General features: G+C 34.4%; 48 protein-coding genes (2 of these 48 running past the window's edge). 26 read left to right on the top strand and 22 right to left on the bottom strand.

Translation table 11 applies throughout. From position 1 onward, the window contains the following. The 4 genes from BM238_RS02730 to BM238_RS02715 all read right to left on the bottom strand — a co-directional run. Positions 1 to 2910, bottom strand: partial view of a type ISP restriction/modification enzyme gene (locus BM238_RS02730; protein ID WP_090078643.1) — the 5' portion only. 333 nt of this gene lie to the left of the window's left edge; 2910 of the gene's 3243 nt are visible here — the first part of the coding sequence; the start codon lies at positions 2908 to 2910; its stop codon lies off the left edge, out of view. 326 nt (positions 2911 to 3236) lie between these two features. Further along, complete coding sequence (locus BM238_RS02725; protein ID WP_090078642.1) at positions 3237 to 3557, bottom strand: GIY-YIG nuclease family protein; 321 nt, start codon at positions 3555 to 3557, stop codon at positions 3237 to 3239. A 299-nt stretch (positions 3558 to 3856) separates the two neighbouring features. Next, entirely contained in the window at positions 3857 to 4498 is a 642-nt protein-coding gene (locus tag BM238_RS02720) for a DUF6266 family protein (RefSeq protein WP_090078641.1), read from the bottom strand. Positions 4499 to 4768: 270 nt separating this feature from the next. Beyond that, a complete protein-coding gene (locus BM238_RS02715; protein WP_090078640.1) occupies positions 4769 to 5032 on the bottom strand; it encodes a helix-turn-helix domain-containing protein in 264 nt (87 codons plus the stop codon). Between the two features lie 518 nt (positions 5033 to 5550). Between BM238_RS02715 and BM238_RS02710 the strand changes: the two genes are divergently transcribed. Continuing rightward, complete coding sequence (locus tag BM238_RS02710) at positions 5551 to 5844, top strand: hypothetical protein (RefSeq protein ID WP_143093337.1); 294 nt, start codon at positions 5551 to 5553, stop codon at positions 5842 to 5844. 360 nt (positions 5845 to 6204) lie between these two features. On the opposite strand, the gene BM238_RS02705 is transcribed toward BM238_RS02710, so the two are convergent. Further along, a complete protein-coding gene (locus BM238_RS02705) occupies positions 6205 to 8214 on the bottom strand; it encodes a M13 family metallopeptidase (RefSeq protein WP_090078638.1) in 2010 nt (669 codons plus the stop codon). A 72-nt stretch (positions 8215 to 8286) separates the two neighbouring features. Continuing rightward, positions 8287 to 9741 (bottom strand): M28 family peptidase, encoded by a 1455-nt coding sequence (locus BM238_RS02700; RefSeq protein ID WP_090078637.1) that lies wholly within the window; start codon positions 9739 to 9741, stop codon positions 8287 to 8289. Between the two features lie 285 nt (positions 9742 to 10026). Between BM238_RS02700 and BM238_RS02695 the strand changes: the two genes are divergently transcribed. The 7 genes from BM238_RS02695 (at position 10027) to BM238_RS02665 (ending at position 17622) form a co-directional block, all read left to right on the top strand. Further along, positions 10027 to 11130: a glycosyltransferase gene (locus tag BM238_RS02695; RefSeq protein WP_090078636.1), complete on the top strand. Its 1104-nt coding sequence runs from the start codon at positions 10027 to 10029 to the stop codon at positions 11128 to 11130. 9 nt (positions 11131 to 11139) lie between these two features. Next, positions 11140 to 12162, top strand: a complete 1023-nt coding sequence (locus BM238_RS02690) for a glycosyltransferase (protein WP_090078635.1) — start codon at positions 11140 to 11142, stop codon at positions 12160 to 12162. Continuing rightward, positions 12159 to 13217, top strand: a complete 1059-nt coding sequence (locus tag BM238_RS02685; protein WP_090078634.1) for a glycosyltransferase — start codon at positions 12159 to 12161, stop codon at positions 13215 to 13217. The genes BM238_RS02690 and BM238_RS02685 overlap by 4 nt, the downstream gene beginning before the upstream one ends. Next, positions 13217 to 14245, top strand: a complete 1029-nt coding sequence (locus BM238_RS02680; protein WP_090078633.1) for a glycosyltransferase — start codon at positions 13217 to 13219, stop codon at positions 14243 to 14245. Before BM238_RS02685 ends, BM238_RS02680 begins: the two co-directional genes overlap by 1 nt. Further along, entirely contained in the window at positions 14238 to 15071 is an 834-nt protein-coding gene (locus BM238_RS02675; RefSeq protein ID WP_090078632.1) for a glycosyltransferase family 2 protein, read from the top strand. Before BM238_RS02680 ends, BM238_RS02675 begins: the two co-directional genes overlap by 8 nt. A gap of 441 nt (positions 15072 to 15512) precedes the next feature. Continuing rightward, positions 15513 to 16184: a phosphoglycolate phosphatase gene (locus BM238_RS02670; RefSeq protein WP_090078631.1), complete on the top strand. Its 672-nt coding sequence runs from the start codon at positions 15513 to 15515 to the stop codon at positions 16182 to 16184. Position 16185: 1 nt separating this feature from the next. Further along, the gene (locus tag BM238_RS02665; RefSeq protein WP_090078630.1) at positions 16186 to 17622 is read left to right on the top strand and encodes an NAD(P)-binding protein; all 1437 of its coding nucleotides are present in this window, start codon (positions 16186 to 16188) and stop codon (positions 17620 to 17622) included. Between the two features lie 96 nt (positions 17623 to 17718). Here BM238_RS02665 and BM238_RS02660 read toward each other — a convergent pair whose 3' ends face one another. Further along, a complete protein-coding gene (locus tag BM238_RS02660; protein WP_090078629.1) occupies positions 17719 to 19857 on the bottom strand; it encodes a catalase in 2139 nt (712 codons plus the stop codon). Positions 19858 to 19876: 19 nt separating this feature from the next. Beyond that, a complete protein-coding gene (locus BM238_RS02655; RefSeq protein WP_090078628.1) occupies positions 19877 to 20446 on the bottom strand; it encodes a YciE/YciF ferroxidase family protein in 570 nt (189 codons plus the stop codon). Positions 20447 to 21093: 647 nt separating this feature from the next. Here BM238_RS02655 and BM238_RS02650 point away from each other — a divergent pair. After that, positions 21094 to 21546 (top strand): PA2169 family four-helix-bundle protein, encoded by a 453-nt coding sequence (locus tag BM238_RS02650; RefSeq protein ID WP_090078627.1) that lies wholly within the window; start codon positions 21094 to 21096, stop codon positions 21544 to 21546. 289 nt (positions 21547 to 21835) lie between these two features. Here BM238_RS02650 and mnmE read toward each other — a convergent pair whose 3' ends face one another. Then, a complete protein-coding gene (gene mnmE, locus BM238_RS02645) occupies positions 21836 to 23308 on the bottom strand; it encodes a tRNA uridine-5-carboxymethylaminomethyl(34) synthesis GTPase MnmE (protein ID WP_090078626.1) in 1473 nt (490 codons plus the stop codon). Between the two features lie 260 nt (positions 23309 to 23568). Between mnmE and BM238_RS02640 the strand changes: the two genes are divergently transcribed. The 4 genes from BM238_RS02640 to BM238_RS02625 all read left to right on the top strand — a co-directional run bounded on the left by BM238_RS02640 (position 23569) and on the right by BM238_RS02625 (position 28969). Next, positions 23569 to 24252 carry an AbiTii domain-containing protein gene (locus BM238_RS02640; protein WP_090078625.1) on the top strand — a complete coding sequence of 228 codons (684 nt, stop codon included), beginning with the start codon at positions 23569 to 23571 and terminating at the stop codon, positions 24250 to 24252. A gap of 110 nt (positions 24253 to 24362) precedes the next feature. Further along, complete coding sequence (locus BM238_RS02635) at positions 24363 to 25328, top strand: AbiTii domain-containing protein (RefSeq protein ID WP_090078624.1); 966 nt, start codon at positions 24363 to 24365, stop codon at positions 25326 to 25328. Beyond that, positions 25325 to 26299: an NAD(P)H-quinone oxidoreductase gene (locus BM238_RS02630; protein ID WP_090078623.1), complete on the top strand. Its 975-nt coding sequence runs from the start codon at positions 25325 to 25327 to the stop codon at positions 26297 to 26299. Before BM238_RS02635 ends, BM238_RS02630 begins: the two co-directional genes overlap by 4 nt. A gap of 2133 nt (positions 26300 to 28432) precedes the next feature. Next, a complete protein-coding gene (locus BM238_RS02625) occupies positions 28433 to 28969 on the top strand; it encodes a type 1 glutamine amidotransferase domain-containing protein (protein ID WP_090078622.1) in 537 nt (178 codons plus the stop codon). Between the two features lie 72 nt (positions 28970 to 29041). Here BM238_RS02625 and BM238_RS02620 read toward each other — a convergent pair whose 3' ends face one another. Both BM238_RS02620 and BM238_RS02615 read right to left on the bottom strand, forming a co-directional pair. Next, positions 29042 to 29317 (bottom strand): type II toxin-antitoxin system RelE/ParE family toxin, encoded by a 276-nt coding sequence (locus BM238_RS02620; RefSeq protein WP_090078621.1) that lies wholly within the window; start codon positions 29315 to 29317, stop codon positions 29042 to 29044. Continuing rightward, positions 29310 to 29555 carry a ribbon-helix-helix domain-containing protein gene (locus tag BM238_RS02615; RefSeq protein ID WP_090078620.1) on the bottom strand — a complete coding sequence of 82 codons (246 nt, stop codon included), beginning with the start codon at positions 29553 to 29555 and terminating at the stop codon, positions 29310 to 29312. Before BM238_RS02615 ends, BM238_RS02620 begins: the two co-directional genes overlap by 8 nt. Positions 29556 to 29659: 104 nt before the next feature. Here BM238_RS02615 and ffh point away from each other — a divergent pair, with 104 nt between their 5' ends. Continuing rightward, entirely contained in the window at positions 29660 to 31027 is a 1368-nt protein-coding gene (gene ffh / locus BM238_RS02610; RefSeq protein WP_090078619.1) for a signal recognition particle protein, read from the top strand. A gap of 75 nt (positions 31028 to 31102) precedes the next feature. Here ffh and BM238_RS02605 read toward each other — a convergent pair whose 3' ends face one another. From BM238_RS02605 to BM238_RS02595, 3 genes are all read right to left on the bottom strand, one after another. Beyond that, the gene (locus BM238_RS02605; RefSeq protein ID WP_090078618.1) at positions 31103 to 31618 is read right to left on the bottom strand and encodes an outer membrane beta-barrel protein; all 516 of its coding nucleotides are present in this window, start codon (positions 31616 to 31618) and stop codon (positions 31103 to 31105) included. 116 nt (positions 31619 to 31734) lie between these two features. Next, positions 31735 to 32442 carry a hypothetical protein gene (locus BM238_RS02600; protein WP_090078617.1) on the bottom strand — a complete coding sequence of 236 codons (708 nt, stop codon included), beginning with the start codon at positions 32440 to 32442 and terminating at the stop codon, positions 31735 to 31737. A gap of 713 nt (positions 32443 to 33155) precedes the next feature. Beyond that, entirely contained in the window at positions 33156 to 34115 is a 960-nt protein-coding gene (locus tag BM238_RS02595; RefSeq protein WP_090078616.1) for a PhoH family protein, read from the bottom strand. 166 nt (positions 34116 to 34281) lie between these two features. Here BM238_RS02595 and BM238_RS02590 point away from each other — a divergent pair, with 166 nt between their 5' ends. From BM238_RS02590 to gldG, 5 genes are all read left to right on the top strand, one after another. After that, positions 34282 to 35109 carry an SAM hydrolase/SAM-dependent halogenase family protein gene (locus tag BM238_RS02590; RefSeq protein WP_090078615.1) on the top strand — a complete coding sequence of 276 codons (828 nt, stop codon included), beginning with the start codon at positions 34282 to 34284 and terminating at the stop codon, positions 35107 to 35109. A gap of 71 nt (positions 35110 to 35180) precedes the next feature. Beyond that, on the top strand, positions 35181 to 35726 hold the full coding sequence (locus BM238_RS02585; RefSeq protein WP_090078614.1) for a CopD family protein: 546 nt from the start codon (positions 35181 to 35183) through the stop codon (positions 35724 to 35726). Positions 35727 to 35769: 43 nt separating this feature from the next. Further along, positions 35770 to 36498, top strand: coding sequence for an ABC transporter permease (locus BM238_RS02580; protein WP_090078613.1), 729 nt, complete (start codon positions 35770 to 35772; stop codon positions 36496 to 36498). 69 nt (positions 36499 to 36567) lie between these two features. After that, entirely contained in the window at positions 36568 to 36894 is a 327-nt protein-coding gene (locus tag BM238_RS02575) for a GIY-YIG nuclease family protein (protein WP_090078612.1), read from the top strand. A 90-nt stretch (positions 36895 to 36984) separates the two neighbouring features. After that, entirely contained in the window at positions 36985 to 38640 is a 1656-nt protein-coding gene (gldG, locus tag BM238_RS02570; RefSeq protein WP_090078611.1) for a gliding motility-associated ABC transporter substrate-binding protein GldG, read from the top strand. Positions 38641 to 38790: 150 nt separating this feature from the next. On the opposite strand, the gene BM238_RS02565 is transcribed toward gldG, so the two are convergent. Further along, positions 38791 to 39219: a DUF4268 domain-containing protein gene (locus BM238_RS02565; protein WP_090078610.1), complete on the bottom strand. Its 429-nt coding sequence runs from the start codon at positions 39217 to 39219 to the stop codon at positions 38791 to 38793. A 51-nt stretch (positions 39220 to 39270) separates the two neighbouring features. On the opposite strand from BM238_RS02565, the gene BM238_RS02560 reads away from it, so the two are divergent. From BM238_RS02560 to BM238_RS02540, 5 genes are all read left to right on the top strand, one after another. After that, the gene (locus tag BM238_RS02560; RefSeq protein WP_090078609.1) at positions 39271 to 39678 is read left to right on the top strand and encodes an RrF2 family transcriptional regulator; all 408 of its coding nucleotides are present in this window, start codon (positions 39271 to 39273) and stop codon (positions 39676 to 39678) included. Positions 39679 to 39757: 79 nt separating this feature from the next. Then, positions 39758 to 40450, top strand: a complete 693-nt coding sequence (locus BM238_RS02555) for a phosphoadenylyl-sulfate reductase (protein WP_090078608.1) — start codon at positions 39758 to 39760, stop codon at positions 40448 to 40450. A gap of 33 nt (positions 40451 to 40483) precedes the next feature. Then, positions 40484 to 41389, top strand: coding sequence for a sulfate adenylyltransferase subunit CysD (gene cysD / locus BM238_RS02550; RefSeq protein ID WP_090078607.1), 906 nt, complete (start codon positions 40484 to 40486; stop codon positions 41387 to 41389). 85 nt (positions 41390 to 41474) lie between these two features. Beyond that, on the top strand, positions 41475 to 42716 hold the full coding sequence (locus tag BM238_RS02545; protein ID WP_090078606.1) for a sulfate adenylyltransferase subunit 1: 1242 nt from the start codon (positions 41475 to 41477) through the stop codon (positions 42714 to 42716). Positions 42717 to 42722: 6 nt separating this feature from the next. Continuing rightward, positions 42723 to 44060, top strand: a complete 1338-nt coding sequence (locus tag BM238_RS02540) for a TSUP family transporter (protein WP_090078605.1) — start codon at positions 42723 to 42725, stop codon at positions 44058 to 44060. 272 nt (positions 44061 to 44332) lie between these two features. Here BM238_RS02540 and BM238_RS02535 read toward each other — a convergent pair whose 3' ends face one another. The 6 genes from BM238_RS02535 to BM238_RS02510 form a co-directional block, all read right to left on the bottom strand. Continuing rightward, positions 44333 to 44770, bottom strand: coding sequence for a hypothetical protein (locus BM238_RS02535; RefSeq protein WP_090078604.1), 438 nt, complete (start codon positions 44768 to 44770; stop codon positions 44333 to 44335). 179 nt (positions 44771 to 44949) lie between these two features. Then, positions 44950 to 46143, bottom strand: coding sequence for a glycine C-acetyltransferase (gene kbl, locus BM238_RS02530; protein WP_090078603.1), 1194 nt, complete (start codon positions 46141 to 46143; stop codon positions 44950 to 44952). A 195-nt stretch (positions 46144 to 46338) separates the two neighbouring features. After that, positions 46339 to 48270, bottom strand: a complete 1932-nt coding sequence (locus BM238_RS02525; protein ID WP_090078602.1) for a M1 family metallopeptidase — start codon at positions 48268 to 48270, stop codon at positions 46339 to 46341. A gap of 81 nt (positions 48271 to 48351) precedes the next feature. Further along, complete coding sequence (gene dacB, locus BM238_RS02520; protein ID WP_090078601.1) at positions 48352 to 49809, bottom strand: D-alanyl-D-alanine carboxypeptidase/D-alanyl-D-alanine endopeptidase; 1458 nt, start codon at positions 49807 to 49809, stop codon at positions 48352 to 48354. Between the two features lie 151 nt (positions 49810 to 49960). Continuing rightward, the gene (gene priA, locus BM238_RS02515) at positions 49961 to 52408 is read right to left on the bottom strand and encodes a replication restart helicase PriA (RefSeq protein ID WP_090078600.1); all 2448 of its coding nucleotides are present in this window, start codon (positions 52406 to 52408) and stop codon (positions 49961 to 49963) included. Between the two features lie 125 nt (positions 52409 to 52533). Next, on the bottom strand, positions 52534 to 53703 hold the full coding sequence (locus tag BM238_RS02510) for a proline dehydrogenase family protein (RefSeq protein ID WP_090078599.1): 1170 nt from the start codon (positions 53701 to 53703) through the stop codon (positions 52534 to 52536). Positions 53704 to 53818: 115 nt separating this feature from the next. On the opposite strand from BM238_RS02510, the gene aroB reads away from it, so the two are divergent. Next, positions 53819 to 54859: a 3-dehydroquinate synthase gene (gene aroB, locus BM238_RS02505; protein WP_090078598.1), complete on the top strand. Its 1041-nt coding sequence runs from the start codon at positions 53819 to 53821 to the stop codon at positions 54857 to 54859. A 241-nt stretch (positions 54860 to 55100) separates the two neighbouring features. Beyond that, complete coding sequence (locus BM238_RS02500) at positions 55101 to 55742, top strand: porin family protein (RefSeq protein ID WP_090078597.1); 642 nt, start codon at positions 55101 to 55103, stop codon at positions 55740 to 55742. A 601-nt stretch (positions 55743 to 56343) separates the two neighbouring features. Here BM238_RS02500 and BM238_RS02495 read toward each other — a convergent pair. Next, positions 56344 to 57671, bottom strand: the 3' portion of a protein-coding gene (locus BM238_RS02495) for an efflux RND transporter permease subunit (protein WP_090078596.1). The gene runs 1852 nt beyond the window's last position; 1328 of the gene's 3180 nt are visible here — the last part of the coding sequence; its start codon lies off the right edge, out of view — the gene reads right to left on this strand; it ends in the stop codon at positions 56344 to 56346.

Raw genomic sequence — 57671 nt, 5'->3', positions numbered from 1 at the left:
CAACAAATGCAGTTGCCGTATTTCGCCACCCAATTGCACGAGTTTCCAAAAAGTTTCTGCGTCTTTTGGATAGGGAACTCTGGGAAAATCGATCTTCAAAAACTCTTTGTATTTCTCCCGATAAGTGGGAGAATGCAGCACGGCGTAGATATAATCTAAAAGATCAATTGGCGCAAAGGTTTGGTTGTCTGTTGATGGTTGATGGTTGTCGGTGTTATTGCGAGGCATTGCCTGCGAACCGTCATTGCGAGGCACGAAGCAATCCTCTTCTTTTTCTTTCTCATTAGTAAATTGTAAACCTAACTTTTCTTCTATTTCTTTTACAATTTCTTGATTAAGATTAGGTGTTCTTTCTGAAGATTCAAATGTTAGTTGTCCGTTATTTTCTGGATAAAGATAAAGCGGAAAAGTTTGCAATGAATCTGCTGCACTATCTAATAAATGTAAATCAAGTATATTTTTACTTATAAAACTATATCCAGAACTAAGCCCCCGATTTAATCGTGTTGTTACAAATGCAATATTTTTATGAATTAAATGATCCATAATTTTATTTCGTGGATATGCCATAAACCCTTTAGATTTACTTGTATAATAAGTATGTCTGTAGTCAAAAGGTCTATATTGAATTATTGATTTTATACCCTTTTTATTTTGTAGAACATCATCTTTAGCATTTTTTAATGTCCAGTCTCTACCATCCGATTGCAAATTATGTTTAAATCTAATGTTTTCAAGATTGTTGTTTTCAAGATCATACAAAACTTCATCTAATTCGCCTTCCTTTATTTTTATTGTAAAAGAATCTCGTTCGGTTTTAATTCCTGTTGCGTTAGTATTAAAAAGTTGCTCAATTCCAAATCCTTTTCGATATAAATCTAAAGTTTTATAATCACGAGGAACAAAGTAGTAATAAGGATCATTATATTTTAGACAATCCCAATTAATTTCATTTAAATTGTTTTTATTTAAAAAATTATATTTATGTTCTCTATTACCATATAAGTTAGAGTGAAAAACCTGACCAAGTTTTTTTGTTTTATTATTTATGTTTTTAATAAAGATATTTATTGAAACTCCTTGCATAATATCAAAAACGTTTTGATCTATTGATCCGTCGGGACTAGTTTCTTTCTTCTTTGAATTACCATGTAAATCTAAAATGTAAATTTTATCAAACGATTGTAAAAGATTTTTTCTCATTTGCCTATGAGTAACACCATCAATAAAACTATTATTAGAAATATAAGCTAAAATTCCATATTCATTTTTATCAATAAAGTGTTGTCCATATTTAATAAATTTTACATAATCATCTGATAATGAATTATAACTTGTTTCTTTAAGATTTTTCTTATAATCGTTCAGTAAATTTTCTATCCATTTTCCATTGTTAGTACTACTTGAGGAATATGGCGGATTACCGATTACACACATCACCGGCGTATCTCTTTTTATATGATTGGCTTCATTCGCTTCGGTGCTCAACCAACTGGCAAACAAAGTTCCTGTATCAGGATGGTGCTCTTCTAAACTATTGGTGAGATAAACACGTGTTCGTTGCTCTTTGGTCGCTTTAAAACCTGTTTCTTTCAACAGCAGATCCAACTTCAAATGCGCCATTGCATAACTTGCCATCAATAATTCAAAACCATTTAATCTTGGTAAGAGATTATTTTCTACATAACTGCTCCAGATGCCTTCCTGTCCTTTAAATTTTTTGTTGACGTGTTTAATGACTTCCGCCAAGAAAGTTCCCGTTCCCGTTGCAGGATCTAAGATCTGCACTTTATGCACTTCTTTTTCTACTTTCTTTCCATTTACATCAACCTTAATTTTTGTTTTGCTCGTATCTGCCAAACCTTGGGGCAAATCAAATTCCGTTTTTAGAATATCATCTACCGCACGCACAATAAAATTGACCACTGGCGCAGGGGTGTACCAAACGCCACGCGCTTTTCGCAAAGCCGGATCATATTCCGCCAGGAAAGTTTCATAAAAATGAATGATGGGATCTTCCATTTTGGTCGTCTTACCATAGTTTTTCAGGATCTCTTCTACATTACAAGCCAAAAATATTTCCGCCAGATTATCCACGATCCATTTGATGCGGTCGTCAATATCAGGACCGGCGATATAGCCGAAGAGTTTGCGCAAAAACGGATTGGATTTTGGGATCAGTTCTGCCGCTTCCTGTCTACTGAAGGTTTTTAAAGTAGGATCATGCAAACGTGCTGCAAACATTCCGTACGCAATAGTCTGCGCATAAACATCTGCAAAACCTTTAGGCGTAATATCGTGGATCAAAATACTTTTGAAAGCCGTCATTTGTTCTTTCAGCGTACTATTTTCGTTGTGCGTTTCATCGCTCGTCAAAGCTTTAGCGATAACATCAGAAAGGAGTCGAGCCTTTCCTGCCATCATCTCAGCCAGTTTTTTTGGACTTTTAATATTTTGCCCAATGTGTACACAAAAATCTTTGATGAGGTTTTCGAACTGTGCAAAATTCTGCGGAAGCGGCACAATACCTTTATCTGTAATTTCTCCAATGGCAACTTTGGTCACAAACACCCCATCATTATACAAATGAAAATCTACATAATCTGTAAAGATAAGATTACCCAAGGAAGCTTTATACCGGTCAAACTGTTCCTTGTTGCCTGATCTTTTTTTGCCATCCAGATCTTTGTCGCCTACATCTTTTGCTTCAATAAAACCAACGGGGATATCTTTTTTGGTGAGGATATAATCCGGCGCACCACAAGATTGTCTTTTTGGTTCGTTGGTCGCCCTGATTTCCGGCACCAGACTTTCAATCAACTGCTGCAGATCACCCCGAAACGTATGTTCCGTGGCGTTTCCCATTAGGTATCTTTGGTTGATGTTGGTGAGGTAAGATTGAATGGTCATTAGTTGGTTATAATTGGCTATTATTTAATATCTGTTATTCCATGGTACACAGGCTGTCGTAGCAAGAAACATATGTCGTCATTGCGAAGTACACATATCGTCATTGCGAGGAACACATATCGTCATTGCGAGGCACGAAGCAATCTCATCATGTGTGCGCAACCATATCGCAGAGGATTGCTTCGTACCTCGCAATGACAGTGAAAGTTCCTCGCAATGACAATGAAAGTACCTCGCAATGACAGTGAAAGTACCTCGCAATGACAGTTTGTGCGATCGCTTTCCAGCTACAATAATATTCATGAGTTTTGTAATGATGTTGAATATTAAAAACCTGCTCCTAAACTTTCAAATTCTATTGTAATTTCATCATACAGATCTTTCCATTCAGCATTAAAATTATTTATTAAATTGAGTTTATTTTTTCTCGATCCTCCTTTTATTTGCTTTTCACGGGCAATAGCATCTCCTATTTCCTGAAATGCTTCCCAATAAACCAATTTCGTAAGATTATATCTGCTACTGAATGAATTCTCATATCGTTTTTCTTTATGATCTTTTATTCTTTTTGGCAAATTTGAAGTAACTCCTACATAAAGTGTTGTATTATATTTATTAGTAAGGATGTATATAAAACCGGGTTTCATATTTGAATGTTTAAGCGAATGTACTAAAAATTTATTATTAGAAGTTGGGTAGCAGTCTTTGCACGCCTTTATTGCAAGGAAGATGAATTATTATTGCGACGAACACGAATTGTTTTTGCGACGAACACGAATTGTTTTTGCGAGGAACACCTATTGTCATTGCGAGGAACGAAGCAATCTCATAATTTGTGTATAACTATACTGCAAAGGATTGCTTCGTTCCTCGCAATGACAGGCGGGTTAGGTGAAATACTAAATCACCCACAAAAAAACCCCACTATCACAAGTGGGGTTTTAGCTTAAAGAATGGTAAGCAGTCCGACGTAATTGCTGTTGCAGGCGAGGTTTTCTTTGGTATTATTAAAATACACCCACACGCTGACGGCTTTTGCCTGATACGATAAAGGCAGCGTCATTTCGGCGGACAGATCACCGCGCACTGCGATATTCTGAAAGATCTCAAAGTTGCCAAGATCTTCACTGTAGCAAACCACATTAACGATATCATCAGCACTGGCATTGCCCTGCAGACTGTTATCCACCCAGTTGAACTCAATTTTTTGTCCCGCCACCGGTGCCGCCGTCAGATTTTGAAAACCCGCCAGGTCGCCTTTGGTGATCAGTACTTTGTTGTAAAGCAGCTCCGGAACCCCCAGCACCACAGAGATGGCATTATCCAGCATGTAAGATACTGCCAGATTGACCCGGGATTTTGCACCGCTGTTTTGCCCAAAATACCGGCTCTGGATAAATTTAAGCGGTTGCATAAATTGGACGACCAGCTTGAACTTTGCCTGCTGCAATAGTTGCTTTTCAGTGGGCAGCTTGCTGCTCTTTTTTGGCCGGCTGCGGAGAATGTCTTTCCCCCGGAAGTTAGCACCCACAACGGTACCTATTGTACCAGAGATGCCACCCAGAATTCCTTTTGTGATTGTTGCCATAATAATAATTTTGTTTGTTATTAGAGCGAAGATATAGCACAACAAGCTCACCATCTTCACATTAAATAATTATGACAGTATTTGACGGTCTTTGACTGGAAATGACACCGTCTTTGCACATTTCTTCGGAGACGCTCCAAACTTTCTTCGGAGACGCTTCGGAAAAAACATCTTTTTTCCGAAGAAAAACCCTGCTTCGTACGAACGAAGAAGGGTTTTGGAACTATTTTAAATAAAACAGAGCAGGCATTTGCCTTTTAAAAACAAGTTCTAAAGTGTAAAGCCATTATTAAAAAAAGCTTTGGGGTAATAAATTTTGCCGCTGATCTTAAAAAAAGGGATCAGGTTGGCATTTCTTTGCCGCTGCAGAGTGCTGTCGCTTAAATTAAACATCCTTTTGAGGTCTGCGTTGTCATAGTAATGCGCATCCTGTGGGCGACTTTCATTCAGGGCATCTAAAATTCCACCAAGTAACAGCACAACTTGCTGAAGCGTGGCTTCATCCAGTAGATAAGATTGTTTTTTAGGTTTCATTAGCTTTTAGTTTTTTGTTAAAGACTATGATTATGTTTTTGTTGATAACAAATATATAAATTTAATGAATATCATACATAATTATTTTATTTTATGAAATAATAGTTTTTATTATAGCATTAAATTAATAATATTAAAACGATATAGGTAGAATATTATTAATTTAAATATTTAATAAATTAATAAATAAGCGGTCAATATAAAATTTTAGGTTCATTCATATTTGCTCGAATTGACTTATGTTATTATGTATTTATAATTGATATTAAATCGCTTCAGCTTCAATAAAATGTATTTAAGATTTAAGAGAGAATAAACTTAGAAATCCATCTATACTAAATAAAATTAAATACTTTGTTTAAGTCAGACGTGCTGATATTTGTCAAACTCTTTACGATCCAAATTGAGGATAAACTTTGTCGAACTTTTTTTTTCAACGGGTAAAAAAAGAATTATTTTTATTTAAATTAATAATGGTTGGCAAGTATTTTGAATATTTTCCGTCAAAATTATTAAATATGAGTACGACTATAAAAGTGGCCACAGGCTTCGCAATTGCAACGGCAGGCGTCTTTGCCTTGATTTTCTTAAAAAGAGCAAAACAAGAAGACGCACAAAAAATTAAGGAGAAAAATTCCGGGAAAAAGTCCAAAGGAAAAAACGCAGGTAAAAAAATGTATAACAAAAAAGCCTCCCACAACTTTATCACAGACGGTGTAGATGCCACGGGTAATCCGGCTTTACAGGCCAACAATTACAATGCAGGCGTTCAAAAAGTGCAGCACCACCAAACGGGAGTTAGACACCATTAATCAAGTCTTAGGTCTGATCGCAATTTTTTAAAGTACGTATCTTATTTTAGATTGTAGTTTCAGGTTGTAAAAATCAAATATAAAAAGTGCTGTCCAAGTCAAATACTTCGACAGCGTTTTTGTTTAGATGATGAGGTAATTATGTAAAGATTTGTACTTCTTTAATATTATATTTAAAACTTCGAGCTTTAAAGGAAGTTATAAAATTAAAGTTAGCTTATGAGTATTATGTCTAAAAGTAACACTGAACTGCAATAATTTAAAATAGAAAAATCAGTAATATCTTTCCGAATTTAGATCTAAAAAAGAAACCGCAGCCCTAAAAATAGAACTGCGGTTTCAGATTTAAAGCAAGATATATTACCAGATCAGGATCCGGTTTTTTAAAGGAACAAACATTTTATCGCCTTCTTTTACGTCAAAAGCTTTATAGAAGGGCGAACTGTTCATTAACGGCCCGTTTACGCGCCAGAATGGTGGCGAATGCGGATTGCTGTTGATCCACAAACGAAGGTATTCATCCTTCATTTTCACCCGCCAGATCTTTGCGACTGACATATAAAACCGCTGGTCAGGCGTTAAGCCGCCGATCTTTGTATCATCCTGTCCTTCCGGTGTCATTTTAAAAGCTTCGTAAGCCACGGCTACGCCTGCAATATCGGCAGTATTCTCTCCTACCGTCATTGCACCGTTGACATGCACTTCATCAAGGACGGTGAAAGTGCTGTAAAGATCGATCACCTGCTGTATTTTTGTTTTGAATTTGGCGTAATCTTCTTTTTTCCACCAGTTTTTTACGTTCCCATCTTTGTCATACTGCGCACCCTGATCGTCAAAAGTGTGCGTCAATTCGTGCCCGATGACCATTCCGATACCGCCATAATTAAGCGCATCATCTGCATCATTGTCAAAGTAAGGTGGCTGTAAAATACCTGCGGGAAAAACGATCTCATTAGCGGAAGGGTTGTTATAAGCCGTAACCGTCGATACCGTTGTGAACCACGCCGATTTATCAACAGGTTTGCCTAATTGTGACAACTCGCGCTCCCAGGAAGCAGCAGAAGCTGATAAAACATTTTCGAAATAAGTATTTCGCGCGACTTTTACCTGGCTGTAATCTTTCCATTTATCGGGATAACCTACTTTTTTGGTAATGGCAGCGAGTTTTTCTTTGGCTTTTATTTTAGTACTGTCACTCATCCAGTCAAGCCTGTCGATCCGCACGGCGTAAGCTTTTTGCACGTTGCTGACCAATTCCTGCATGCGTTTCTTCGCAGATTCAGGGAAATATTTTTTAACATATAATTGTCCCAAAGCATCGCCCAGATAACCATCAACAGCACTTGCCATCACTTCACCACGCTTTTTTTGAACCGATTGCCCGGAAATTACTTTAGCATAATTAAACTCCGCATCCACAAAAGCTTTGCTTAGATCGCCAGCGTAATTGGAAAGTGCATTGGCTTTAAGATAAAGCTTCCAGTTTTGCAGGGGCACAGATTTTAAAAGTAAATTTAATTTCTCATAATATTTGGGCTGACCCACATCTATGGAATCCGTCTGCGCGCCTATATTTGTAAGAAATGTTTTCCACCCAATATTTGGTTGTTTCTGCTGAAGATCTGCCACAGAAAACCGGTTGTAATTAGCATGCACATCACGAAGTTCTACTCTTGTTCGGTGTGAGCCGGCAATCTCTTTATCAATATTATAAACAGTTTGTGCGTTTTTAACTGCGGTGCCGGCATCGCTACCAGTTAATTTAAACAAAGTGCTAATATAATTTTTGTAAGCTTTTTGAATCTCAAGTGTAGAAGCATCTGTCTTAAAATAATAGTCGCGGTCTGGCAAACTGATACCTGTCTGATAAGCGTGTGCAATGTTCATCTTGCTGTTCCGGTCGTCTGGACCCACGCCAAATGCCATGATAGAAGCATTATTCATTTTAAGTGCGCCCGCCACATATTTCATTAATGACGGTATATCTTTGATAGCATCAATGTCAGCAAGCAAAGGTTTAATAGGGTCAAAACCGCGTTTTTCAATGGTTAAAGTATCCATTCCCGACGCATAGAAATCACCAACCTGCTGCTCAAGGCTTCCGACAGACTGCTGTTTTTGGGAAACACTGTCTAGGATGGCTTTTAACCGCAAGCGTTGCGGATAATTCATAAACATATACGCGCCCACTCCTGCCTGTGTGGAAGGTATCGGCGTGGCGTCGTACCACTTTTTGTTGACGTGCATAAAGAAATTATCAGCGGGCTTTACGGATGGATCCAGGCCGGTGATCTCAATGACCTTCTTTTGCTGAGCGCTAAAATTAGCCAGCGTAAAAACCGCGAGTAGACAGGTTAAAATATTTTTCATAGTTATAAAAGAATAAAATTAAAAGATGAAAGAATTTACCAAAAATATAAAATTAAGAACTTGCTTTCTGTTTTATTTTTTGATTTCAATCAAAGCCGGACGTTTTGGTGCCTGCGCGACTATCCAACCTGTTTCGTACATCCATTTGGTCATTTTTGTAAGTTTTACATAATCGATCTTGTCCGGACTGTCGAACGGCGTGTGGTAATCGGGATGTAATAATGTAGTGAAGAAAATAGCCGGTATCTTCGCCTGAGCGTACGGCAAATGGTCACTTCGGTAATACCAGTTCTCCGGATGACTGGCTGCATCCCAGGACGTATCAATTTTGAAATTGCCCGTGGTTTTATTTGCCTCAAGCGTAACAGCAACTAGTTCATCAGAATTCCGGTGATCAGTAATGCCTAAAAGTGCGGCGGAATCCGGCGCATTTCTGCCGATCATATCGCCGTTTAAAACCGCAGCAATAGAAGTTAACGGCACAGTTGGGTGATTTACGAAATAACGGGAACCCAATAAACCACGCTCTTCTGAGCCATGCCACACAAAAAGAGCAGATCTTTTTGCCGGTGCTTTGCTCCAGGCGCGACCGATTGCCAACATCGCCACCGTCACACTGCCGTTGTCATCAGCACCATTCCAAATGGGATCTCCATTGACTTCCGGGCCAACACCGTCGTGGTCAATATGACCACTAAAAAGCACATAGTCTTTTTTTAAATTTACATCTGTGCCTTCTACTTTTGCGACCACATTTACGGACGGATAATCAAAGTCGTCTGTTTTGAGGTCAAGTTTAACCTCGGGTTTTTCATTCCTGAATATATTTTCGAGTTTTTTACTGACCAGCAATAAAGGAAGTGCGTTTTTATCAGCGAGTTTTTGACCTTCGATATTATAATTGCCTTCTTCAAAATGAAACCCCGTAAAAGAAATTAAAGATTCTACTGTATCATCGGCAACAAAAATAACCGCCGCTACTCCATTTTTAATTAATTCTTTAGACTGCTGACTCATCGCTGAAGCGGTATAGCGGTATTGCCAAAGACTGACCCAGGTTGGAATGGCAGGCGTAGGCGATACTATTTTCATCGCGACAATCTTGCCTTTTAGATCCATAGAACTGTCCGGCATTTTGTCCAGCCACACGACATTTCCGCTGAGGTCTGCTTCAACAACATTGGTTGCCCAAACGTCTTTCCAGAGATCAAGTTTTTTGCCGTTCAACATAATGCTGCTCGCATCGGCGATCCTACTGCGTTTCATATTAAAAAACTGAAAAAAAGTACCATCTTCACCGGCAGGTTTTAATCCTGCTTCCCGCGCTTTTTGAGCCACCCAAACTGCGGCTCTCATCTCGTCGATCTCGCCGGCTCGTCTTCCGCGGAAAGCATCACCGGCTAATTCATACAAATTATTTTTAAGATCAACCTGTTTGATCTCTGCCATCTTGGGCGCGGTAGTTTGGCTTGAAAACAAATTTGAAATAAAAAGCAGCGGAATAAAAATCAGGTGTTTTGAAGTCATAATTAATGTAGTTTAAAAGTTAGTTTTCCGAATACAATACTTGAATTGAGTTATTTAAAATTTATCAGTTTTAATGGAACAACTAATTTAAAGAATAAAAATCAACTTTTAAATAATAATATTTAACCCAATAAAAATTATTAAAGAGGCAAAAACCACTTTTATAATTTGGTCTTTTCTAATGTTTGAAAATGTCTGTACATTGTAAATCATTTAAATTATTTTGTTTTTTAAAGATGTCTTTTACATTTAATAATTTAGAGATCTCTTCACATTTTTATTGTTATGAATATTTTACTGGTGTCAGGTCCTGGCATTTCCCTTAAAGAACCCTACGACAGCGGTATCGAATCATTTATCGTTTCATTTGCAAATCAGCTGATCGCTGAAGGTCACAAAGTTGATATCGTAGCCGAAAAAGCGGAGCTTAATTCAAAATTTAATTTGATCAATCCCTTCACAAGATCAACTGCAGACGAAACTAATTTTCTCCGGCAATTGACAGAAAAAATTCAGTTTAAAACAATTAATTTCAATCAATATGATGTGGTGCACTATAATATGTTTTATCCGCACCTCATCAAAACGGGATGTGAATTAAAAAATAAATCATTTTTAACACTTCATTCCCCGGCAGACAATAAACGAGTAGCCGCTTATAAGGAACTCTCTCTTAACAACAATCTGCAATTTATCGCCATATCCGGACGGGTGAAAAATGAATGGGACAAAGCGCTGGATTTAAATATCCCATTAATACACAACGGAATAGACATTAATCTTTGGCCAACAAACGCTTCACGAAAACCGGAATATTTGCTGTGGTCTGCAAGAATTAACGATGAGAAAAACGTGGCAGCTGCCATTCGCGTGGCACAGGAAATGAAACTTCCCCTAAAGATTGCCGGCAGAATTGCTGATCAACCGTATTTTGATGATCAGGTAAAACCTCATCTGAATGAACAGATCGAGTATGTTGGTCATGTGACGCAAAGCGAATTAAATAATTTGGCAAAAAAAGCAATGGCCTATCTCGCCACGGCAACCTGGCAGGAACCTTTTGGTCTGGCAGCTTTAGAAATGCTGGCGAGTGGTTTGCCGGTTGTGGGATTTAACACCGCTGTACCGCAAGGTTGGTCGCATGAGAGCGTTTTGACGACGGCATCTTTACGCTGGCAAGATTTGATTGCGCTTATCAAAAAAAGCAGAACTATCAGCCCTTATAAATGCAGAGAATTTGCAGCTGGTATGACTGTTCAAAAAATGACATTGGATTATTTAAATTTGTATCAACATATTTTAAGTCAAGAAAATTTATTAGATCCTATAAAATTTAAAGATGATAATTCTGTTCAAATCTTTGATGAAAAATTACAGTCTTTAAACTAACTGTTTAATATGAAAATTGCTGTTATAGCCAAAACAAGACTGCCCATTGCTGAACCTTTTCGTGGTGGTTTAGAATCTTTTACCCATTCTTTGTGTCAGGAATATCTGCGCCTCGGTCATGAAATCACTTTGTATGCGCACAAGGACAGCGATCCTAAACTAAATGTAAAAGGGTTTTACGGCGAAGAAAAACGCGATAGCGACTATTTTAGCATCTACGAAGACGATGAATATCTTTCTATATTAAATGATATTGAGACGAATGATTTTGATGTTGTTCATAATAATTCCACGCACGAATTGCCCATACTTTGGGGTGCAAAATCTTCTGTTCCTTTGATCACAACGATACACACGCCACCAATCAGCAAATTGAAAGCAGCGATTAAAATTGCTTCACATTCAAAGAATCTCCATTTCGTTCTGCCTTCTAGATCATTTCAAAAAACCTGGGAACCTTTTTTAGATAATGGCTCAACAGTGATTTATAATGGTGTTGATCTTTACAAATGGCCTCCTGTTCGGGAAAATGCGGAGTATCTTTTCTGGTTTGGCAGAATTGTGCATGCCAAAGGTTTGGATATTGTGATCGATGCCGCTCACGAAGTAAATATGCCTTTAAAATTTGCCGGACCAATTGATGATGAAACCTATTTTGAGGAACAGATCAAACCGCGCATCAGAAGAAGTGATCTGTATTTAGGACATTTAAAACAATCTGAAATTCAGTTAAACATGAAAGCTGCGGCTGCAATTGTTAGCGCCGTTCGTTGGGAAGAGCCTTTTGGCCTTACAAATATTGAAGCGATGGCGTCGGGAGTTCCGGTTGCCGGGTTTGAACGTGGTGCTTTCCGTGAATTAATTGATATCAAAAGCGGTGTTGTTTCAGAACAAAAAAACGTAAAATCATTAGCAAAAGCGATCACCGATGCAATGGCTTTGGACAGTAAAAAAGTAAGGCAACATGCGAAACAATTTTCTTTACAGATAATGGCTGAAAATTACATAAAGTATTTTGAAGATTTAATATGAAAATTTTAATTGTTGCAGGACCTTTCATCTCATTACGTGAACCTTATAATGGTGGCACAGAAGCTTTTATAGTTGAGCACGCCAACGAATTAGTTCGGCTTGGTCATTCCGTGGATGTGATCGCAAAAGATGCTGACGAAAAAAATCTCTTTCAGGTAATTGAGTTTAAAGAAAGTCCGCTGAGCATGAAAGATGATTCTTACCGGGCGTGTTCCGAAGAGCTTGGCCAAAAGCATTTTCAGACTTTGCAATATGGTTTGTTTGATGTTACAAATTATGATGTTATTCATTACAATTCTTTTATACCGGAAATATACGCGGCAGGCGCACTTTTAAAAACGCCGGCAATTTTAACCCTGCATCTTCCTCCCACGGAAAAGTTTATATTAATGTATCAATTTTTCATTAAACATTCGAGGGCGTTACCGATTGGTATTTCACAAAGAATGAGCGAACAATGGAAGCCATTTCTTGGTAATGATTTAGCAGTAATTTTAAATGGAATTCCACTAAAAAACTGGAAATTAAACCAACGGAAATCTGACGGTTATTTACTTTGGAGCGGGCGAATTGCAAAAGAAAAAAATGTGGAAGCCGCTATACATTTGGCAAATTATTTAAATAAACAATTAAAAATAGTAGGCCCAATATTTAATACTGATTATTTTAAAAATCATGTTGAGCCGCACTTGAATGAAAATATAGAATACATTTCTCATGTTACTCAGCAAAAGTTAAGCAAACTGGCTGCAGGCGCATCTGCATTTCTTGCAACTGCCGTTTGGGAAGAACCTTTTGGATTAAGCACCATAGAAATGCTTGCGAGCGGTTTGCCGGTTGTTGGGTTTTATACCGCTATTCCACCGGAACTGCGCCACGAAAAAGTATGTATCGCGGTAGATTCAAACGATTGGCGGGATTTGATAAAACCTTTAGATATTGCTGAAAAATCTACTTTTGAAGCGTGCAGGGATTTTGCATCATCTTTTGATATGACAAAAACTTCTGAAGCTTATGTTAAAATTTATGAACGCGTTGCAAAAAATATACAATAATGAATAAACCAACGCTGTTTTATTTTGTGCATGCGCACGGAAATGGTCACCGGGCGACATTTAATATGCTGTTCCCGGAATTATCTGTCTTTTTTAATGTGGTTGCGATTACTACAAATCATGAAATCACCAATTATCTTGAGAAAAATTACAACATTGAAGTTTTAGAATTGCCCGCAAAGTATCCCGAAAACTACGAAATTCCTGAGCATACTTTTTCCAAAGCTTTTGAAGTGACGCCCTATTCTATTGAGCCTGCATTTCGCACCAAGTTTTTAGCTGAAGCGATCATTAAATATCAACCCAAGGCTTTTTATTGCGATGGTCTTCCGGAACTGGCAATTATGGTTCGCGGAATGGGCGTTCCTGTCGTTTTAGTTCATTTGCCGGGAAATATTGAACAGGATCCAACGCAGATTTTTGCACACGAATTGGCTGATCATATTATTGCACATTTTCCTCCCTCTCTTGAACAGGATAATTATCAATTTAAATATAAAACCTATTATAGTGGCTACATTTCAAAGTTTTATGGCTTTGAGTTTAATCATTTTAAATCTGAAGAAGCAGATGACGTTACCGTAATTTTAGGTTATGATAATTATGATGAAGCTGTTCTTCAAAATATGACAAAAAATCAAAATACACGATTTACGATTATAGGAAATAAGAGGACTTATGATCTTGCTAAAAATACTTCGCAGCTTGGCCGTGTTAAAAATATTGGTGAGGCGATCGTTGGAAATGTTGTCATTTCAGCAGCCGGTCAAAACACAGTCGCCGAACTTTTATCGCTTGGCAAACGTTTGATCCTTCTCCCTGAAACAAGACCTTATGACGAGCAAAAAATTCACGCCTGGGTTTTAGCAAATAAAAATATTGCACTTCTGGGAGAGGAAAATTTTAGTGCCGATCAATGGCAAGATTTAATTCAAAAAGCAAAAACTTTTACGCCTGATCATGATAATTTGGTTAATGAATTGGCTCCAAAAGAAATAGCTTTAAAAATGAAAAACTGGTATGCGTGATTTTAGTATGGTGACACTCGTAAAAGGAAGGCGTAAGCAACTTGCAAATCTTCTGGATTCAATCAAACAATCGACTATTTTTCCGTTTGATATCCAAATTATTTGCATGGACAATCTTGCTGGAATTGAAATTCCTGAAGGTTTAAAAGTCAATATTAAATTAATAAAAGACGATCACAGTTTACCACTTGCTTCAGCCCGGAATATGGGGATTTCTACCGCAGAAACGGATAATATTATTTTTATAGATGTTGACTGTATCGTTTCGCCAAGTCTTTTCGAAAGTATGCTAATGAATTTAACGGAAGAAAATATTATTGTAGCTTATCCGTTGTATCTGCCAATAGTTCCAGAAAACGGAACATATTCGGAATTAATTCATAATGCAATTCCTCATCCCGAGCGTAAACATATTCCTTCGAATGAACCGATCCCACATCTGAAATTCTGGTCTTTAATTTTTGCCATTAAAAAAGCAACTTTTGGGAAAATTGGTGGCTTTGATGAAAATTTTACAGGTTATGGCGCAGAAGATACCGATTTTGCAATGTCATTTAATAGTGAAGGAATTAAGCAAATTTTTGTTCGTGATTATATTTTGCATCAGTACCACGATAAGTTTGATCCGCCGCTCAATTATTTTGAATCTATCATTAAAAATGCAAAACAGTATAAAATAAAATGGAAAGTTTTGCCAATGCAGCGCTGGTTGCGGAGATTTGAAGAATTAGGATTGATAAAAATCGATGAAGATGACGACATTACCATCATTCAAAAACCTACGGAAATTCAGATAAAAAATAGTGTTTCTCCCAATCCGTATTAAAAAATCATTGCTTTCATTTTTAAAATTTTAATTGAAATTAATGTTTTTTTGACTTATTAAATTAGTTTTCGTGAATTATTAGACTTGCTGATTTAGAATATAAAAATATACATTATTGCTGGCATTTGATATAAAAACAATAACGATCAAAATTTATCATTCGTAGCAAAAATAAAACCTGTGTAAAATACTAAGCGGCAAAATAATTGTATAAAGATGAATATGATGTTAAAAATCACCAAACTGTAATTTTCAAATCAAGACAATGATTTTCATCCACTTTTTTTGCTAAATTGTTTTGTTATCTTTGCATAATTACATTACAAATATTAAAATTTAAAACAATTTCTTACTAAAAATATTGATGTTTTTTTCATTAATAGAAATCACCAAATCATAGTAATAAAAAACACAAATTACTTTCCATACCAAATAAAATTTATGAATTTTAAAGACAAAGAACTAATCATTTTTGATTTAGATGGCACATTGATCAACAGTATTCCGGATCTTACGATTGCCATTAACAAAATGTTGAAGCATTATGACTTGGCAGAATTAACCGTGGAAGAGGTAACGCCATTCATTGGCAACGGTGCAAAAACGCTAGTAAAAAGAGCTTTAGAAAAAGCCATGAAAGATAAAGAAATATCGGATGCTTTTTTTGATAAAGCTTTTAAATATTATTTCGCAGCGTATAAAGAAGAGCCTTGTAAAGAAACATACACTTACCCAGGTGTAATTGAAACCTTAAAATATCTTCATGAAAAGGGTTTTAAAATGGTGATCTGTACCAATAAACCGGACGATTTCATTGAGCCAATATTAGAAACATTAGAAATTAAAAAATATTTTACCTGCTGGATCGGAGAAGATTCTTTGCCGGAGAAAAAACCGGATCCTGCGCCACTGCTTCATTTAGCAAAAAAAATGAAAGTGAGTTCAGATAAAACAGTCATGATAGGAGATTCTAAAAATGATATTCTTGCGGCTCAAAATGCAGAAATGGAAAGTATAGGCTTAACCTACGGCTACAATTACAACGAACATATTGCTAATTACAAACCAAGTTTGGTTGTAGATAATTTTGCAGACTTACAAAACATATTTTAAAATGTCAAAGATTTATAATTTAGGGATCATCGGTGGTGGTGTTTCAGGCGCCGTGATGGCTTTACAAGCCGCTAAATACGGTATAGAAAGTATTATATTTGAAGAACATGAAAGCGTGGTAAATGGACCGCCTTTCTGTCATTTGCACGCAGGTGGAAATCTTTATCCTGATATTACTGATGAAGAATGCAGGATCCTTATGGAGCAATCCATTGATATGGCGAAACTCTTCCCGCAATCGATCGATGAAAGACCCACTTTTATCAGCATCCCAAAATCTGAAAAAGATTATGAAACTTATGACATAGAAACCAGATTAAAGATGCTTGTAAAGCACTATAAAAAGTTAATTAAAGATGATCCTTCCAATAAAATTCTCGGTGAACCGGAAGATTATTATAAAATTTACAATAAGAAAGAACTTTCCCTATTAAAAGACCTTCCAACGGTAAAATTCCCCAAAACCACGGATGAATGGATGTCTAACACGCTGCAATTAGTTGATATAGATAGACTAAAACTTCCCGTTTTCATCGTTCAGGAATTTGGGTGGAATCTTTTTAGACTTGCAGCGCAGGCACAGTTGGCTTTAATTAAAACAAAAAAATGCGATCTAAAATTAAATACAAGCGTTACAGATATTAAAGATATCCGTGATGAAAATGTCGATCATAATTGGGAAATACAAACCAAAGACGCCTCTTTCAAAGTGAAATATCTGGTAAATTCATGTGGCTTTAAAACCGGAATTATAGATGAATCTTTACATTTAAGCACAAAACGGCTTATAGAATTTAAAGCGGCTTACGTGTCAAAATGGGAACCAATCGGAGGTTTGATTCCGGAACTGATATTTCATGGAAAGCGCGGAACGTCCCACGGCATGGCGCAACTGACACCTTACTGCGAAGATTATTACCAAATTCATGGCATGACAAAGGATATTACTTTGTTTAAAGATGGTCTGGTAAAATCTAAAAAAGATGAAGTGCAGCCAAGATTCAATAAAGACATCCGTCAAAAATTAAATGTTGCCTGGGAAAAAGAAGAAATAAACACCAGAACGGAAAACGGAATAGAATTCATATCTAAATTTTTACCTTCATTTGAAACTGCTGTAGTTGGTGGACCGCCCATGTTTGGGGCGCAGCAAATTCCGGGAGATAATCCGGATCTTCGTGTAGGCGAAGTAAGTTTCCCGGAAAAATCTTATGCGCGAAGTGAAATTGTGAAAGCATCTTCAGCATTAACGGTTGCCAATCAGATCATAGCGCAAATACAGAAAGAAAAAATCATTTCTTCCGTTGAGGTAATGGTAGATCCGAACTTCACACTTCTGGATATTCCAAAAAGCGAGATTGATGAACTGGCAAGCGAACTTACCATTCAGCGTGGTTATCCAGAAGCCATGTCCAGATTGCTTATCTCAAAGGATTAATTTTAAAATGTTAATTTTCGTAATTTAAAGATAAAAAATAAACTCCTTCAAATTATGAAGGAGTTTATTTTTAATCAATTATTCTCTACCTAAAATTTAAGCCGGAACATCAGGAGTTTCTTCTCTTGACCAAAAACGATGTTGTTTGATATCTTCGATAAAATCTTCCAATTTCCCTGAAGTACATATACCTTCACCCTTAATTGCTTCTTCATTCAATGATTTTTGCAACAGTTCAATTCCACTACCATCTGCGGAGATTGGTTTACAGTGTTTAAATGCTTCAGCTACAAAATGTACGGCATCAGCATTTGAGCATAAATTTTTAACACCTTCTCCACCCGGAATATAAACTGCATCAAAAACAACTGAAGCTGCCGTCAATAAACTCTCATCTATTGGAAATTGATCGCCAGCTTTGGTAGTTATAAATCCCTGTTTTTCTGCTATTATAATAACAGTAGCATCAAGTTCACAAATATGTTTTTTAACTTCTGTAAAGGCTTTATCATCAACTCCATCAGCTACTAAAAATGCAATTTTTCTTGCTTTAATATCTTTTTGAAGTTTATCCGACATACTAAGTGACGGTGCTTCTTTTAGATCTAAATCTCCTTTAAAAGAATGATAGTCTTCCAATTTGGCGTCTGCAGGAATACTTCCTGTGATTGGCTGCGGTAATCGACTTGCAATTAAGCCTAAATTATCACCAACGATTTTCGCTAGACTTTCATCAATTTCTAAAAGCATATTTACTACCCTTTGACGAATTGGTACTGTTTTGACTTTGCCCAGTTCAAATGAAAATGCATTTTGAAGATGTCGTTTTTCGTGTTTTGATAAACTGTTGTAAAAAAGTTCTGGCTGACTGAAATGATCGAAAAAACTTTTGCTTCTTTTTCTGATCTTTACAGAGTCAATTCTTTCCTCGTAAGAATTAAATCCACCTTCAGCCTGACCTGCCTGAAAAGGACAACCGCCGCCTAAAGAGTTTGGATGGTAAGAAACCCTTCCTGTATTTATCTGTGTTCTGTGAATTCCTTGCCGCTGATTATTCGTAACATCAGGAATGGATTTGTTGATAGGAATCTCATGAAAATTTGGTCCGCCTAATCTTGATATTTGTGTATCTGTGTAGGAAAATAATCTTCCTTGCAAAAGCGGATCATTACTAAAATCAATTCCCGGCACTAGATGTCCGGGATGAAAAGCAACCTGCTCTGTTTCCGCAAAGAAATTATCAGGATTTCTATTTAAAGTCATTTTTCCGATAATTTCTACAGGAACCATTTCTTCCGGAATTAATTTAGTTGGATCAAGAAGATCGAATGGAAATTTATGTTCATCTTCTTGTGGAACAATCTGAACACCCAATTCCCATTCCGGAAAATGACCGCTGTCAATAGCTTCCCAAAGATCTTTTCTATGAAAATCGCTGTCTTTTCCTGATATTCTCTGCGCTTCATCCCACGCTAATCCCATCACGCCTTGTAGAGGTTTCCAATGGAATTTTACAAAGTGTGATTTACCTTCGTCATTTATAAATCTAAATGTGTGTATTCCAAAACCTTCCATCATTCTTAAGCTTCGCGGCAGTGCGCGATCACTCATAGTCCAAAAAATATGGTGCATAGACTCCGGCATTAAGGAAATAAAATCCCAAAATGTATCGTGTGCAGATGCAGCCTGTGGGAATTCTCTGTCTGGTTCCGGTTTCACGGCATGAATTAAATCCGGAAATTTAATAGCATCCTGAATGAAAAAAACCGGCATATTATTACCTACAAGATCATAATTGCCTTCTTGAGTATAAAATTTAACGGCAAATCCTCTTGTATCGCGGGCAACATCGGTCGAACCTTTGCTTCCTGCCACGGTTGAAAATCTGGCAAAAACAGGTGTTTTGATGGAAGTTTCATTCAGAAATTTGGCCTTCGTGTATTTGGCCATTGGTTTATAAAGTTCAAACACACCATGTGCTCCGGATCCTCTCGCGTGAACAATTCTTTCCGGGATTCTTTCGTGGTCAAAATGTGTAATTTTCTCACGGAGTATAAAATCTTCCAATAACGTCGCTCCTCTTTCTCCAGATTTTAGAGAATTTTGATCGTCGTTAATTTTTAAACCCTGATCTGTTGTAAGATATTCACCATTATTATCCGTCGTGAATTTTCCTAACTGTTCTTTCTTGGGATTCGCACCATCTTCAAATGGTCCTTTTTCGTCTATTTTCATTTCCTAATTTTAATATTAATTAAACTGCGGTCAAATCATCTGATCTGAAATTTTCTGAAGCAGCCTGCGCATTTAGATTTGTATCCGCTATTGTGCTTAATAGTGCATCCGCTTTCTTTTCCTCACCAAGTGTTCTGAGCAAAAGATCCAATGCTGTTTTTTCATTTAAAGTTTTAGCATACGCAGCCAAAGTTCCATAAGTGGCAATTTCATAGTGTTCGATTTTTTGAGAAGCTGCTATAATTCCTGCGTCACGCACAGCTCCAATTTCCGTTTCTTCAAGAATTTCTTCACCTTCACTGATCAGACCTTCCATCGCCTTGCACTTTTTGCCTTCTGCTTTAAGATCCATCGAAGCAAAAACCTGATCTAATCTCTCAACATGTGATTTGGTTTGGTCTAAATGATCTTTAATTGCAGATTTCAATTTTTGATCTGTTGCATTGTCAAACATTTTCGGCAGTGCTTTTACTAAAGCATTTTCCGCCCAGTAAATATCTTTAAGTGCATCTACGAAAAATTTGCGCAAATTTCCTGCAACATCTGATTTTTCAGTTTTACTTTCTTCTTTTTTCTGATTTGTTTTCATTTTTAAATATTTGTTTGTGATTTATATATATTTTATTATGCCCTAACTGTAATTTTTAATTTGTTTCAATTCAAAATTTTATTATTCACCGTCAATCAAAATTCTTTTTATATGTCATTGAAATCAACTGTAAAAAAGAATAGATTTAAAATAACTGATGCAGCCTGAAATGAATAATAAAAGCTATTAGTTTAAAAGCTTTCAACTTTTATTGTTTAAGTATTACCACTTTAAACTTACCATTGACTAGTTTTAAAATGTATTCCTAATATTTAAATATTATCAAATTTATGAACTTCTAAGACAGTCTTTTGTGTTTTAAAAAAGAAAAAAGCATTTGCATCTTTTATAAAATGGATAAGAGTATTATGACTTATTTTTGAAATCGATTCAATCAGAATATGACCATCAAAATTGTGAATTACCTTTTAGAACAATTATAATTTACAAATAGGATATTTTTTTACTGCAAATAATTTTTGGGATTTAAGAAGAATATTTAACAAGATTACACTTCAAATTCAGAGTCAATTTCAGTTTTTGTTCAATAGAAATAAAAAATAACTGTAAAAATTAAAATGATTAAAAAATAAATTATCGGTATTTTAATTGTAAACCATATTTCAAACAAATTCAAATATTTTATTATGGAAAATTCAAAGACAATTGAAGCACTAAATGAGCTTTTACAAATTACCAATGATCGATTACATGGTTTTCAAGCTGTGGATAAAAAAGCAATTGAATCTTTTACAGGACTAAATAGTGACTATGAAATGATGGTTGATCAAGCGACGAGAATGAGATCAGACTTATCCGCTCTGATCACAGAAAAAGGCGGCGAACCTGAAAATTCTACAACTATCGCAGGCGGTTTACACCGCACCTGGATAGCAGTTAAAGATGCATTTTCTGTAAATAAAGATGAATCAACTCTTGAAAATGTTACGTTTGGAGAAAATGCTGCTATTAAAGCCTATGAAGATGCGCTAAGCAGTGGTGAATTATGTTCAAAAAGCAGAGAACTTGTTCAGGATCAGTTGGAGAAGTTACGAAGCTCTTATGCGAAATTCAGCAGTTTAGAAGATAATGCTGGTTAATTTTAAAAAAACTACAACTGAGACGAATTTATTAGTATCAAAATTAATATTTTAATAACCCAAATAAGAAAACAACTTATTAAGTTAAATTTTTTATTGCTTTTAGGTTATTCTCAAATAGTATAATTAAATATTTCATTTACAAACTCTTTCAATTTGGAAGAGTTTGTTTTTTTTTAAAATAAATCCTTCCTCTGATAAATCTTACCTGTTGAAATGTTTTGGTACAACTTTTTTAGGTTAAAATATGGTAAGATCATAAGTAGTGAAGGTAGAAATAATATTTAAACTATTTACCGATGCAGAATTTTGAAAATATATTCCCCAAAACTTCATCATTCGTAAATTCCCCGGAAATCTCGCCCAGATTTTCCAAAACATTTCTTAATTCAAATGCTAAAAGTTCTGTTGGAATTTTAGATTTTATGGCTTCTTTTACCGCATCAACAGCCAACAAAGAACTTTTCAACGCCTCATAATGCCTTTGGTTAGAAACGATCACATTGCTTTCTGTATCTTTCAAATCTTCAATGTAAAGCGACAATTCCGTTTTTAAAACTTCTACGCTTTCCACATCTTTCGCGGAAATACCAATAATCGTATTCGTAATATCCGGGAATAATTCAGATTTTATTTTCGTGTCCAGTTCATTTTCAAAATAACCGCCATTAAGGTCAATTTTATTATGAAGCAAAATGATCTTCAGATCTTTACGCTGAAACTCTTTGATAAAACTGATCACTTCTTCCGCCGAAGAATCAAACTCGTCATAAAGATAAAGCAGGATTTTTGCCGAGGCAATTTTCTCTTTCGCTTTTTGCACGCCAATTTTCTCAATTTCATCCGTCGTTTCCCGCAAACCAGCCGTATCAATAAACCGGAACGCATTGCCTTTAATGTGCAAAACTTCCTCAATCGTGTCGCGCGTCGTTCCCGCAATCGCACTTACGATCGCACGTTCCTCTTTCAGCAAAGCATTTAACAGCGTCGATTTCCCGGCGTTTGGTTTCCCGATAATGGCTACTTCTACCCCATTTTTCACCGCATTTCCATATTGGAAACTTTCAATCAAAGATTTCAATTTCCGCTCAATTTTATCCAGCAAATTATTCAGCGCAGTTCGGTCCGCAAATTCCACATCTTCTTCCCCGAAATCCAATTCCAGTTCCAGAAAAGAAGTAAAATTTAAAAGTTCGCCGCGCAACAAAGATATTTCTTTAGAAATCCCGCCTTTCAATTGGTTCAAAGCCACTTTTCTCGCCGCCTCATTTTCAGATGCGATCAGGTCGGCGATGGATTCCGCCTGTGCGAGATCTATTCTACCATTCATAAAAGCGCGCATCGTAAACTCACCGGCTTTGGCGAGTCTCGCGCCATTTTTCACTAAAACTTCCAGTATTTTTTTCGCAATATGAGGCGAACCGTGGAAAGAAATTTCCACCACATCTTCAGTCGTAAAAGTCTTCGGCGCCAGAAACACAGAAACCATCACTTCGTCGATTAATTCATCATTTATGGTTGAAGATTGATGATCGATTTTGGCATTATCATTTATCAACAATCTTTCATCATTTATGTCTTTTTCCACCACAAATCCATAATGCACCGAGTGCGATTTCGCCGTCCGCAGATCACTTCCTTTAAAACATTTTTGCGCAATTTCCACCGCCTCATTCCCGGAAAGCCGGATAATTCCCAACGCCCCTATTCCGTTTGCCGTCGCCAATGCACAGATGGTATCTTGATTTAAATTGCCGTTCATACCGCAAAATTACGGAAATAATAAAGAAATTCAGGAGCAACACGGTTTTGCTTTTTCCGAAAACTGTACCCGCTTTCCATTACAATCTTTTTTATAAAACTGCTCTCGCAGATTTATAAAAAAGGATTTTCATTGCAATCGGGGCTAGGTTGAAGGGGATTTTTTCTTTTGGAGGTTTTAAAATGAAAAATTTAATTTAAACCCATATTTTAATTTGTGATATATTTGAATACAATAATTAACAAAATAGATTTTCATAAATGGAATTAGTCAGTCAAATAATTAATGAATTAATAGATCCACAAAATAAAACGTTAAGTTCTGCATTACTTAAAACTAAAGTTTTGGCTAGTAGAATACAGAACAAGGAATTACTAAATTGGGCGGATTCAGAACTTACAGGTTATAATTCAGTTGATGAATTGCCTGAATACCGACTGGCAATTCCAAATTTGTTAATCGGTAATTTTACAAATGGAAACATGCGATATACAAATTCTCAAATTCCTACTGCTGGTCTTGATGAAGAATGGAATAAGAGTTTACGAAGTACAGATTTTAGCAATAGTGTAACTGAATTAGAAAATATGTTTTCAAATAACGATAAAAATTCAACTTTCAATTCACCAATACGCGCAGAAATAGTTGGTTTAATAGAAAATAATTGGATTAAGATAGGCAATCCTTTTCTTTCTGTTCAAAATGTGAACAAAGTCATTTCAAAAGCAACCATTGAAGGTATTCTTTCAAATGTAAGAAATAAATTACTAGATTTTATGCTGAAAATCGATGAAGAATATGGCAATATAACTGAAATAAAAGAATTACGAAATAAAGAGAAAGAGATTTCAAAAATTATCAATAAAACTATAATAAATAATAATGGAGATGCAAATATTTTAAATACGGGTGATGATAATTCTTTCGACTATAAACAAGAATAAATCAAAATTATTTTTATTTTTTAAACAAAATTCTGCAATTAGAATATATTTGTAAAAAGAATTTTTCCCACGTTAAAATTTCAATTCTAAAAAATACAAATAAAAAAATTATGGATATTTCTAAAAATTTTATTTTAGAGGAAACAATCTCAGATTTAATAAATGTAAACTTGTCTCTTACAGGCCCTCTTATAAAACTTAATTATTTTGGAAAACTTATTAAAAATTCAGATTTAATCGAATTCACTAATAAAGAAATAAACGGTTATGAAAGTATTGATAAAATACCAAAATATAGAAAATCATCTCAGAGGTTATTTGCAAATGTGCAGAGTTATATGAATAACCAAAATGTGGAAGTTCCTATTTCGATGTTAGAAGAGCCTTTCAATAAAGGGCTTAGAGATTTGATAATTTTTGACGGAATACAGACTATAGAAAAAATGGCAAAGGAAATGTTAGAGGGAGATGGTAAAAATGAAATTTTTCGTCCTATTCCGATGGAAATGCTTTCAATTATTCAAAAAGTAGTTAACCAAATATTGGTTGACAATAGAAAAGTTTTAATACAAAGTGCACATACTGTTTCAAATGCTCATATTTTTTTAGAAATACAAAGTTCTATAAGAGTAAAATTATTGGATTTCGTTATGGAAATAGGAGAAAAATTTGGGCATAATATTGAGATTAGTAGTTTTAAAGAAAATATAGAATCAAATAATCAGATAATAAATAATATAATGAATACAACAATTACGAGTACGGGCGACGGAAATGTACTAAACACAGGAAACGACAACAATATTAATATGTCAAATTCAATTATAAAAAATGATCTAGAATCATTAAAAAAACAACTGAAAAATCATGGCATTGAAGAAAATGATGTAATTGAATTAGGAGAAATAGTGTCTGAAGAAAATTTGGATGAAAATAATAACCTCGGTGAAAATTCCAGACAATGGATATTAAAAATTTTAGATAAATCTCTACAAGGAATTGGGAAGATTTCCACAGCAGTTTCCGCACAACTACTTTCAACAATGATTAAAACATATTACGGAATAGGACAATGAAAGCAATCCACATAACAAAATCCGGTGGACCGGAAGTTTTACAATTACAGGAAACCCCAAAACCAAAACCGGAAAAAAACCAGGTTTTAATTAAAGTAAAAGCCGCAGGTGTCAATCGCAGCGATGTGATCACGCGCCAAAACACCAATACTTACGGCAAAAATTCCCCTGAAACTTTAATTCCTGGCTTAGAAGTTTCCGGCGAAATAACAGAACTCGGCGAGAATGTAACAGATAAAAAAGTCGGCGATAAAGTCTGCGCTCTAATTCCCGGCGGCGGTTACGCGGAATTCGTTGCCGTAGAAAGTTCGCACGTTCTTCCCGTTCCCGAAGGCATCAGTTTAACCGACGCCGCGGCAATTCCTGAAACCGTTTTCACCGTTTGGCTTGATGTCTTTCATTTGGGACAACTTCAGCCGGGCGAAAAATTATTAATTCACGGCGGCACAAGCGGCATCGGAACCATGGGTCTGCAAATGGCAAAAGCGTGGGGTTGCGAAACCTACTCTACCGCAGGAACAGAGGAAAAAGTGGAGTTCCTTAAAAATTTAGGCGTTGATCACGTAATCAATTACAAAAGAGACAATTTCGAAGACGTGTGGAAAGACGAAAAAATAGATGTCATTTTAGATATGGTCGGCGGAGATTACACCCAGAAAAATCTCGAAATCCTCAATAAAAAAGGCAGATTAGTTTACATCAACGGCATGAAAAGTTCTGATGTCAATATCAATCTGCGCACGATAATGGCAAAAAATCTCATCTTAACCGGAAGTTTTTTAAAACCCCAAACCGACGACATAAAAACCCAGATCGCAAAAGACGTCGCAAAAAATATCTTGCCCTTGTTTGTATCAAAAGAAATAAAACCTATTATTTATAAAATCTTTCCTCTCGCAGAAGCCGCCGAAGCCCACAAACTCATGGAAAGCAGCGAACATATCGGTAAGATTTTATTGACGATGGATTAAATTTTTAAGAGCCTGTTAAATTTAATTCTAAGATAATTTATACATCAGAAATTTTCTTTTCCCCATCCCTAAAGGGTGGAAAATTTCTCACGGAATTTCGTCAAAAATCTTCCGTTTAGATTTGAGATTCCACGCTGCATTACGCTTTGCTTCATTTCGCTCTGAATAACAACGTTGAGAATTATAAACAAACTTGCATTTTATTGACCTAGGAAACGGAATCGTTAAGAAAATTTAGATTTCAGCCGTTAAGAAATTTTTTCTGTTTGAGTGGCGGCAAAAAATGATTAACTCAGAAAACAAATAAACTTTTCGCCCGAGTTCAAAAATTTTAGGCTGAAATTTAAATTTTTAGGTGAGTTTCCAGTCTTGATTTTTTGGTTCTTTTTTATCAAGAAAAAAGAATGGAATGTAAAAATAACTTCTGAGATTAAGCGCTTCATTCCGATTTGCTTCATTCCGCTCTGATGGCAAACTTTTCATTAAAAATCAGACTTGTATTAGAAACGAATTAGGAAACGGAACCGTTAAGAAAATTTGAATTTAATTCGTTAAAAAATTTCCAGTGTTTGAGTGGCGGCAAAAAATTAGGATTGAAGAAACAAATTCTTTACCGCCCGAGTTTTGGAAATTTTAGAATTAAAATCTAATTTTTAGGTGAGTTTCCAGTCCTGATTTTTTGATTCTTTTTTATCAAGAAAAAAGAATGAAGAGTAGAAAAAGAATTAACATTTAGATTCCGCGCTGCATTCCGCTTTGCTTCATTTCGCTCTGAATGAAAAAATTTGGATAAAGATATACATTAGAAATTTGCTTTTCCCCGACCCTAAAGGGCGGAAAATTTCTTACCAAATTTCGTCGAAAATACTCAGTTTAGAGTTGAGATTTCATGCTGCATTTCGCTTTGCTTCATTTCGCTCTGAATGACAAACTTTGGATATATATAGACGTCAGAAATTTTCTTTTCCCCGGCCCTAAAGGGCGGAAAATTTCTAACAAAATTTCGTCGAAAATAGTCAGTTTAGAGTTTAGATTCCACGCTGCATTCCGCTTTGCTTCATTTCGCTCTGAATGACAAATTTGATTTAAAAAAGACGCTTTTATTTGAAACGACCTAGGAAACGGAACCGTAAAGAAAATTTGATTTTAATTCGTTAAGAAATTTCCAGTGTTTGAGTGGCGGCAAAAAATTAGGATTGAAGAAACAAATTAGTTACCGCCCGAGTTTGGAAATTTTAGAATTGAAATCTAATTTTTAGGTGAGTTTCCAGTCTTGATTTTTTGGTTCTTTTTTATCAAGAAAAAAGAATGAAGCGTAAAAATTACTGCTGAGATTCCACACGTCATTCCGCTTTGCTTCATTTCGCTCTGAATGACAAATTTGATTTAAAAAAGACGCTTGTATTTGAAACTACCTAGGAAACGGAGCCGTTAAGAAAATTTGAATTTAAGACGTTAAGAAATTTCCAGTGTTTGAGTGGCGGCAAAAATTTTGGAGTGAATAGACAAATTCGTTTCCGCCCGAGTTTGGAAATTTTAGAATTAAAATCTAATTTTTAGGTGAGTTTCCATTCTTGATTTTTTGGTTCTTTTTTATCAAGAAAAAAGAATGAAGAGTAAAAATAATTGCTGAGATTCCACGCTTCATTTCGCTCTGAATGGCAAACTTGTGGTTTAAAAAGCAAATTTGTATTTAAAACGACCTAGGAAACGGAACCGTTAAGAAAATTTGAATTTCAGCCGTTAAAAAATTTTTTCTGTTTGAGTGGCGGCAAAAAATGATCAACTCAGAAAATAAATAAACTTCCCGCCCGAGTTCAAAAATTTTAGGCTGAAATTTAAATTTTTAGGTGAGTTTCCAGTCTTGATTTTTTGGTTCTTTTTTATCAAGAGGAAAGAACGAAGAATGAAAATTGTATTAAAGATTTAATTCTGAGTTATTGAGGTCTAAAAATCGAATATTTAACTAAAACAATTAAAAAACTTGAATTTTGCCAAATCTTTTTACGATCGAAATTACGAAATATTATATAAAAAACAGGCTATTATTAAAGAAGTTATAAAATTTTGTTAAACTTTTTTGCACAACAGCTTATGGCTTAAAACCTGCATGGGAAGAAGAAAATAAATATTATAAGTAATTTAGAAAATAAAAAAGTAGCCATTTTATCAGCGGACGGTTTTGAGCAGTCAGAATTGGAAAGCCCATTAAAAGCTTTGAAAAAAGAAGGTGCGGAAGTTGACATTATTTCTTTAAAATCCGGGGAAATAAAAGGAATGACGGACCACGAATGGGGAAATGCCATTAAAGTTGATAAAACTGTAAGTGAGACAAAGGTAGCTGATTATGACGCCTTAATTTTGCCGGGAGGAGTGATCAATCCAGATGCTTTAAGAAATGATGAACATGCAGTAAAATTCGTGAAAGACTTTTTCGCAACAGATAAATTAGTTGCTTCAATCTGCCATGGACCACAAACTTTAATTACTGCGGAAGTTGTTAAAGGAAAAAAAATGACATCTTTCCCTTCAATTAGAAAAGATTTGGAAAACGCCGGTGCAAATTGGGTTGATGAACAAGTTGTAAAAGACGGAAATCTTATTACCAGTAGAAATCCAAAAGACTTAGATGCTTTCAATGCTAAAATTGTTGAAACATTACAAGCATAAAATTAAATTAAATTTTTCATTAAAAAAAACACAATCTTTTGGTTGTGTTTTTTTTGCTTAGAAAAGGAATATTTAAAAATCTTGGCGACCTACAATTGTAATAATTTCAATCTCAGAGTCTAAAATATTAAAAAAAATTCTATCAACACCACAAACGCAAAATCTATCAATATTTTTTTGCTCCGTAACCTTGGGAAACATCAATGGATTTTCTTCAATTCTATCAAATTGATTGTAAAATTGATTCAAATATTTATCTGCTTGCAATTCTCCAAATTTGTAAAATCCATAGTTGTAAATTCTATATAAATCTTCTTTGGCTTCTTTGCTCAAAAATAAATTATACATTTTTTATCCTACTTTTAAATTCAGCAAGTATTTCTTCTTTGGTTTGGTGTGGTGCTCTTCCACTTTTTAATCCACGATCAATTTTCATTTGAACATAATCGTTATATTCTTTCTGATCGCGGGCCTTTTTAATTAAATAATTTACCACTTCACTTTTACTGCTGAATTCTTGCTCTTCAACTTGATTTTTCAACCATTCGTCATTTTTTTCTGCTAATGTGATACTTTGTCTAGCCATGATATTTATTTTTAGTGGTGTAAATTTACACCAAATAATTTACTTTTTTAGATTTTTAAAACTTTAAATATTTCCGTATTTTTGCAACTCATTAAATCAAAATTATGTTCAACAGTTTACAGGATAAATTAGATAAAGCGCTTCACAATATTAAAGGACGCGGGAAAATCACGGAAATTAACGTCGCAGAAACGGTAAAAGAAATCCGCCGTGCGTTAGTGGATGCCGATGTAAACTATAAAGTTGCCAAGGATTTAACCAAAAGAGTTCAGGATACGGCTTTGGGACAAAATGTTTTAACGAGTTTAAGTCCGGGACAATTGATGACGAAAATTGTTCATGATGAATTGGTAGATTTAATGGGCGGTTCGCAGGAAGGAATTAACCTTTCAGGCAAACCAAGTGTAATTTTAATTGCAGGTTTGCAAGGTTCTGGTAAAACAACTTTTTCGGGAAAACTCGCCAATTATTTAAAACAAAAAAAAGCAAAAAACCCTTTATTAGTGGCTTGTGACGTTTATCGACCGGCTGCGATAGAGCAATTAAAAGTTTTAGGAAAACAGGTTGGAATTACGGTTTATACTGAAGCCGAAAACACAAATCCCGTTTCTATTGCAGAAAATGCGATTTCTTTTGCTAAAGAAAATAAATACGATGTTGTAATCGTCGATACGGCAGGTCGCTTGGCGATTGATGAAGCAATGATGAATGAAATTAAAAAAATTCATCAAACCATTAAACCAAATGAAACGCTTTTCGTGGTAGATTCCATGACGGGACAAGATGCGGTAAATACGGCTAAGACTTTTAATGATACTATTAATTTTGACGGTGTCGTTTTAACCAAATTAGACGGTGATACGCGTGGTGGAGCGGCTTTGACAATTCGTTCTGTTGTTGAGAAACCTATCAAATTTATTTCTACGGGTGAGAAAATGGAAGCATTGGATGTTTTCTACCCGGAAAGAATGGCAGACAGAATTTTAGGAATGGGTGACGTTGTTTCTTTGGTGGAAAGAGCTCAGGAACAATTTGACGAAGAAGAAGCCAAAAAATTACACAAAAAAATTGCCAAAAATGAGTTTGGTTTTGATGATTTCTTAAAACAGATCAACCAGATCAAAAAAATGGGAAATATGAAAGATTTGATGGGAATGCTTCCAGGCGTGGGAAAAGCCATCAAAGATGTGGATATTAATGATGATGCTTTTAAACATATTGAAGCAATAATTCACAGTATGACGCCGGACGAAAGAAGAACGCCGTCTTTAATAAATACAACCAGAAAACAAAGAATCGCGAAAGGTGCCGGAAGAAAAATTGAAGACGTCAATGCTTTGATGAAACAATTTGAGCAGATGGGCAAAATGATGAAAATGATGCAGGGGCCACAAGGCAAACAAATGATGCAAATGATGAGCAAAGGAATGCCAAATATGCCGGGCGCGGGCGGAAATCTTTTTGGAAAATAAATTTTAGAAATCTTTTTAAAATAAATAAATCCTGAGAAATTCTCAGGATTTATTATTTTTTAAATTGTTGCAGAATTAAAATCTGTATCCCAAACCAATATTAAGATAATTTGCTTTCACAGAATAGTTACTTGGTGCGTTTTTCAAGTGATCATTTAACTGAAATGAATATCGGCCTTCCAAAAATAATTTTGGCGTAAATTCATAAGCGGCGCCTAAAGCCAGTCCAATATTTGTTGTATTGTAATTGTCCGGATAAGGGTTATCTGAAAAATCAAACAAAAATTGTGGTCCTGCCTGAAGATTAAATTTTGGATCAACGTAGTATTTTGCTACGATCGGAATTTGTAAAGCACTGTCACCATCAATATTTACATAGTTTATAGCCGGTTCAATTTTTAATTTACTTCCTGCATTAAATTCCGCAAAAAATCCGGCGTAAAAACCTCCATCGTTATTTGTAGAAGTTCCAAATGGTGTTTTTGCCTTTGCAAAACCTGCAAGATAACCTGCGTTGGCGCCAAAAACAGCTTTTTGCGCGCTTACCAATCCAAAAAATGCAATGGCAGAAGTCAGTAATAATTTTTTCATATTTAAATATTTTTTTTAATTAATTGCGAATATAATATATTTTAGTAAGCAAAAAAAATCCTGCGCATATGCTCAGGATTCTCTTTTTTCATCTAAAATTGCGCTGACCGCTCTACCTAATCTGAAATTTTTCTAATATTTATGGTAACGAAACTACCGCTTAATAAACTTACTACAATACTTCCTTCGTTAACTCCAAATAAAAGCTTATCGCCTGCAGTTAATTTATAAATACTGTTAATACTTGTTTGGCTGATCGTTATATTTGCTACAAGAAGATTCGCACCTGAGAATAATCTTTCATCTAACAATGTAGCGGCGGCTGAACCAACTTTTTTAAAAACACCTATCCCTGGAACTCCACCAAGGATTGACGCTTGCACACCACTTCCATATCGAAATTCATAATTTACTTCATAAATACCCGTACTTTTCGCTGTGTAACTATCGTCAGTTACATCAAAATTAGCATTAGGATCAGGGTTATCGATTTTGACATTTGCTTGCGAGAAATTAATTCTGTTATAACCTGAACCCGCAAAGATTGCTACGTTTGCAAGATTAACGTTGGTATCCTTTTCCACTTTTACAATGCTTCCATTAACAGCTGATTGCAAAGTGGTACTGATTATCTGTACTTCCCTATTAGTTGGATTGACAGCTAAAACATTATAACTTGCTGCGGGAGCATGCGTTGGTGTTAATCGCACCATTATATTTCCATTTACATCTAATGTTCCTTGCGGTGTGGGCGTATTAATCCCCACCTGAGAGAATGCATAACTGGAAAGTAAAATGCAACTTAAATAATAATATTTTCTCATAATTAAATGCTTTAACTGATTATTAAAGCTAATTTAAAAACAAAAAACATAATAATCAAATTATTAATAAAATAGTATTTTAGTTATTAATTATATAATTTTACGCAATAATTGATTATAAGTATTAAAATTTATGACAAATAGGTTAAATATAATACACTTTTACAATTTGAGTTTTAAAATATTACACAATTATCAAAGTTTTTAAATATTTAATAATATATAGTAAATTTTAGTTCATTTTAAAAAAATAATTCGTATATAAACTTAGGTTTAACTAAAAATTACGTTTCCATATTAAAGTAGAAATAATGGGAGATAGCGACTTTTTAGAATAATTGTATAAATATGATTTGAAGTGTTAAAATTTAAAAATTCTCACCAAATCCTATACAAAAAAAATTCAAAATATTTCAAATAATTTGAAAAATATTTAAAAAAACTGCTTTTTTATGTGTAAAAACAAGAATTTTTCATTAAAAAAAACTCAAGATTTTTGCACAAATCGTCGTAAAATTTAGAATTTTTTAAAAACTTTGATCGATTTCAATTAAAACAGTAAGTTTTAGAAAAAAAATTCTAAGAAAAATGTTTAATGATTTCTTTAATAAACAAAAAAAATCCCGCCACATGTGCAGGATTTTATAATCATTAATGAAATATGGAAATTTGATTTAATTTAATACTTGATATTCGCTAAAAAAATAAAATCTTTAATTTTCATTCTGCCGTTTATCTTCTGCTGCATAAGCCACAATTATTTTACGAACTACAGGATGCCGAACTACGTCTTCTTCCGTTAAATGCACGAAGCCAATTTCATCTACATTTTCCAAAATTCGCATCGCTTCCTTCAATCCGGATTTTTGGCGCATGGGCAAATCAACTTGTGTTGGATCGCCGGTGATGATAAATTTGGCATTCATTCCCATTCTTGTCAGAAACATTTTCATTTGAGAATGCGTCGTATTTTGTGCTTCATCCAAAATTACAAAAGCTTCATCCAAAGTTCTGCCTCGCATAAATGCAAGCGGCGCAACCTCAATTACATTTTTTTCGATAAAACCTTCCAGTTTTTCATGCGGAATCATATCTCTCAAAGCATCATAAAGCGGCTGTAAATAAGGATCAAGTTTTTCCTTTAAATCGCCTGGTAGGAAACCCAGACTTTCACCAGCTTCAACTGCAGGTCTCGTTAAAATTATTCTTTTCACTTCTTTATCACGCAACGCACGCACGGCTAAAGCAACACTTGTGTAAGTTTTTCCTGTTCCGGCCGGACCAATTGCAAAGACCATATCTTTTTTTTCACTCTCTTTTACGAGTTTTTTAAGGTTGGTCGTTTTCGCCTTAATGATTTTGCCATTAACGCCTTTTACGATCACATCATTGTCAAAAACAAGTTTTTTTTCATCTTCATCCTTTATTCTCAGAATACTTTCCACATCTTTTATATTGATCGTATTGTATTTTTTAATGAAAGAAACAATGTCTTCAAGTTTAGTTTTAAAAATACTGACAGTTTCCTGCTCGCCTTTCGCGGAAATATAATTATCTCTGCCAGTAATTTTTAAAGTGGGAAAAGAAGATTTAATTAAGTTAAAAAATTGATTATTTACACCGTAAAAGGACTTTACATCTATATCAGAAATTTCGTAGTTCAGTTCAAACATTCAGTATTGATTTTTATTTTTTTAAATTTATTGCTACATTAAAATTATAATAAATATTTTAAAAACATCTAATTTAAATGAATCATTTGTTAGAAACTTTTTATTCTAAACTAATTAAATTAAATTTGCAATAACCAGAAACGGTGAAGCTCAAACAAAAATTTCTATGCCTTTAATTACTTTAACATCAGATTACGGTCTCGTAGATCATCGTGTGGCAGCGATAAAAGGTAAAATTTTGAGCATGAACGAAGACGCGAAAATTAATGATATTTCGCATGAGATTACGGCTTATCACTTAACGGAAACGGCTTACGTTGTACGAAATGCCTATTCTCATTTTCCCGCGGGCACAATTCATATTATTTCTGTTGACAGTTTTTATTCAAAAGACAGAAAACTTATTATCTATAAAGCGAACGGCCATTATTTTATCGCTGCAGACAATGGTTTACTGTCATTAATTTTCTTTGATCAAAAACCTGAGGCGATTTACGAGATCACATTAAATAACCGTTTTGATGATATTGTAAAATTCACAAGTACGGATATTTTTGCGCCTGCAGCTGTTCATCTTTTAAATGGCGGTTTGCCGGAAGTGATTGGCAGAAAATTAAAAAATCCTTTGCAGTTGACCTTTCCAAGAGCAGTTTACAATGAATCCCAGAAAATTATCATTGGTGAAATAATGTACATTGACAATTTTGGTAACGTAATTTCTAATATTTCACGGCAATTTTTTGAAAAGATAAATGCTGTACACGAAAATTATATCGTGAAATTCCGTAATCTTTCCTTAAATAATATTTACGACAGTTACACATCATTTATTCCGGATTGGAATAATGAGGTACAATATCACGGAAAATCTATTTCACTTTTTAATGATGCAGATCTGTTAGAAATCAGCATTTACAAAGGAAACAAAAACAGTGGCGCAAAAACTTTGTTGGGCATTAATCTTGGCGAACATGTTTATATTGAGTTTATTTAATCATCGATTTTAGACTTTTATTTAAAACTTTCTTCGCACAGTTTCTTTATCTTTGTTAATAATTAAAATCAATGTTATATCTTCTTTTAAAAGCTTTTCACATCATTTTTATGGTCAGTTATTTTGCGGGACTTTTTTATCTCGTGAGGCTTTTTGTTTACTACAAAGACACAGATTCTTTCCCTGAAGAAAAAAAATTAATCTTGCGCGAGCAGTATCTTTTTATGATGCGAAGATTGTGGAATATCATTACAGTTCCAGCTTTCATAATTATGACAGTTTGCGGAATTACGATGATCATTTTAAATACCGGACTTTTACAAACGCCTTGGTTTCATTTAAAATTGATGTTTTTAGTAGGTTTATTTTTCTACCATTATTGGGCCTGGAAACGCGTTTTAGAAATAAAATCACTTGCAGGAAAAGATCTTTCTATTTCGAATTTAAAACTTCGACAATATAATGAAATAGCGACTTTTCTTCTCTTTTTAATAGTTGTAACTGTTATTTTAAAGGATTACGTTATTCAAAATTGGTGGCAATTAATCTTAGGATTTTTCGTTTTAGTTTTCTTAATAACAATGACCGTAAAATTGGTAAACAAAGCGAAAAGATAGATGATTTTTCCAACAACTGACAACCATCAACTAACAACTAATAATGATTGCAATTTTTAAAAAAGAATTATGGGCGTATTTCGGCAATTGGAGCGCCTGGTTAATTTTGGCGGCTTTCAGTTTGATCGGCACACTTTTTCTTTTTTTCTTTGATAATGATTTTAATTTATTTTTCATTGGTACAGCCAGTTTACAAAGTTATTTTGTTTTAGTTCCCTGGCTTTTAATGTTTATCATTCCCGCTTTGGCGATGAAAACTTTGGCTGAAGAAGAACAAAACAGCACTTTAAGATGGCTATTTTCTCAACCTTTGAAAATCTCAGATATTATTTTAGGTAAATTTTTCTCTGTTTTTTTGGTTGGGATTTTATGTCTTTTGCCTTCGTTAATTTATTTTTACACGGTTTACATTTTAGGCATTCCGGAAGGCAATATCGATTTAGGAATGACTTTCGGCAGTTATTTGGGTTTAATTTTACTCATTGCCAGCTTTTCCGCCCTCGGAATTTTAGCAAGTTCCTGGTCAAAAAACCAGATCATGGCTTATTTATCTGGCGTTTTCTTATGTTTCATTTTATACTTTGGAATCCAACAATTAGCCTCGTATAAATTATTGGGCGGCGCAGATTATTTCCTTCAAAATTTAGGATTTTACCAACATTATATTGGCTTTTCCCGTGGTTTGGTTGATAGCAAAGATTTGGCATATTTTCTTTTGGTGATTGGTTTGAGTTTATATTTGTCTAAATTTTTTGTTGAAAAAAAGAAGTAATATTAGATAAAAAATTGAACTATTCATCCATTTGTCATTCCGTAGGAATCTACACTAAAAAATTTTCCAATGATTGAATTTACAGAAGGTATTTATAATTGTTACGTTTACATTCTTACAAATAAAAATAGAACTGTTTTATATACAGGCGTAACAAATAATTTATATCGAAGACTTGACGAGCATTTCAATAATCAAAATCCTCAAAGTTTTAGTTCAAGATATAACACGAAATATTTAATTTATTATCAAAAATTTGGGTGGATACAATTAGCAATTGAGCGGGAAAAGGAAATTAAAAATTTGTCGCGAGAGAAAAAGTTAAAATTAATTCGTGAAATAAATCCTAATTTAGATTTTTTAAATGATTTATTTAAAAATAACATTACAAATTAATATTTTCTTATTGCAAAAATTTCACAGTTTAGATTCCTACGGAATGACAAAAACACTTTAAAAAATTGGAAAAAAAACCCATTTTTAAATATGAACAAAAAAAAAATCATCTATATATTTTTAGCCTTAATTTTAATTTCAGGCATTTTTGGCGTTTATAAATTCCGCCTAGATTTAACCAAAGAAAAAAGATACACACTTTCAGATTCTACCATAAAGGTTTTGAATTCCGTGAAAAAGCCAATGACAATTGATGTTTATTTAGATGGCGATTTTCCTGCAAATTTTAAACAACTTCAAAATGAAACGAAATTTTTACTGGAAGAATTTCAAAAAGTAAATCCGAAAATTGATTTTAAATTTATTGATCCTATAAAAACAAAAATGTCGCCCGATACTTTGTCTGCCATGGGAATGCAACCTTCACAACTTTCTGACAACAGAAACGGAAAAATTACGCAAGTCACAATTTATCCGTACGCCACTTTAAAATACAATACTTTCGGCAGTTCCCTTCCTCTAATTATAAGCCAACAAGGAATTGACCCGCAAGATCAACTCAACAGATCGATAGAAAATTTAGAATATAATTTCGCTTCCAATATTAAAAAAATGACGGAAGAACAGAAAAAAAACATTGGATTTTTAGTCAATCAGGCTGAATTAAGTCCGGACCATTTTCAGGGATTTTTGAATATGGCGCTTGAAAATTATAACGTCGGACCGATAATTCCCGCAAATAAAACTGAACTTTCATTAGACGATGTTCCGAAATTAAGTCAAATGAATGCTTTGGTGATCGCAAAACCGCGCAAAGCATTTACCGATAATGAAAAAGTAATTCTCGATCAATACATCATGCACGGCGGAAAAACTTTGTGGATGATGGACGCTGTAAACGCAGAAATGGACACGCTTTACACCGCAAAAAAAATCATGGCGTATCCTTCAGATTTAAACATGACGGATTTCTTTTTTAATTATGGTTTACGCATAAATCCCGCGTTGGTAAAAGATTTAAAGAAATCTGCGTTGATAAGAATCGTTTCTGGTCAGGTTGAAGGAAATCCGCAATTCACAAGTTTTCTTTGGCCTTATTTTCCTTTGGGAATTGCTGAAAATAATAATCTAATCACCAAAAATATCAATCCCGTAAAGTTTGAATTCCCCACTTCAATCGATACTTTGGGGCGAAAAAATATTAAAACCAACGTTCTATTTGAAAGCAGCGACAGAACTTTATTGAAATCTGTTCCGAATTATGTGTCGCTTTCAGAAATCGTAAAAGCAGATTCTTTAAGCCAAGATGAGAAATTAACTTCGCCGAAAATTTATGCTGTTAGTTTAGAAGGAAAATTCAAATCTGCTTATGCCAACAGAATTGAAAAATCTTCTTATCCCAATTTTAAGGCAGAAAGTTCTGACAATAAAATGATCGTAATTGCTGATGGCGACCTGGGAAAGAACGAAGTCTGGAAAGGAAAACCTTTGCCTTTAGGCGAAGATATGCTTACAAAACAAACGTATGGAAATGCGCAATTTTTGCAAAATTCCTTAGATTTTCTTTTAGATGATTCTAATTTAATGACGTTGCGCAACCGAAATATTGAAGCCAGATTACTCGACAGAGAAAGAATTGAAGATGAAAAAACGTATTGGCAATGGTTTAATTTGCTTTTACCTTTAAGTATTTTAGCACTTCTTGGCGGACTTTTTTATTGGTTGAGGAAAAATAAATTTTCTTAATTAAAATCTGACGTCATTGCGAGGAACGAAACAATCTGTTGATTTTTTATGCCATGAATACACAAATTACAAAAACAGTTTTGTCATTCCGTAGAAATCTCCGCCGTGAAAATACATTGCTCAGATTCCTACGGAATGACAAAATAACTTTCAAACATCCTTAATATAATCTTCATATTCAAAAAACAAGGTTTCCATTTTTTGCATATTTTCAACAAAAAATTCAAAAATATCGCGCCAGGAATTTTTATTAAATAAACTGACGTCTAATTTTTCTACCCAAATTTTACTGATTATTTTTCCTTTTTCTAAAGTGAAATTTTCATCAAAAATAAGTTCGGGAATTTCTTCCAGCCAAAGATTTTCCAGACTTTGTATTTTTTCAAAATAAGCATTTCTGTAAACTTCGTAGTTCATTTCTATATTTAGCGAGACTTCTGCTTTTTTATTATCAGCATAAAATTTAAAAGAAAAATCTTTAATTTTGGTATCATACAAAAGCCATTTTCGTGGAAAAGATTTCCCGAAAGCAGTCCAGAATTCTTTTTTGAGATTTGCGGCTTCTTCTTTTGAAAACATTAATTTTAATTTTGAAAGTTGAAATTTAATTAAAAATATTAAGTTTGTAAAATGTTATCAAAGAAATCACAATACGCATTCCGCGCTTTATCTTATTTGGTCGGTAAACGAAATGAAGGTCCGGTTTTGATTTCAGAAATTTCAAAACAACGAAATATTCCCTTAAAATTTTTAGAAAATATATTACTTCAGTTAAAAAAATCTGAAATTTTAGACAGTAAAAAAGGAAAAGGCGGTGGTTATTTTTTTAAGATAAATCCAAAAGATGTGACGCTTGCAAAAATAATTCGTCTGGTAAATGGTCCGATTGCACTTTTGCCTTGTGTAAGTCTTAATTTCTATAAAAAATGTGAGAATTGCAGCGAAGATCATTGCAGTTTGCACGATGTTTTAATAGAAGTGCGCGATGCTTCTCTGCGTATTCTGGAAACTAAAACCCTACTCGATTTAGCCGATTGATAAATATATAGTAGTCCACCAATTTGGTAGGTTAACAAAATTATCGGAAGTTTGCATTCTATATTTATTTAAATAAAAAATGCTTTCAACGCCTGAAATTGACTTACTTGAAAACTCGACTTTAGAAAATGCTTTAAAAATAATCGCTGAAAAATTTGGTGATTCTGCGCTATTTTCTTCGTCTCTTGGTCAGGAAGATCAAGTCATTACTGATGTTATTTTTAAAAATAATTTGCCGATAAAAGTTTTTACTTTAGATACGGGAAGATTATTTTACGAACATTACGAATTACTTTCCGGTAATAATTCAAAATATAAAATCAAAACTGAAGTTTACTTTCCCGACTCAAAAGACGTTGAAAAATATGTGAATGAGAAAGGAATAAATGCTTTTTATCATTCTGTGGAAAACCGAAAAGAATGCTGTTTTATAAGAAAAGTAAAACCTTTAAACCGTGCTTTGGAAGGTGCGAAAATATGGATCACTGGTTTGAGAAGCGAGCAATCTGAAAACCGGGAAAATATGAAAATGATAGAATTTGATGAAGAACGACAACTTTATAAATTCAATCCTTTAATTAACTGGTCATACGAAGATGTTTTAAAATACATTGAACTTCACAAAATTCAGGAATTGACATTACATAATAAAGGCTTTATCAGCGTTGGTTGTGCGCCTTGCACACGAGCAATTGAGCCAGGAGAAAATCCTCGCGCCGGACGTTGGTTTTGGGAAACCTCTCAAAAAGAATGTGGTTTACATTCTCATTAAACCTCTTTAATTCAAAAAATCGAAAATTAGAAAATGAGTTATCAGTTAGATTATCTAGAGCAACTTGAGGCAGAAAGCATTTATATGATGCGGGAAATTGCGGCACAGTTTGAGAAGCCAGCTTTGCTTTTCAGTGGCGGAAAAGATTCTATTTTAATGGTTCATTTAGCGATGAAAGCCTTTGCTCCTATGAAAATTCCGTTTCCTTTGGTTCATATTGATACTGGTCATAATTTTATTGAAGCTTTGAATTACCGCGATCATTTAGCCAAAAAAATTGGCGCAGAATTGATTGTTCGTTACGTTGAAGATACGATTAAAGCAAAAAAATTAACGGAGCCAAAGGGCAAATTTGCTTCCAGAAACTGGCTTCAAACGCACACACTTTTGGATACGATTGAAGAATTTAAATTTGATGCCTGCATCGGCGGCGCTCGTCGCGATGAGGAAAAAGCACGTGCAAAAGAACGTTTTTTCTCTGTTCGAGATGAGTTTGGACAATGGGATCCGAAATTACAAAGACCGGAATTGTGGAATATTTACAACGGCAGAATTCATAAAGGTGAAAATGTGCGTGTTTTCCCCATTTCAAACTGGACGGAACTTGATGTCTGGAATTACATTAGAAAAGAAAAAATTGAATTGCCTTCCATTTATTTTTCACATTTCAGAGATGTGATTGAGCATGAAGGACAATTAATTGCCGCGTCGGATTTTATCACAATTGATGAAAATGACACCATTTTAAATAAAAAAGTGCGCTACAGAACTGTTGGTGACATGACTTGTACTGCCGCAATTGAATCTGATGCATCAAGTTTGGATGATGTCATTAATGAAATTACTGCTTCCAGAATTTCTGAACGGGGCGAAACCAGAATTGACGACCGAGTGACCGAAGCAGCAATGGAAGACCGTAAAAAAGGCGGGTACTTTTAACATAATTAATTGGTAATAAGTAATATGCAATTCTAAATTGCGTAAAAGTTACTTATTAAAGATTATTCATTACTCATATAAAAACATGGATATTTTAAGATTTATAACCGCAGGAAGCGTTGATGACGGAAAAAGCACTTTGATCGGAAGATTGCTTTACGATAGTAAAAGTATTTTGGTTGATCAACTTGAAGCGCTGGAAAAGCAGTCAAAAAACAAAAATTCTGATGGAATTGATCTGGCAATAATAACCGATGGTTTGCGTGCAGAACGTGAACAGGGAATTACAATTGATGTTGCTTACCGATATTTTGCCACGAAAAAAAGAAAATTTATTATCGCAGATGCACCAGGACACGTGCAATACACGCGAAATATGATCACAGGTGCGTCAAATTCTCAATTGATCATTATTTTAATTGACGCTAGACAAGGCGTGATCGAGCAAACAAGACGTCATTCGATAATTGCCTCACTTTTAAAAATAAAACATGTTGTAGTTGCTGTTAATAAAATGGATTTGGTAGATTATTCGGAAGAAGTTTACCAAGAAATTAAAACAAACTACGAAAAAGTTGCAGAAACATTAGGCTTAAAAAATGTGGACTACTTCCCTATTTCAGCGTTTCATGGCGATAATATTGTAGGAAAATCTGAAAATATGAATTGGTTTCAAGGCGAACCACTTTTAGAATTTTTAGAAAATTTAGAAATTAGTGACGACGTAAATCTAACTGATGCGCGTTTTCAAGTGCAGTATGTAATTCGTCCACAAACTGAAGAACTGCATGATTACAGAGGTTATGCGGGACAAATTATTTCTGGTGTTTATAAAAAAGGAGATAAAATAACCATTCTTCCAGAAAATATTGAAACGACGATTTCAAAATTAGAAACGGGTGGAAAAGAAGTGGAAGAAGTTTTTGCCAATCAACCTGCAGTTATTCAGATTGAAGATAATATTGATATTTCGCGTGGTGATTTTTTTGTAAAATCTGAAAATTTACCAAGTGTTGAAAATGAATTTGAAGCCTTAATTTGCTGGCTTGACAAAAGAGAACTGGCGGAAGGAAATAAATATTTCATTCAACACAAAAGCCGATTGGTAAAGGCAATTGTAAAAGAAATTGAATATAAAATCGACGTTAATACTTTAGAGCAGATTCCTGCAAATGAAAATATAAAACTGAATGAAATAGTAAAAGTTCGATTAAAAACGGCTTCACCATTGGTTTTTGATTCTTATGAAAAAAATAATGCAACGGGAAGTGCGATTTTAATAGATGAAACGAGCAACGCTACTGTTGGAGCATGCATGATTTTATAGTTAAAAATGAAATCTAAAAACTCGCTTTTTCCCATTTATTTAAATTCAGAAAATCTGAATATTTTAATTATTGGAGGCGATAAAAATGATTTAAATTTTTTAAATTTTTTAATTAAAAACTATTCAACTTTTCACATAAAAATTGTTTTTCCAAAAATAGATCAGGAGATAAAATCTCTTGCAGAAGTCCATAATTTTATTTCGATTTTTGAAAAAGAGGTTGATGAAAGTGATTTTAAAAATCAAAAATTAATTTTTGTTACAGAGTCAGAAAAAACTCAATTTCATTATTTTAAAATCTGGTCGAAAGAGAATTTTGGTTTAATACATTTTATAAATTCTGAAGAAAAAAGTGATTTTGAAACAGAATTTTCTAATAAAAATTTTGATAAAAATACTTCCCGAAAAGTAAGTTTAGTTGATCCGTACAAAGAGATTGAAAATACCGCGAAAATTGTAAAAAGAGCCAAACTAAAAGCCAATTTATATTTGGGGATTATTGGTGTTTTGGTATTTTTCGGTTTATTTTTTCTGACGCTTCAGGAATTTAATCTCTTTCCTGATGTAAAATTATTTTTCGCACAAGAAAATCACATTTTTCTTTGGATGGTTTTGGTCGGTTTTTTGGCGGAAATGATCGCAGGATCTATGGGAATGGGTTACGGCGTTATTTGCACAACTATTCTTTTATTGCTAAATATACCGCCACCAATTGTTAGTGCAAGTATTCATTCCGCTGAAAGTTTTACGACGGCAGCTGGAAGTATCAGTCATTTTAAGCTTAAGAATGTCAATTTAAAACTTGTTTTTGCATTAGCGCCTTTCGCCATTATCGGCGCCATTATCGGTGCAGTTTCGCTGTCTTACTTTGGGGAACATTATGCAAAAATTTTAAAGCCGATCATTTCCGTTTACACTTTATATTTGGGCGCCAATATTTTACGTAAAACTTTGGCTAAAAAATCCCTGATAAAAAGTACCAGAAAAAGAAGTAATTTAAAAGTGCTCGGAATTGTCGGCGGATTTATAGATTCCTTTGCCGGCGGAGGTTGGGGTCCTTTGGTAACGGGTTCTTTGATAAAAGATGGTAGAACGCCGCGTTATGTTGTGGGAAGTTCCACGGTTGCAAAATTTTTACTGACCATTACAAGTGCAGTAACATTTATTTTCACCATCGGAATTCACCATTGGAATATTATTCTTGGACTTTTATTGGGAGGCGTTGTCACAGCGCCATTTTCAGCGATGTTGACTTCAAGACTTCCCGTGCGGAAAATGTCAATTGCAATTAGTATTTTGGTGATTGTGATGAGTTTGGTTAATATTTTTAAGATATTATTTTAAAGTATATTTTTTAATTTTTTTTGAGATTGGTAACTTCTTCTTTTGAAAACATGTATTTAGGTTGTAGTGATCAGTTGTCAGTTGTCAGTTGTCAGTTAAAAATATTATCGTAAAAATTAGATTTTAGGTTTCGTTCGATGGCGCAAGCGTCACGCTTGTGTCCGTAATTATTTTTTTTTTTGATACGAGCGTGACGCTCGCACCAGCGAGTAAGTTTGGTTAGTATTTTTAAGATTTAATTAATAATAAAATTAAAAATTCAAATTTTACTATTAAATACATTCAAGAACTGGATAATATTCAGAATATATAATTCCCAAGCCATTGTCAAAATTCCCGTTAATTATTATAAAATTAAAGCCTTTTTTTAATTTCAAATTTATCGTTCCTTTCTTGTCAGAGTAAATTTTTATATTTGATTTTTTTAAAATTCTAATTTGAAGATATCCACATCGATAATCATTAAATAAATATTCCTTTTTATTTATCGATATTTTATCATTCACGAAAGCAGCATAATTAAATAAAAGTAGAATTTCATTCTTTTTCCTTTGTAATTTTTGTGGTACTTCTTTTAAATATGAAATATATCCTAAACTATCTGATTTTGTAGATTGATTATTATATTGGTAATAAAGTGATGCACTCTTTTGCGCATTACAATTTAAAAATATAAAACTTATCAATAATGTTATAATAATCTTTTTCAATCTTTTATTGTTTTAATTTTATTACATTAAAAACTATCTTTTATCTATTCTCGCGTGAGGGCGAAGGTGGAACTCCCCGCCGCGGCGGGAGTGGGAACCGTAGACCGACCTCGTTATTTTTTCGGCGCGGCGAAGCCGCGCAGGAAAAATGACGAGGGCACGCCCAAATAATTATAATTTTAAATCACTTGCAATTCCTTCCCAACTTTTGTAAAACCCGCAATCGCTTTATCCAACTGTTCTTTGGTGTGCGCCGCAGAAAGTTGAACCCGAATTCTGGCTTTTCCTTTTGCCACAACCGGGAAGAAAAAACCAATCACATAAATACCTTCATCCATTAATTTTTCTGCCATTTTCTGCGCCAAAGGTGCGTCATAAAGCATCACAGGAACAATCGCTGCATCGCCATCCGGAATATCAAAACCTTTGGCTTTCATTTCTTTTCGGAAATATTCTGCATTTTCCATAACTTTATCACGAAGCGAAGTATCATTAGAGATCATTTCCAAGACTTTTATAGAAGCGCCAACAATTCCCGGTGCCAAAGAATTTGAAAATAAATAAGGACGAGAACGCTGACGAAGCATGTCAATAATTTCTTTTTTACCGGACGTAAATCCGCCCATTGCGCCACCCAAAGCCTTGCCTAAAGTGGAAGTGATAATATCAACTCTTCCCATCACGTTATTGGCTTCATGCGTTCCGCGACCGGTTTTACCGATAAATCCTGTGGCGTGACAATCATCAACCATTACCAAAGCGCCGTATTTATCGGCAAGATCACAAATTCCGGCTAAATTGGCGACAATTCCGTCCATTGAAAAAACGCCGTCGGTTACTATAATTGTAAAACGGTGGTTTTTCTTAGAAGCCTCAATTAATTGTGCTTCAAGATCTTCCATATTATTATTTTCATACCGGTATCGTGCTGCTTTACAAAGTCTTACACCATCAATAATGGACGCGTGATTTAATGCATCTGAAATAATACAATCCTGATCGGTAAAAAGTGGTTCAAAAACACCGCCATTTGCGTCAAAACAAGCGGCGTATAAAATGGTTTCTTCCATTCCTAAAAATTCTGAAATTCTACTTTCCAGAGTTTTGTGAATGTCTTGTGTTCCGCAAATAAAACGAACGGATGACAAACCAAATCCGTGAGAATCCATCATTTCCTGCGACGCTTTCACAACTTCTGCATTGTTAGATAATCCCAAATAATTATTGGCGCAAAAGTTCAATAATTCTTTTCCGTTTGCGGTTATTTCTGCTGATTGTGAGGAAGTTATAATGCGTTCTTTTTTATATAAACCGTCTGCTTCGATAGTTTGAAGTTCGGATTGTAGGTTTTCAAGAAATTTTTGAGATATCATGTTTTTAAATTTTAGATTTTACATTTTTGATTATAATTTTAAATATAATCTTGATTGCGAATTTACAAAAATTGAAGTTTATTTTTGATGAAATTAATCAAAATGAAAATTAAGAAAAAACTTTGTCTAAGTTAATCGCTAAAAAGCTTTAAACTTTGACAAAGTTGATTTAGAGAAAAATTTATTTAAAAATTACTATTCTTTAATAAATTTAAAAGTCTGTCCTATAATTTTTATTAGATAAAATCCTTTTGAAAGTTTTGAAACATCAATATTGGAATTTGGAATATAATTACCGGATTTTATTTTTCGGCCATCAATGCCGTAAATTTCAAATGCTGTAGAATCCTTTAAACCAGAAATATTCAGGCTATTTTTCACCGGATTTGGGTAGATCTGAATTTTTGAACTGCTTAAAATTTCATTGGTTGCTAAGGCTTTATTTTCTGCTACAGTCGAGTTTTTTTCAATAAGTTGCAGGTCATAGTTGAATTCAACTTTTGCTACTGGAAATGATACATCTTTCGTAAATAACTGATTGTTTGTATCATTATCTAAAGCTAAAAAAGCTGTCTCACCCGAGGTTCCCGTCACTTTTATTGGTAATGGCATTTTAAAATAAGGAACTGAAGCGTTACTTTGGGACTGAGAAACTTTAAAAGTTATCTTTTGATTAACAGTATTTTGTCCATACTGAATTGAGTAATTTGGATAACCTTGTCCGTAAATCCATTCATTAAAAAATTCAGTAAAATCTTTACCTGTTGACTGTAAAAATGAATTTTTTAAATCAACGGTTTTGGCGTAATTGTAAGCCAGATTCGGACGAGAATTATAATCTCTTATTGCCTGATAAAACTGGTCGTCTCCCAAAATCCATTTTAACATTCTTAAAACATAGCCACCTTTTGCATAAGATAAACGGCTGTCAAAAATTACATTTTGATTGCTTAAATTAGCGTCATCAACATAAACACTTCCACTTGGTAGAAATGTAATGAGGTTTAATTGTCCTTGCAGATATGTTTTAAAATCAGTGGTATTACTTAACAATTTTTCCCGGGTAACATGTTCTCCAAAAGTGGCAAAACCTTCATTCAGCCAGATGTCATTCCAGGCGCCACAAGTTATTTTATCCCCGAACCATTGGTGAGCAAGTTCGTGCGCTATTAAAGTTTGTCCCCAACCTCCCATTGAGGTCATTGTAGCGTGTTCCATGCCGCCACCCCAGCCAAATTCCATGTGACCGTACTTTTCATCACGATACGGATATAAACCAAAATATTGCTCATAAACCGCCATGATTTGCTTAGTAAAAGCAATATTGTTCATTGAAGTTGTATTCGCAGCAGTTGATGGATAAACGTAATTTACAAATGGAAAAGCGGGCGAACCCATCGTATCATTAAATTTTGTGTAATTGGTGACGCCAATTGCAATTAAGTATGCAGGAATTGCATATTTCGTCTGCCAAAAAGTTGTTTTAAAAGCCCCGGAAATTGTTTCTGAAATTAATTTTCCATTGGAAGCCACATTGTATTGCGAAGGTGCAGTCACGATCATTTGAATTTTTTCAATTTTATCATTCATGCTTTGCTTTGTTGGAAACCATTCCTGAGCGCCGTATGGTTCAGAAAGAGTATATAAAACCGGAGTATTGGACTGTTTGGAAGTGGTAAAAGCACCGGTTGAAAGATCCGGAACGCCTGAATAAGTTACAGAAAGAGAGTCTAAGGAATTTGCGGGTAAAGCGTTCGCAAAATCAATCTTTAATTCCTTCGTCGAAAGTTGCGTAAATGAAAGATTATTTCCGTGAAATAATACCTGAGATACTGTTAAAGTTGTAGCAAGATCAAAATAAATAGAAGACATATTTTGGTTGGGAACAAATTGGGAAGTTACAGTTCCAGTCACTTTTTGAACCGCAGGATCAACCTGTAGTTCGATTCTTTGAGATTTTAGATCGTAATTTAAAGTATTTGGATTTACATTGAAGGCGATCATTTTCGCAAAGTTATTCTTCTCTGTATTCAGCAATGATTTTCTTTCTGCTTCTTCACTAATGTTTTGACCCTTTAAATAAAAGCCAAAAACACTAATTAATATCAATAAATATATTTTTTTCATTTTATTTAAAATTTAGGTTTAAAGGTAAAAAAACCTTCTGATAATTCAATCAAAAGGTTTAAATATTATAAAATTAATAATTTAGAGATCTAATGTTGGCGCTAACAGTTCTTCCATTTTTTGCTTCACCTGATTTACCGAACCCGCGTAGTTATTAACTAAAAGAGAAAATGTAAGCGTTCTTCCGCTCTTTGTTTTGATAAAACCTGCCAAAGCTTTTACCTTATTTAAAGTGCCTGTTTTTGCGAAGATCTGGCCGTTTGCATCGCTGTTCAAAAACATATGTTTCAATGTTCCTGATTGACCTGCGACTGGTAAAGAATCGAAATAATCTTTAAAATATTCCTCTTTCATTCGGCTCGCCAAAAATTTTGCCTGCGCAATAGGCATTACCGTATTGCTGTGGGAAAGGCCGCTTCCATCTATGTAATTGAAACCATTTAAGTCAAAACCAATGGCTTTTAAATGATCAACAACCGCCTCTTTTCCAGAAGTCACTGTTTGGTCACCGTATTTTTGAAATCCGACCATTCTCATAATTGCCTCCGCTAAACCATTGTCACTGTGTTGGTTGGTATAAAAAATTATTTCTTCCAGAGTTGGAGATTCATAAGTATAAAGTACTTTTCTATTCTCCGCTTTTGGCTGCGTTTTAAGATTAATAACAGTTCCTGAAACTGAAACTTTACTTTTTATCAACGAATTTCGCAAAAGTGTAGCCAGATAAGATGGCGCTTCCGGCAAAGCTGTACTTAGAAAGTTTTTGCCATCAAACGTATTTGCAAAAACCATTTTGTGCGCATAAGGAGACACATAAAAATACCTTTCATTTTCTGAAAATGGATTTTTCGCAGGAACAGTTAATTTTTCATTGCGAGGATTGATATCTGTTGTGGTACCAACCGGCAAATAATAATTGCCATCTTCTACCCAAACTATATTTTCGGGCAAAACAGGACTTTTATTAACTTTAAAAATCGCCGTCTGAATAATAATATCTCCTTTTATCTTCTTAATTCCTGCTCCGGCAATTGCTCTTAAGTAATCTGAAGAAATATCCGTGTAAGACGCAGCGCCGGCTTTTCTTGTTCCTAATGAAGGATCACCGCTCCCAACAATGTAAAGATTTCCGTTTAAAACTCCCTCTGCATCTATGTCACCTTTATATTCAAGCTGAGTTTTCCATTTAAATTTTTCGCCAACCAAGTCATAAGCCGTGTCTGTTGTTAACAATTTTGTGGTGGAAGCCGGAACGAGTGCTGAATTTTCATTGTAACCGGTCACTGTTTTCTGAGTAACAGGATCGTAAACAACAAATCCCCAGTTTGCGTTTTTCAACACGGGATCAGATATCATTCTGGAAATTTCGCTGTCGATCTGATCTTTTGCCGCAAAGCTGCGAACAGATTTTGCGTCTTTTGAATCAGCCTGATTTTCATACATCTGCGGGTACTGGCTTGATGCAAAAGTACCTTGGGAAAAAGCGAAAAAGGATATAGAAAAGGCCGAAAGAAGTAGAGATTTTTTTAATCTAAACATATATTATTTTATTTCTAATTCTCTCCGAAAAAAGAATTTGATTAACTAAAGTAGTTCTGGTGTAATTCTAAAAACGAGTAAAAATAGAAAATATTGCTGAAGTTTGACCTTCCAAAACTTATAAATTCTCGGTAAAAAACGTTAAATAATGTTAAAAATCAACAAAAACGCTTTTTTTAATGGAATGATAACCTGTTATTTCATCAAATTCTTCAAAAGATTTTAAAACTAAAGATTTAAAATTTTCATAATTTTTACCTTTTGGAAGTTTTAGTAAAATTTGATATTGATATAGATTTTTAATTCTGGCAATGGGTGATTTTTCGGGACCTAACACACATTCTGCAGGTAAATACTTTCTTAAAACTGAACCCAAAAACTGCGACGCACGATCAGTCTTGTCTTCTCTTCTGTGCTTTAATTCAATCATCAAAAGTTTCACAAAAGGTGGATAAAGAAACTTTTTTCTTTCCTCTAAAAAATGATTGTAAATTTCGGTAGTGCTATTTTCCTGAATTAATTTAAAAACCGGATGTTGTGGATTATAGGTTTGAATTAAAATTTTTCCTTTACCGGAAACTCTTCCTGCTCGACCAGAAACTTGCGTGATCAGTTGATAAGCTCTTTCTTCCGCACGAAAATCCTGCACGTGCAACAATGCATCGGCTTTGGGAATTGCGACCAATTCAATATTGTCAAAATCCAAACCTTTAGAGATCATTTGCGTTCCAAGAATTATTTCCGCTTCTCCGGTTTCAATTTTTTCGTACAATTGTTCATAGGCAAATTTTTTGCGCATAGAATCAACATCCATTCTGTCAACTTCATTTTCCGGGAAAATTTTTTGTAATTCTTCTTCTATTTGCTCAATTCCGACACCACGCTCGTTGATATTTTCAGAATTACATTTCGGGCAAACTGTTGGTTTTGTCGCTTTTTGACCGCAATAATGACATTTCATTTCACGGGAATATTTGTGGTAAGTCATCACGACATCACAATTGCTGCAGTAATGAACATAGCCGCAAGTTTCACATTCTACAACATTGGCGTAACCACGGCGGTTGTGGAGTATAATATTTTGCTTTTTTTGTTCTAAATTTCCTTTAATTTCTTCAATTAATTTAAAAGAAAAATGACCTTTTGTGAACTGCAGTTTTTGTTCTTCTTCAAAATTTATTAATTCAACTGTTGGTAAATCAACATTTCCAAATCTTTTAGATAAAAAAACGTAAGACAGTTTATCCTTTTTTGCAGCATAATAACTTTCCACAGAAGGCGTCGCAGAACCAAGAATAACATTTGCAGAATAAAATTTAGCCAAAATTTGCGCTGCATCTTTTGCATTAAAATAAGGTGAAACTTCTCGCGGACGATAAGCAAAGTCATGTTCTTCATCGACAATTATTAAACCTAAATTTTGAAAAGGCAAAAAAAGTGCATTTCGAGTTCCGATCAAAACCTTTATCTCATTATTACGGATTTTCCGCCACACTTCTACCCTTTCAAAATCCGTTAATTTTGTGTGGTAAAAACCCAGACTTTTACCATATTTTTTTTCTAATCTTTGGATAATTTGTTTGGTTAAAGAAATTTCCGGCAACAAAAAAAGTACGTTTTTACCATCATTAATACAGTCTTCGATTTTATCTAAATAAAGATGTGTTTTTCCGGAAGCCGTGACGCCATGAAGCAAAACATTTTTATCATTTTCAAAAGCCTGATCTATTTCAGATTTTGCGATCTTTTGAAGTTCAGTCAATGCTTCCAAATCTTCGGTTTTGCCTTCATAGGATTTTAAACGGTCTTTTTGAAGCAAATATTCTTCAATAATTCCTTTATCAATTAAGGCTTTTAATTGTGAATGCGAAAAATTTCCTTCTTCGAAAACGAAAGATTTTTTTACTGGAATATCTTCATTTTCCTGCTGTTTGGATAATATTAAAAGAAAAAGATCTTTTTGTTTCGGCGCATTGTTTAAACTTTTTAAAACTTCTGGTAAAAAATTATCGCGCAAAACATCTTTATTCACTTTTAAATAAGCAACTTCTTTGGCTTTATAAGTTTCTGAAATTTTTTCGTCTACTTCAATATATCGCAGATCGATAAGTGAATTGATGGTTTTTACAATTAATTTTTTGGGAATAAAGGCTTCAATTTCCGCTAAATTGATCATTTGCCGAACTTCCAACGCCTGAATGAGATACATTTCATTCACGTCGAGATTTTCAAAATTTATCTCAACATTTGGTTTTAATTTTAAATAAGTTTCGCTTTCAAGTTTTAAAGAAGACGGAAAGGCAAAACGGTAAATTTCACCAATATTTGACAGGTAATAGTTTGAAAGCCATTGCCAAAATTCCAATTGTTCTTTCGGTAAAATTGGTTTTTCGTCGAGAATATTGATGATTTCTTTGGCAGCAAAAGTTTCAGGTTCGCGATCGTGAAGTTCAGAAACAATTCCGGTATAGATTTTTTTTCCGCCAAAAGGAACTAAAACGCGCATTCCCAATTCTATTTCTTCCACCAAATTGTCCGGAATTTTATAAGTAAAAGTTCCTTTTAAATTTAAGGGCAATATGATTTGGGCGAAATAGATTTGGTTGTCAGTTGTTGGTTGTCGGTTGTCGGTTTTCAGTTGTCAGTTGTCAGTTGGAAAATTCGGAGATAAGTTCACGAAAAGCCTCAAATTTTAAATGAAACTTTTTACTTTTTGCTTTTTACTTAAGAATTCTTTCTGCGTTTTAATTCTTTCGAAATTAATCCTAATTCACGGCCGGTTTGTCCTTTTACAGAAGTGTTTTCCTGCGCTCTTCTCGTCAAATATGGAACAACATCTTTCACTGGTCCGTAAGGTAAGTATTTCGACACATTGTAATTTTTTTCGCCCAAAACGTAAGTAATATTATCACTCATGCCGTATAACTGGCCAAAATATAAATGTTTATTATTATTTTCTAAACCTTTTTCACGCATTTTATCCATTACCAATTCGGTCGATTTTTCGTTGTGTGTGCCGAAAAACGCGGAAACTCTATCTAAATGATTTAAAGTAAAATCAACCGCAGCATTATAATTAATATCTGTCGCTTCTTTCGTTGGCTGAATTGGATCTGGATAATTATTTTCCGCAGCGTGTGCTCTTTCTTTTTCCATATAAGCGCCACGAACGAATTTATAACCTAAATAAAAATTATAATCTTCCGCTCTTTTTAGGTCTTTTTCTAAATATTCCAGTCTTCCGGTTCGGTACATTTGGATGGTATTCCAGATAATTGCTTTCTGCTGATTGTATTTTTTCATCATTTCAAAAAGAAGTTCATCTGCCGCGTGCTGCATCCAGGTTTCTTCTGCATCAGCCATTAACATGACGTTTTTCTCAAAAGCCATTTTGCAAACTTCATCAAAACGGTATTCGATTCTTTGCCATTCTTCTTTTTCGCTGCTCGTCAATTCTTTGCCACTTCCAACTTCTGCGTAGAGATCAATCCTGCCAAAAGCGGTTGGTTTGAAAACCACAAAAGGAATCGCGGGATTTCCTTCGGCGAATTTTATATTTTCTTTTATCTCTGCAAAAGCAGTTTCAAAAGCAGATTCTTCTTCTTTCCCTTCAATGGAATAATCAAAAATACTTCCCACGCCGTGCTTAAACATTTTGTTCACCACTTTTGTGCTTTCTTCGCGCGTTTCGCCACCACAAAACTGGGCAAACAAGGTATATTTTACTATATCGCCAGCGAACGGAACGTTGTTGTGAACAGAAAAATTTAAAATTGAAGTTCCAATTTTCGTTAAAGCCGGTTGCTCAATTAACTTAAACATCCAAAATGCTTTCCTTAGTTCGGCATCAGATTTATCGGAAAAAGCAATTTTTGTATCGTTGAAAACAGACATAAATTCTTGATTATTTTAATAGCCAAATTTACTACTAATATTAATTTTTTTAAATAGTTTTCATTAGAAATATAGACTTTCTTTAATAGTGCTAAATTTGCAAAAAAAATAATTTATGATTTCCCTTCTTGATGATGATTTTTCGGCTTTAAATGAATTTTTAACTGAGTTAAAACCAAGTCAGCTTATAATTTTAGCAGATGAAAATACGCATGAATACTGTCTTCCGCAGCTTTTGGTAAATCTTGAGACTGAGATTCCGTTTGAGATCATCGAAATTGAAGCAGGCGAGGATCTTAAAACAATTGAAACGGCGACACATTTGTGGGAAATTTTAGCTGAATTTAAAACAGACAGAAATGCTTTGGTTATAAATTTAGGCGGCGGCGTTATAACAGATGTGGGTGGATTTGTAGCGTCAACTTATAAAAGAGGAATAAAATTCATCAATATTCCAACGACACTTTTGGGAATGTGCGATGCTTCTATTGGCGGAAAAACAGGTATTGATCATGCGTTCTTAAAAAACATAATCGGAACATTTTCACAGCCGGAAAAAATCTTTTTTTATCCAAAATTTTTAAAAACCCTGCCTTTCGAAGAGTTGCGCAGCGGTTTTGCGGAAATGCTTAAACACGGATTAATTGCCGATGAAAAACACTGGAAAGATCTGATCAGTGTTACAGAACTTTCGGCAGATCATCTTGAAATGCATATCAATAAGTCAATGCAAATTAAGCAGAATGTCGTAGATATTGATTTTAAGGAACAAAATGTCCGAAAAACTTTAAACTTTGGTCATACTTTCGGTCACGCTTTTGAGAGTTTGTTTTTAAAGAAAGAAAATGCCATTCCGCATGGAGAAGCCGTTGCCATGGGAATGATATGCGAAACTTATCTTTCTTTTTTACAAAAATATATCTCGGCAGAAACATCAGATCAGATCATTGCGGCGTTGCAGTTTTATTTTCCTTATCAAGATATTTCGCATTTTTCAAATGAAGAAATTACTCTGTTAATGCTTAATGATAAAAAAAATGATTCAGGAAAAATTAAATTTTCATTACTCGAAACGGTAGGAAAAGGAAATTTTGACATTGAAGTTTCTGAAGAAAATGTGATAAAAACGCTGGATTTTTACAGAAAACTGTCATAGAATTTTATCGAATAACTCAATAAGTAATTTATAATAACTCTAAATAATCTCTCTATAAAATTTCTAATTGACTATATTATAATACTTTAAATAATTTAAAAAGTTAATTAAACGTTTGTTTTACTTTTATTTAAAAAATCAAAATACAAGATGGCAAAGTATTTGAAAGTACGCCAACATCATACCTCTGAAAACAACATAACGAGGTTTAATAAATTTGATAATTAAAAATTAAAAGATTATGAAAAAGTTAGTATTAGCAGCAGCTGTAGCTGTAAGTTCATTGACATTTGCACAGCAATTTGGTATTAAAGGTGGAATGAATGTTTCCTCTTTATCAAAAGATTCAGGATTAAGCGATCAAAAATCTAAAATTGGTTTTAACGCAGGCGCTTTTGTAAATGCACCTCTAGGTTCTAATTTTAGTATTCAGCCAGAGTTAATCTACACACAGTATGGTGAAAAATCTTCCGCTAATAATCAAACAGTGATTGATAATGGTGCAATAAAAACAAACCAAACGATTTCAAGTGCATCCCATTTAGATTACATCGCATTGCCAGTTATGTTTCAATATAACGCAACGCCAAGTTTTTACTTAGAAGCTGGACCAGAATTCGGTTTAAATGTAAATGCTAGTAATAAAGTAAAAAACGAAACTTCTGGAAATACATTAGCAGAAACAGGAAATTATAATGACCAAATCAACAAATTTAATTTAGGAATTGGTATTGGTGCAGGTTATTATTTCACACCACAACTTGGTTTAACTGCAAGATATGTAGCAGGTGTTACTGATATTGCTAAAGACAGACCAAATAACTCTAGTTCAGTAAGAAACAACGTATTTCAAGTTGGTTTAGCTTACAAATTTGCTAAATAGTTTTAGCTAGTTTTAGTATAAAAAATTAAATTCATTATTAAGCCGGACATTTTTGTTCGGCTTTTTTTGGTTAAAAATCTTACGATGCGCAATGTTTCCAGATGAAAGTTGTTATTTATCTGCCAAAATCCCCGAAAGGTTGTTGCACCCTCGCTTTAGGTTTTCGGGACTGTCCGAAAAGTTGTTACACCCTCGTTTGGGACTTTCGGGATCGTCCGAAAGCTTGCTGCACCCAACTTTGGACTTTCGGGAACGCCCGAAAGCTTAAAACATCTGGTTTGGAGTTTTCGGGTAAAATCTTTAAAAGGGGATTTGTTTTTACTTGAACGTGCTATTGATAAGATATTAAAGCATTGCAATGGTATTTGTATAGGAAAGTGATCGATATTCTAGATGGAGAATTTTTATTCCTTTGAAAATAAAAATACCCGTCGATCTTAGCCCGGATGGAAGTGGCATCCTTTTTCTTTTGAAAAAAGAAAAAGATATAACGGACAGCCGGAAATATTTCGAAAGGGAAAAATTACCTTTCTTGCTCCCCAAAAAAAAAGCCCCGTGAAAATTAATTCACAGGACTTTTTATTAACAATTTAAAAAAAAACTATATATGCTTCGGCGAAAAGCCGTCGTCATTTAATTCATGCGGTGTGTAATCTGCGTGCATTTCTGCTTCATAATCTGTTTCACTATTTTTAGAGAAACGTCTGATCAAACCATCAAATATGGAATAAACGACCGGGACAATTACCAGAGTTAAAAATAGTGAGGAAATTAATCCGCCAATTACCACCCAGGCCAAACCGCTGTTCATTTCTGCCGCTGCGCCACTTGCCAAAGCGATCGGAAACATTCCGAAAACCATGGCGATCGTGGTCATCAAAATCGGACGAAGCCGCGCGTGGTTTGCCTGCAACAAAGCGTTGTAAGTAGATTCGCCTTCTTCTTTTCTATGGTTGGTAAAATCTACGATCATAATCGCATTTTTCGCCACCAGACCAATTAACATGATCATCCCTAAAATGGTGAAAACATTAATTGAATTATTGGTTAAAGCCAAAGCAACCAATACACCGATCAAAGCTAAAGGAATTGAAAAGAGAACGACAAACGGATAAACAAAACTGTTGTAAAGCGCGACCATTACTAAATAAACCAAAAGTATGGCTGCACCTAAAGCAAGTCCCAAAGTACCAAAACCTTCTGTTTGATTTTCCTTATCACCAGACCATATCCAGTCGACACCTGTAGGTTTTTTTAATTTTTCAAATTTTGCCTGCCATTCATCAGCGATCGTTCCGGAAGGTTTTCCTACTGCCTGTGCTTCGATGGTTACTGATGGAGATTTATCTCTTCTTTCCAGAAAACTTGGTCCGGAACCTTCTGTGACGGCGGCAAATTGTTCTAATCGGATCTGTTGTCCGGCAGTATTAACGAAAATTAAATTTTTAACATCATCAATCGTTGAGCGTCCTTTTTGGTTGTACTGAATATTGATATCGTATTCATTGTCGCCTGCGCGGTACTTTCCGTCCGTGTTTCCACTAAAAGCGGTTTGCATTGTGACACCAACTGTTTGTAAATTTAAACCCAATAAAGACATTTTATCCCGGTCAACCTGCACATTGATTTCTGGACTTCCGCCTTCGATACTTAGTTTTACCTCAGCCGCGCCGGGAATTGTTCGCAATTGTGCTTCTGCCTGTTTTGCATATTCTAAAGCAGATTTTAAATCTGAACCTGTTACTACCAAAGCCAATGGCGCACGTTCTGCACCCAAAAGTCCGATAGGAACTGTTTTTACTTTTGCACCGACAAGTACATTTTCAAGCTCGCGTTTTAATTTTGCCGCGGCTATGAAAGAATTGTCTTCTCTTTTTGATTTTTCAACTAAAATTACGTCAATTTCAGATTTGTATGCGGTCGCCTGAG

This window comes from Halpernia frigidisoli (assembly GCF_900113805.1).
Classification (GTDB): Bacteria; Bacteroidota; Bacteroidia; order Flavobacteriales; family Weeksellaceae; genus Halpernia; species Halpernia frigidisoli.
This window is presented reverse-complemented; position numbering and strand designations above follow the sequence as displayed.

Coding starts and splice junctions, on each gene's coding strand:
- BM238_RS02725 (WP_090078642.1), bottom strand. CDS start 3,557: ATGAAACCCGGTTTTATATACATCCTTACTAATAAATATAATACAACA.
- BM238_RS02720 (WP_090078641.1), bottom strand. CDS start 4,498: ATGGCAACAATCACAAAAGGAATTCTGGGTGGCATCTCTGGTACAATA.
- BM238_RS02715 (WP_090078640.1), bottom strand. CDS start 5,032: ATGAAACCTAAAAAACAATCTTATCTACTGGATGAAGCCACGCTTCAG.
- BM238_RS02710 (WP_143093337.1), top strand. CDS start 5,551: ATGAGTACGACTATAAAAGTGGCCACAGGCTTCGCAATTGCAACGGCA.
- BM238_RS02705 (WP_090078638.1), bottom strand. CDS start 8,214: ATGAAAAATATTTTAACCTGTCTACTCGCGGTTTTTACGCTGGCTAAT.
- BM238_RS02700 (WP_090078637.1), bottom strand. CDS start 9,741: ATGACTTCAAAACACCTGATTTTTATTCCGCTGCTTTTTATTTCAAAT.
- BM238_RS02695 (WP_090078636.1), top strand. CDS start 10,027: ATGAATATTTTACTGGTGTCAGGTCCTGGCATTTCCCTTAAAGAACCC.
- BM238_RS02690 (WP_090078635.1), top strand. CDS start 11,140: ATGAAAATTGCTGTTATAGCCAAAACAAGACTGCCCATTGCTGAACCT.
- BM238_RS02685 (WP_090078634.1), top strand. CDS start 12,159: ATGAAAATTTTAATTGTTGCAGGACCTTTCATCTCATTACGTGAACCT.
- BM238_RS02680 (WP_090078633.1), top strand. CDS start 13,217: ATGAATAAACCAACGCTGTTTTATTTTGTGCATGCGCACGGAAATGGT.
- BM238_RS02675 (WP_090078632.1), top strand. CDS start 14,238: ATGCGTGATTTTAGTATGGTGACACTCGTAAAAGGAAGGCGTAAGCAA.
- BM238_RS02670 (WP_090078631.1), top strand. CDS start 15,513: ATGAATTTTAAAGACAAAGAACTAATCATTTTTGATTTAGATGGCACA.
- BM238_RS02665 (WP_090078630.1), top strand. CDS start 16,186: ATGTCAAAGATTTATAATTTAGGGATCATCGGTGGTGGTGTTTCAGGC.
- BM238_RS02660 (WP_090078629.1), bottom strand. CDS start 19,857: ATGAAAATAGACGAAAAAGGACCATTTGAAGATGGTGCGAATCCCAAG.
- BM238_RS02655 (WP_090078628.1), bottom strand. CDS start 20,446: ATGAAAACAAATCAGAAAAAAGAAGAAAGTAAAACTGAAAAATCAGAT.
- BM238_RS02650 (WP_090078627.1), top strand. CDS start 21,094: ATGGAAAATTCAAAGACAATTGAAGCACTAAATGAGCTTTTACAAATT.
- mnmE (WP_090078626.1), bottom strand. CDS start 23,308: ATGAACGGCAATTTAAATCAAGATACCATCTGTGCATTGGCGACGGCA.
- BM238_RS02640 (WP_090078625.1), top strand. CDS start 23,569: ATGGAATTAGTCAGTCAAATAATTAATGAATTAATAGATCCACAAAAT.
- BM238_RS02635 (WP_090078624.1), top strand. CDS start 24,363: ATGGATATTTCTAAAAATTTTATTTTAGAGGAAACAATCTCAGATTTA.
- BM238_RS02630 (WP_090078623.1), top strand. CDS start 25,325: ATGAAAGCAATCCACATAACAAAATCCGGTGGACCGGAAGTTTTACAA.
- BM238_RS02620 (WP_090078621.1), bottom strand. CDS start 29,317: ATGTATAATTTATTTTTGAGCAAAGAAGCCAAAGAAGATTTATATAGA.
- BM238_RS02615 (WP_090078620.1), bottom strand. CDS start 29,555: ATGGCTAGACAAAGTATCACATTAGCAGAAAAAAATGACGAATGGTTG.
- ffh (WP_090078619.1), top strand. CDS start 29,660: ATGTTCAACAGTTTACAGGATAAATTAGATAAAGCGCTTCACAATATT.
- BM238_RS02605 (WP_090078618.1), bottom strand. CDS start 31,618: ATGAAAAAATTATTACTGACTTCTGCCATTGCATTTTTTGGATTGGTA.
- BM238_RS02600 (WP_090078617.1), bottom strand. CDS start 32,442: ATGAGAAAATATTATTATTTAAGTTGCATTTTACTTTCCAGTTATGCA.
- BM238_RS02595 (WP_090078616.1), bottom strand. CDS start 34,115: ATGTTTGAACTGAACTACGAAATTTCTGATATAGATGTAAAGTCCTTT.
- BM238_RS02590 (WP_090078615.1), top strand. CDS start 34,282: ATGCCTTTAATTACTTTAACATCAGATTACGGTCTCGTAGATCATCGT.
- BM238_RS02585 (WP_090078614.1), top strand. CDS start 35,181: ATGTTATATCTTCTTTTAAAAGCTTTTCACATCATTTTTATGGTCAGT.
- BM238_RS02580 (WP_090078613.1), top strand. CDS start 35,770: ATGATTGCAATTTTTAAAAAAGAATTATGGGCGTATTTCGGCAATTGG.
- BM238_RS02575 (WP_090078612.1), top strand. CDS start 36,568: ATGATTGAATTTACAGAAGGTATTTATAATTGTTACGTTTACATTCTT.
- gldG (WP_090078611.1), top strand. CDS start 36,985: ATGAACAAAAAAAAAATCATCTATATATTTTTAGCCTTAATTTTAATT.
- BM238_RS02565 (WP_090078610.1), bottom strand. CDS start 39,219: ATGTTTTCAAAAGAAGAAGCCGCAAATCTCAAAAAAGAATTCTGGACT.
- BM238_RS02560 (WP_090078609.1), top strand. CDS start 39,271: ATGTTATCAAAGAAATCACAATACGCATTCCGCGCTTTATCTTATTTG.
- BM238_RS02555 (WP_090078608.1), top strand. CDS start 39,758: ATGCTTTCAACGCCTGAAATTGACTTACTTGAAAACTCGACTTTAGAA.
- cysD (WP_090078607.1), top strand. CDS start 40,484: ATGAGTTATCAGTTAGATTATCTAGAGCAACTTGAGGCAGAAAGCATT.
- BM238_RS02545 (WP_090078606.1), top strand. CDS start 41,475: ATGGATATTTTAAGATTTATAACCGCAGGAAGCGTTGATGACGGAAAA.
- BM238_RS02540 (WP_090078605.1), top strand. CDS start 42,723: ATGAAATCTAAAAACTCGCTTTTTCCCATTTATTTAAATTCAGAAAAT.
- kbl (WP_090078603.1), bottom strand. CDS start 46,143: ATGATATCTCAAAAATTTCTTGAAAACCTACAATCCGAACTTCAAACT.
- BM238_RS02525 (WP_090078602.1), bottom strand. CDS start 48,270: ATGAAAAAAATATATTTATTGATATTAATTAGTGTTTTTGGCTTTTAT.
- dacB (WP_090078601.1), bottom strand. CDS start 49,809: ATGTTTAGATTAAAAAAATCTCTACTTCTTTCGGCCTTTTCTATATCC.
- BM238_RS02510 (WP_090078599.1), bottom strand. CDS start 53,703: ATGTCTGTTTTCAACGATACAAAAATTGCTTTTTCCGATAAATCTGAT.
- aroB (WP_090078598.1), top strand. CDS start 53,819: ATGATTTCCCTTCTTGATGATGATTTTTCGGCTTTAAATGAATTTTTA.
- BM238_RS02500 (WP_090078597.1), top strand. CDS start 55,101: ATGAAAAAGTTAGTATTAGCAGCAGCTGTAGCTGTAAGTTCATTGACA.